The 43254-nt window shown below is 44.3% G+C and carries 31 protein-coding genes (1 of these 31 only partly in view); 29 read left to right on the top strand and 2 right to left on the bottom strand.

Features of this window, described 5'->3' with window-relative positions; genetic code table 11:
• Positions 1-260: 260 nt before the first annotated feature.
• From F8C82_RS13200 to F8C82_RS13140, 13 genes are all read left to right on the top strand, one after another.
• The gene (locus F8C82_RS13200) at positions 261-1037 is read left to right on the top strand and encodes a DUF4382 domain-containing protein (protein ID WP_170266264.1); all 777 of its coding nucleotides are present in this window, start codon (positions 261-263) and stop codon (positions 1035-1037) included.
• A 419-nt stretch (positions 1038-1456) separates the two neighbouring features.
• Positions 1457-1915, top strand: a complete 459-nt coding sequence (locus tag F8C82_RS13195; RefSeq protein ID WP_151694060.1) for a nuclear transport factor 2 family protein — start codon at positions 1457-1459, stop codon at positions 1913-1915.
• A gap of 55 nt (positions 1916-1970) precedes the next feature.
• Complete coding sequence (locus F8C82_RS13190; RefSeq protein ID WP_151694059.1) at positions 1971-3302, top strand: DEAD/DEAH box helicase; 1332 nt, start codon at positions 1971-1973, stop codon at positions 3300-3302.
• Between the two features lie 108 nt (positions 3303-3410).
• A complete protein-coding gene (locus tag F8C82_RS13185; protein WP_151694058.1) occupies positions 3411-3878 on the top strand; it encodes a MarR family winged helix-turn-helix transcriptional regulator in 468 nt (155 codons plus the stop codon).
• On the top strand, positions 3875-4999 hold the full coding sequence (locus F8C82_RS13180; RefSeq protein WP_151694057.1) for an efflux RND transporter periplasmic adaptor subunit: 1125 nt from the start codon (positions 3875-3877) through the stop codon (positions 4997-4999). The genes F8C82_RS13185 and F8C82_RS13180 overlap by 4 nt, the downstream gene beginning before the upstream one ends.
• Positions 4996-8160 carry an efflux RND transporter permease subunit gene (locus F8C82_RS13175; RefSeq protein ID WP_223279556.1) on the top strand — a complete coding sequence of 1055 codons (3165 nt, stop codon included), beginning with the start codon at positions 4996-4998 and terminating at the stop codon, positions 8158-8160. Before F8C82_RS13180 ends, F8C82_RS13175 begins: the two co-directional genes overlap by 4 nt.
• Positions 8132-9445, top strand: coding sequence for a TolC family protein (locus tag F8C82_RS13170; protein ID WP_151694056.1), 1314 nt, complete (start codon positions 8132-8134; stop codon positions 9443-9445). Before F8C82_RS13175 ends, F8C82_RS13170 begins: the two co-directional genes overlap by 29 nt.
• A 55-nt stretch (positions 9446-9500) precedes the next feature.
• Positions 9501-10094 (top strand): N-acetylmuramoyl-L-alanine amidase family protein, encoded by a 594-nt coding sequence (locus tag F8C82_RS13165; RefSeq protein ID WP_151694055.1) that lies wholly within the window; start codon positions 9501-9503, stop codon positions 10092-10094.
• Between the two features lie 152 nt (positions 10095-10246).
• Positions 10247-11959, top strand: a complete 1713-nt coding sequence (locus F8C82_RS13160) for a DEAD/DEAH box helicase (RefSeq protein ID WP_151694054.1) — start codon at positions 10247-10249, stop codon at positions 11957-11959.
• A 98-nt stretch (positions 11960-12057) separates the two neighbouring features.
• The gene (locus F8C82_RS13155; protein ID WP_151694053.1) at positions 12058-12405 is read left to right on the top strand and encodes a TfoX/Sxy family protein; all 348 of its coding nucleotides are present in this window, start codon (positions 12058-12060) and stop codon (positions 12403-12405) included.
• Positions 12402-12920 carry a GNAT family N-acetyltransferase gene (locus F8C82_RS13150; RefSeq protein ID WP_151694052.1) on the top strand — a complete coding sequence of 173 codons (519 nt, stop codon included), beginning with the start codon at positions 12402-12404 and terminating at the stop codon, positions 12918-12920. The genes F8C82_RS13155 and F8C82_RS13150 overlap by 4 nt, the downstream gene beginning before the upstream one ends.
• Positions 12921-12944: 24 nt before the next feature.
• A complete protein-coding gene (locus F8C82_RS13145) occupies positions 12945-13844 on the top strand; it encodes a bestrophin family protein (RefSeq protein ID WP_151694051.1) in 900 nt (299 codons plus the stop codon).
• Between the two features lie 2 nt (positions 13845-13846).
• A complete protein-coding gene (locus tag F8C82_RS13140; protein ID WP_151694050.1) occupies positions 13847-14269 on the top strand; it encodes a RidA family protein in 423 nt (140 codons plus the stop codon).
• A gap of 274 nt (positions 14270-14543) precedes the next feature.
• On the opposite strand, the gene F8C82_RS13135 is transcribed toward F8C82_RS13140, so the two are convergent.
• Positions 14544-15635: a transporter substrate-binding domain-containing protein gene (locus F8C82_RS13135; protein ID WP_151694049.1), complete on the bottom strand. Its 1092-nt coding sequence runs from the start codon at positions 15633-15635 to the stop codon at positions 14544-14546.
• A gap of 116 nt (positions 15636-15751) precedes the next feature.
• Here F8C82_RS13135 and F8C82_RS13130 point away from each other — a divergent pair, with 116 nt between their 5' ends.
• The 8 genes from F8C82_RS13130 (at position 15752) to F8C82_RS13095 (ending at position 24890) form a co-directional block, all read left to right on the top strand.
• Positions 15752-16222 carry a porin family protein gene (locus F8C82_RS13130; RefSeq protein WP_151694048.1) on the top strand — a complete coding sequence of 157 codons (471 nt, stop codon included), beginning with the start codon at positions 15752-15754 and terminating at the stop codon, positions 16220-16222.
• A gap of 80 nt (positions 16223-16302) precedes the next feature.
• Positions 16303-16998: an SDR family oxidoreductase gene (locus F8C82_RS13125; RefSeq protein ID WP_151694047.1), complete on the top strand. Its 696-nt coding sequence runs from the start codon at positions 16303-16305 to the stop codon at positions 16996-16998.
• A gap of 191 nt (positions 16999-17189) precedes the next feature.
• Positions 17190-20573: an isoleucine--tRNA ligase gene (ileS, locus tag F8C82_RS13120; protein ID WP_151694046.1), complete on the top strand. Its 3384-nt coding sequence runs from the start codon at positions 17190-17192 to the stop codon at positions 20571-20573.
• 68 nt (positions 20574-20641) lie between these two features.
• A complete protein-coding gene (locus tag F8C82_RS13115; RefSeq protein WP_151694045.1) occupies positions 20642-21022 on the top strand; it encodes a TraR/DksA family transcriptional regulator in 381 nt (126 codons plus the stop codon).
• A gap of 1 nt (position 21023) precedes the next feature.
• Positions 21024-21644 (top strand): lipoprotein signal peptidase, encoded by a 621-nt coding sequence (locus tag F8C82_RS13110; RefSeq protein WP_151694044.1) that lies wholly within the window; start codon positions 21024-21026, stop codon positions 21642-21644.
• 38 nt (positions 21645-21682) lie between these two features.
• Positions 21683-23320, top strand: a complete 1638-nt coding sequence (locus F8C82_RS13105; protein ID WP_170266263.1) for a M28 family peptidase — start codon at positions 21683-21685, stop codon at positions 23318-23320.
• Between the two features lie 8 nt (positions 23321-23328).
• Positions 23329-24339 carry an NAD(P)H-dependent glycerol-3-phosphate dehydrogenase gene (locus F8C82_RS13100; RefSeq protein WP_151694042.1) on the top strand — a complete coding sequence of 337 codons (1011 nt, stop codon included), beginning with the start codon at positions 23329-23331 and terminating at the stop codon, positions 24337-24339.
• A 2-nt stretch (positions 24340-24341) separates the two neighbouring features.
• Positions 24342-24890 carry a GNAT family N-acetyltransferase gene (locus F8C82_RS13095; protein ID WP_151694041.1) on the top strand — a complete coding sequence of 183 codons (549 nt, stop codon included), beginning with the start codon at positions 24342-24344 and terminating at the stop codon, positions 24888-24890.
• A 148-nt stretch (positions 24891-25038) separates the two neighbouring features.
• On the opposite strand, the gene F8C82_RS13090 is transcribed toward F8C82_RS13095, so the two are convergent.
• Positions 25039-27162 carry a T9SS type A sorting domain-containing protein gene (locus tag F8C82_RS13090; RefSeq protein ID WP_151694040.1) on the bottom strand — a complete coding sequence of 708 codons (2124 nt, stop codon included), beginning with the start codon at positions 27160-27162 and terminating at the stop codon, positions 25039-25041.
• Positions 27163-27317: 155 nt separating this feature from the next.
• Here F8C82_RS13090 and F8C82_RS13085 point away from each other — a divergent pair, with 155 nt between their 5' ends.
• The 8 genes from F8C82_RS13085 to F8C82_RS13055 form a co-directional block, all read left to right on the top strand.
• The gene (locus F8C82_RS13085) at positions 27318-28913 is read left to right on the top strand and encodes a T9SS type A sorting domain-containing protein (protein ID WP_151694039.1); all 1596 of its coding nucleotides are present in this window, start codon (positions 27318-27320) and stop codon (positions 28911-28913) included.
• A 25-nt stretch (positions 28914-28938) separates the two neighbouring features.
• Positions 28939-39360, top strand: a complete 10422-nt coding sequence (locus F8C82_RS13080; protein ID WP_151694038.1) for a SpvB/TcaC N-terminal domain-containing protein — start codon at positions 28939-28941, stop codon at positions 39358-39360.
• Between the two features lie 3 nt (positions 39361-39363).
• Positions 39364-39708 carry a hypothetical protein gene (locus tag F8C82_RS13075; RefSeq protein ID WP_151694037.1) on the top strand — a complete coding sequence of 115 codons (345 nt, stop codon included), beginning with the start codon at positions 39364-39366 and terminating at the stop codon, positions 39706-39708.
• A 583-nt stretch (positions 39709-40291) separates the two neighbouring features.
• Complete coding sequence (locus tag F8C82_RS14775) at positions 40292-40444, top strand: hypothetical protein (RefSeq protein WP_170266262.1); 153 nt, start codon at positions 40292-40294, stop codon at positions 40442-40444.
• A 230-nt stretch (positions 40445-40674) separates the two neighbouring features.
• Entirely contained in the window at positions 40675-41367 is a 693-nt protein-coding gene (locus F8C82_RS13070; protein WP_151694036.1) for a hypothetical protein, read from the top strand.
• A 497-nt stretch (positions 41368-41864) separates the two neighbouring features.
• A complete protein-coding gene (locus F8C82_RS13065) occupies positions 41865-42656 on the top strand; it encodes an RHS repeat-associated core domain-containing protein (RefSeq protein ID WP_223279554.1) in 792 nt (263 codons plus the stop codon).
• 86 nt (positions 42657-42742) lie between these two features.
• Positions 42743-43168 (top strand): hypothetical protein, encoded by a 426-nt coding sequence (locus F8C82_RS13060; protein WP_151694034.1) that lies wholly within the window; start codon positions 42743-42745, stop codon positions 43166-43168.
• A gap of 83 nt (positions 43169-43251) precedes the next feature.
• Positions 43252-43254, top strand: the 5' portion of a protein-coding gene (locus F8C82_RS13055; RefSeq protein ID WP_308419960.1) for an RHS repeat-associated core domain-containing protein. 822 nt of this gene lie beyond the right edge of the window; 3 of the gene's 825 nt are visible here — the first part of the coding sequence; the start codon lies at positions 43252-43254; its stop codon lies beyond the right edge, outside the window.

The raw sequence follows: 43254 nt of genomic DNA, 5'->3' as shown, positions 1-43254 counted from the left end.
GAAGGGAAAGACTCCAATGGTCAGGATTTAGCCGATGGTACGTACTTCTACACCATCGAACTCAACAATCCAATGACGTATCAAAGTGAAACCCTTAGTGGTTCCATCAACATCATGAGAGGAAACTAATTCCACACAAACACACGCTAAGAAAGCCGTTCACATTGTGAGCGGCTTTTTTTATGTGCGGACATTGCGATACATCATCGCTTTATATAGTGAAGACCATCCTCAAATCTACTACGAACCTAAAATCCATAATGATGAAGATTAACATGACCACGCTTTTCGGAGCGGCGTTGATGGGATTGACACTTGTATCGTGTTCTGAAGAGGAACCTACTACACAGAATGGTACCAGTACCATGAACGTGAAACTAACCGACGCTCCTGGCGATTACGATCAAGTTAACATCGACGTTCAGGCGGTTGAAATCATTTATGCAGACAGCGGTAAAACTACTCTTAACGCTATTCAACCTGGCATTTATGACTTGCTCGAGTTGAACAACGGACTCGACACACTTATCGCAACGGAAGATATTCCATCTGGTGAAGTGAGCCAGATTCGTTTGATCCTTGGAAACAACAATACCGTAATGGTAGACTCTGTTATATACGATCTTAAAACCCCAAGCGCACAATCAAGCGGTCTTAAAATCAAGTTCAACGAAACACTCATAGATGGAGTGGAATACAGTGTAACACTTGACTTTGATGCTGCTCGTTCCATTGTACTCACTGGAAATGGCAAATACATTCTGAAGCCTGTTATCCGCGCCTTTGTTGACGCAACTTCTGGAGCCATTGAAGGTTATGTTCAGCCAGACACAGCAGTTACATACACTTTCGTTATTGACAATACTGACACCATTGGAACCGTTCCAGACACCACTGGATACTTCCGCATCTCAGGCTTGCCTGCAGGTACACATGATGTCAATTTTTCCGCGGCGGCGCCTTACACCGATCAAACCATCACAGGAGTGAATGTCACACTCGGTCAGGTTACTGATATCGACACGATTCAGTTCTAGACAGAATAAAGACAAAAACTAAACACGAGAAACCCCGACGATACGTCGGGGTTTCTTCATTTTATTCATACTCCAATAAATAATTGTAAATTCAATTATCCATTTATTTGAGAATTATGAATGACTCATCTCCCAGGCGTAGGTCTATAATGACTTTTAAAAGACCGTTCGCCTTTCAAATTTGGCTCTCAACCGGACTTCTTGTAGTGCTTGCACTAGTTGTTTGGCTGAATAAGTAAGAGCCTTGAAACTCGCACTACTCAAATTCGGACTTCGCTGCTTGCGGATCTTTCCTTCTCTTCGCGAAGCAGACCTAACCCAGCTTTCCTTCCTTCAAAAAGGACTTCTGGGACTACGGTATAAACTTTCATTTGCTATTCTTAGCATAGAAAATCCAACCGTACATTACTTTAAAAGGAATGAATAAGCTGCTTACACTCTGCTTTTTCCTCCTCCTCACTTGGCCAAGTATGGGTCAGACCGAGGATGAGATTATTTCTGTGGTCGATTCCACGTTATCGCTCATTTCCGGCACACCAGAAGACACTTATGATTGGGACGCCTTTCGATCTCTATTTACAGATGATGCTGAATTAGCGACTATACACCTTCCGCCTAATGCCGAATCCCCTCAACTCTTCCGGCTGACCATTGGCGACTTCATCGAACGCATGGGAAGAGTGTACGAATCGAGAACATTCATTGAGAAGTCCATTGCTCATGAAGTTCACATGGTTAAAAACATTGCTCAAGTTTGGCAAACGTACGTCACCTACGGGGAAAACGGAGAGGAATTATCGAGAGGCGTAAACGCCTACCACTTGATGAAAATCGATGGGAATTGGAAAATTTCAAGCTTGATGTGGGAAGACTTGTAAATGAATTGTGTGGCCATCGCGCAATTCTTCACAAATAAATCTCATCTTTGAAGCCATGAAATTCAGTGAGTTCGGACTCGACGAGCAAATATTAGAAGCCATTCACTTCGCAGGCTTCGAAGAGGCCACCCCCATACAAGAACAGGCAATTCCCATTATCCTAAAAAACCGTGACCTTATTGGTTGTGCGCAAACTGGAACGGGAAAAACCGCAGCGTTCATTCTACCGGTACTCGAGCAGATTAAGCGAGAAAAACCAAGTGGAACATCTACCCTTATCATCGTGCCTACGCGCGAATTAGCAGGCCAAATCAATTCCCAAATTATGGGTATGGCTTACTTCACCGACGCCCATTCCGAAACCGTATACGGTGGCGGTGGTGCCGATGATTGGGACAGAGAACGTAAAGCATTGACCAACGGAACCGACATCATTGTTGCTACGCCTGGTAAGTTGATCGCACACCTCCAAATGGGGTATGTGAAATTCGACAGCGTTCGTCACCTCATCCTTGATGAAGCTGACCGCATGCTTGACATGGGCTTTTATGACGATTTGATGAAAATCGTTAGCCACCTTCCCAAGAAGCGCCAAAACCTTCTCTTCAGTGCAACCATGCCTCCGAAGATTCGAAAGTTGTCGATGGACATCCTTACCGATCCCGAAGAGGTGAGTATTTCCATTTCCAAGACAGCCACTGGTGTTAAGCAAGGTTCTTACTGCTGCTACGACGAGCAGAAAGAAAGTCTGGTTGAATCTATCGTACTCGACCGACCGGATTACAATTCCATCATCATTTTCTGTAGCCGCAAAAACAAAGTGGCTGGACTCGTTCGCAAGCTCCAAAAGAGGAAATTTGATACCGCAGGTATTTCATCCGACTACGAGCAGAACGAGCGCGAAGAAGTGCTCATGAAATTTAGGAGTAAGTCCATCCGCATTCTTGTGGCAACGGATGTACTCTCTCGAGGAATTGATATTCAAGATATTTCTTTGGTCATCAATTTTGATGTTCCCAACGCACCAGAAGACTACGTCCACCGCGTTGGTAGAACCGCAAGAGCCAACACCAAGGGAGAAGCAATTACGCTGGTGAACCCGCTCGATATGCGCAAGTTCCAACGTATTCTTGACCTTGTAGGTCCGGTGATTGAGATGCATCCTCTGCCTGAAGAAATGGGTAAAGGACCAGAGTTCCGTCCAGGTTCTAAAGGCAAGGGAAATCGCAAACCCAATTCTCATAACAAGAACTTTAAAAAAGGGAGAAATCATCCTCGATCGGATAAAGGAGGAAATGGAAATCGCCCGGCAAAGAAGAATTTTAATCCAGACCGAAAACCCCGAAGTTCCAATGGTGAACAACCAAATTCGAACAAAGCGGAATAATTCTCCAGCCGTCTAACTATACAATCCCGATTCATCCCATGTCTCGGGATTTTTTTATTGTTCTAACATTTGTTGCATATTCACAACTGTTGTACGTTTGCAACAATTATGAACACGAAGGATCCAAAAATCGTAAACCTCGGTTACTTGATAGGTAGAATACATCAGTGTATTCGCAAGAACACCACAACCAAGGCACTAGAGCTCAACTTTCCCTACCGATTCGAGCACATGATCATCATGCGTGTTATCGACAAACACGGTGGTGAAATGTCGCAATCTCAATTGTTGGATTTTCTACCCGCCTTTGATCGGCATCGCTTAAGCAGGGCCTGTGTCGAAATCGAAGATCTCGGCCTTATCCGGAGAGAACCCAACCCAAATAACAGAAGGGAAAACATTCTCTTCAGCACGGAGTTAGGCACAAGTACGATCTCCGAATTCAAGCAGATTGTCCTTTCGGCTAACCCGCAAATATTCAACAACATTCGACCTGAAGATTTAGACCACATGTTCCAAACTCTTCATCAGATACACGACAACCTCTCCGGTGAACACAACACCTTAAACACATGAAAAAAGAAACCATCATCATCCGCAGCATACTCGGTGGCGTAGCCATTGCAGCCGCTGCAGGACTCTTCTCCAACTATTTGGCGAGCCAGGCAGAGCCACCTGCCAAACGCTCTAGCGCACCTACCAAAGGAGTTCTAGTAGAGAGGGCAAATCCTTCAACCACCCCGTTTCAACTACAAGTGTATGGTAAGATTGAAGCCTACGAACGCATTGAACTTTTTGCGGAAGTAAGTGGAGTTCTTCAATCCACCAACCCTGCATTCTTAGAAGGGAACGCTTTCAGAAAGGGCCAAACCCTTCTTCGCATTGAAGACAGTGAGGCAACCGCTTCCCTAATGAGCCAACGAAGCACGTACATCAATACACTTACCCAAGTGCTTCCTGACATCAAACTCGACTATCCCGATCTATTTGAGGCGTGGCAGAACTACTTGGCTTCTATCGATCTTGACAAAAACACTCCAGCTCCTCCTGCTGTCGATAATTCTCAAGCGAAGATCTTCCTTACTTCCAAAGGTGTTTACAGCGCCTATCACAACCTGAAAAGCTCAGAAGAACGCTTGGACAAGTACCACATTCGCGCACCTTTCTCAGGGGTCGTTACCCAATCGTCCATCCGCCCGGGAACCCTCGTTCGAATCGGCCAGCCTATGGGAACCTTCATCAACCCAAGTGTTTTTGAACTGGAAGTATCTCTTTCCCTTCAATATTTAGACTTGCTTCAAGAAGGAAACAAGGTTATGCTCAGCTCACCCGATATCGATGGTGAATGGGAAGGAACCATCAATCGAATCAACAAAGGCTTGGATGCGAATTCACAAACGGTGAAGGCCTACATCCGACTCAAAGGAAGTACGCTTCGCGAGGGAATGTACTTGAGTGGTGTGTTGCAAGGCGTGAATCTGAAAGATGTAGTATCGGTTAACCGCCGACTCATATTCGACAACAATCACTTGTGGACTGTTGAAGACAGTTCTTTGGTAAAACGCCGTGTTGAAGTCGTTGAATTCACCGAAAACGAGGCGCTAGTAAGAGGACTAAATGCTGGTGAACTTCTCGTAACGGAACCTGTTCCGGGAGCATTTACTGGAATGCCTGTCACTTATTCCGAAGAGCTATGATGAGTCGTTTAATCAAGTACTTCATCAAGTACCCCGCTGCAGTTTATACCATTATGGTGGGCATGCTCGTGTTTGGCGTAGTGGCTTACATGAACATGAATACAACCTTTTTCCCGGTTAACCCGAGTAGAACGATCACCATCCGCGCCGTTTACCCTGGTGCCTCTCCTCAAGAGGTGGAAGAAGGCATTGTCCAAAAAATTGAAGACAACCTAAAAGGGGTGACGGGAGTGGAACGTTATACCTCTGTTTCGTCTGAAAATTCAGCCTCCATTACGGTTGAAGTCTTGAAAGACAATGACCCGGACCGGGTCTTGGAAGATGTGAAAAATGCCGTGAACCAAGTTCCATCCTTCCCTACGGATATGGAACCGATTGTGGTTTACAAGCAGGAAAACCTCAACTTCTGTATCAACTTTGCCCTTAGCGGCGAAGGGGTTGATCTCCTCACATTGAAAGAAATTGCCAGGGGGGTAGAACGCGATCTTCGGAATGAACATGGCGTTTCAAAAATAACTCTCAACGGCTTTCCAGATGAAGAAATTGAAATCGCCTTTGACGAAAATTCCCTCCGCGCTTACGGCATCACTTTTCAAGAGGCTGCTCGCGCGGTAGCGGCTACCAACCTAGATATAACGGGGGGTACAATTAAAGGGGAAAACGAAGAAATTCGGATTAGAGCCACGGGTAAGGCATACACCGCAGATCAACTGGTAAATACCGTTGTGAAAGCCCAAAGCGATGGTACCATCGTGTACTTGAAAGACTTGGCCACGGTACGTGATCGATGGAACGAAAATCCGAACAGAACGGAAATGAATGGAAAGCCATCCGTTGAAGTTCTCGTTCAAACTACGGATAAAGAAGACTTGCTGACTGTTGCTGCTGAAACGCGTCAATACATCAACCAGTTCAACGCAGATCATACCAATATTCAAGCGACACTGATTCGAGACTTTTCGGTAACGCTTGAACAACGCAGAGATCTCCTCCTTAACAACGGGGTTGTGGGAATGATACTCGTGCTCGTCTTGTTGAGTTTCTTCCTCAACATTCGACTCGCTGGATGGGTTGCCATGGGGATTCCAATGTCTTTCTTGGGTATGTTTATACTCGCCCAATTTTTCGGAATTACCATCAATGTAATCTCCCTCTTCGGGATGATTGTGGTGGTGGGTATTCTTGTGGATGACGGTATCGTCATTGCCGAGAACATCTATCAACACTATGAAAACGGAAAGAGCCTGACTCAAGCTGCCGTGGATGGAACCCTAGAAGTTGTTCCTGCGGTACTCTCAGCTGTACTCACCACCATTGTGGCCTTCAGTTCCTTCTTCTTCTTGGACGGAAGACTGGGTGATTTCTTCGGTGATTTGGCCTTTATTGTAATTGCAACCCTTCTCATTTCTCTCTTCGAAGGGCTATTCTTCTTACCTGCGCACATTGCTCATACCAAGTTGAAATCACCGGATGCGAAGAAGAACCGCATGGAGCGAATCATGGATTCTACCATGAACTGGATGCGCGATACGATTTACACTCCATCACTCGCCTTCTTCCTAAAATACAGAGCCATGGCATTGGCCATGTTCTTCGGACTTCTTTGGATTACCATTGGCGCCATTAAAGGGGAAATTGTTTCCCTCACGTTCTTCCCATTCATTGAGAGAGATGACATCACCGTTGAACTCAACATGCCAGCAGGAACGCGAGAAGAATCCACGCAATATTGGCTGGATTACATCGAAGAAAAAGCGTTGGAAGCCAATGCTGCACTCACCGAGAAAAACATCGACACTGCTGATATTATCGTGAAAATCCAGAAGTCGATTGGTCCAACCACGTACCAAGGAAAAGTGAGCGTGATCTTACTAGACAGTGAGCGTAGATCCATTCGCTCTGCTGAAATCACCAACGCACTTCGCGATGCTGTTGGACCGATTTATCAGGCAGAAAACTTATCGTTTGGCACTTCTAACCCTTTCGGCAAACCGATTTCTGTTTCTCTTCTTTCAACAGATCTGGAACAATTGGAAGGAGCAAAAGGAGAATTGAAAATCGCTTTGGAAGAATTGAGCCAGTTGCGAGATGTAGTAGACAACGACAAAGAGGGCGTTCGAGAAGTCAATTTGAGTTTGAAGACCAAAGCTCGAATGCTTGGATTAACACTTCAGGATGTCCTCGGTCAAGTTCGCCAAGCATTCTTTGGATTTGAAGCACAACGCCTCCAGCGCGGTGAAGACGAAGTGAAAGTTTGGGTAAGGCTCGATGAAAAAGACCGAAGCTCCATCACGCAAATGGAAGAATTGCTTATCCGCACACCGAATGGCGCTGCTTATCCTCTGCGTGAATTGGCCTCCTATGAAATTAAGCGAGGAACCATTGCCATTAATCACTTAGATGGTCAGCGTGAAGTTCGCGTAGAAGCTGATTTGGCCAATCCTGATGAAAGTGCTCCGCTCATTCTAGCAAACATCCGCGATTCCATTGTCCCTCCTATTCTCCACAAGTATCCCGATGTGCGAGCAAGCTTTGAAACAGGGCAAGTAAGAGAGGCAAACAAAGCACAGAGAAGTGGAAAAATCGTATTCCCTGTGGTTTTCTTCATCATGTTGCTCTTGATTACTTTCACATTCAGAAGCGCACTCCAAACGGCAATTCTCATTCCAATCATCGTATTCAGCTTTAGTGGAGTGGCCTTTGGTCACTGGATCCACGACCGACCATTAAGCCTCTTCTCCTTCTTGGGAATTGTGGCACTTATCGGTGTGATTGTGAACGACTCCCTTGTTCTCGTAGGTAAGTTCAATCAGAACCTAGAAGAGGGAATGGAATTCGATAAAGCGGTATTTGAAGCTGGAAGACAGCGATTCCGCGCCATATTCCTCACCACCATTACAACGGTTGCGGGCTTGGCTCCACTCATTCTGAACAAGAGCTTCCAAGCACAATTCCTCGTTCCAATGGCAATTTCGGTAGCCTACGGTATTGCCTTCGCTACCACATTAACACTGGTGTGTTTACCCGTGTCACTATCCTATCTAAACGATTTCCGCCGTTTCCTACACCGCATTTGGTACGGTGAGAAAATCTCCAAAGAAGCAGTTGAACCCGCAGTAAAAGCCTTTAAAAATGAACAAGAGCATCCTGATTTGCACTAGCCTACTGCTCGCCACTTATTCGAGTATGGCACAGGAGTTTGTGTCTCTCGATTCGGCAGTGAGCAGGGCGATTCGCGAAAACCACGGCATCGTGATTGCGCGAAACAACACGGAAATTGCGAGCAACAATGCTCGTCCAGGTGTGAGTGGACTCTACCCAACGCTCAGTGTAGGGGGTAACTTGAATTACACCAATAACAACACCGACCAAGAGTTCGTAACGGGACAAACACAGAATGTAGATGGCGCTCAAACCGTGCAGAGTGGCGCCAATGTCACTTTGAGTTATACGCTGTTTGATGGAATGCGAAATTGGAATTCCTATCGCCAAGCTCAAACGTTAGAAGATGCGTCCATCGCCAATCGTCGTCTTACCATTGAGAATACTGTGGTCAACGTGATTAGTCAGTATTACGAAGTAGCTCGACAAGAGCAGAACTTGAATGTGGCCAAAGAGGCTATCGCCATTTCGTTAGACCGCTATGAACGAGCCCGGCTTCGCAAAGAGTTGGGTGCGGGAGTAACCCTCGACTTGCTGAATGCAGAGGTTGACCTCAACCGAGATAGTGTGACATATAGAACCACCTACACCAATCTCCAAAATGCCAAGCGAAACTTGACCACGCTTTTGGCCTTGGAGCCTCGGACCAATTTCTCGGTTGACACCATTGTAAATTTCAGTATCCTTCAGCCGATGGAAGTGTTCAAGAATGCAGCGATGGATCAAAACGCCGCCCTCATTGCGGCACATAGAAATCAACGTGCCAATGAATTTGCAGTTGGCGCTGCACGAAGTGGCTACATGCCCAACTTAAGTGTCAACGGTGGTTATGCGTATAGCAGAACAGACGCTGAAGCCGGCTTCTTGAATTACTCGCAAAACTTGGGATGGAATGCCGGATTAACCTTGCGTTGGAACCTCTGGGATGGTCAGGCTACTCAAACGCGAACCGACAATGCCAAGTTGCAAGTGGAGAACTCAAAGCGTCAAACACTGAATACCGAACAGCAGTTGATGACGGATATTGAGAATGCCTACACCACCTATGTGAATGCGCTCTATGTGATGCGAACTGAAGAGCGAAATGTAGCAACATCTCAGTTGAATTTTGATCGAACTTCGGAGAGCTTCTCGTTGGGACAAGTGACCAACACCACTTTTAGAGAAGCACAATTGAATTTAATCCGATCCAAAGCAGCGCTGTTGAACGCACGTTACACCGCAAAGATAGCTGAGATTCGGTTACTGCAACTCTCTGGAAATCTGATACAAGACCAACCTTAAGGCACAATAGATTTCGTGGTTGAGACGTTTGAAAAAAACATCTAACTTCTCAACCATGAAATCACTTGCCCTCTTCGCCTTCCTTTCCCTAGTAGGAAGCACATTCGCCCTTTTTGATTCTGATGATTCCCCAGTACTCATCATCAATGCTGGGCATGGTGGTAAAGACCCAGGATCCATTGTTGGCAACCTCGAAGAAGCCGATCTCAACTTGGCTTGGGCTACGACGCTCAAAAATCAAGCAGAAGAGCGAGGAATGGAAGTGATGATGATTCGAGAAAACGACGAATACCTCGATCTGAAAACCCGAATAGAAAGAGCCAATTCATTTGACGGAAAAGCCATTCTTCTCTCTATTCACATGAACGACGCCGGTGAGCACACTGATAAAAACGGCGCCATGCTTTACACCAAGATCGGTTGCAGTGATGAGGAAATTTTACTCCGAGATGAGATGGTCGCACATCTGAGTACTTTCCGTGAAGTTAACATTGAAGAGGGTGAATTCTACGTACTGAAAAACTCCGTTCATCCGAGCCTCATCATCAATCCCGGATTCATGTCGAACGCCAGTGATTTAGCCAATCTACAGTCGCCTGATTACATGCACTCCTTCCTCGATTTAGTGCTCAATTCTATCCAAGAATAAAATAAAGTCCATATAAATAATCATATCCCATTGAATTTCACTACTTTTGCGCCTTCGAAACGGCATCTAAGCGAAACTGGCCCGCGCAGTAGATGATTCGGGTATAAACTGGGCCACAGGTTGCGCAAGCAACGTACTTAAAGGTCCTTTTTATGCAGACTTTCGCCGATCTCGGGTTACGCCCAGAGATTCTAGCGGCCTTGAATTCTATTGGATTCGAGACTCCTACACCCATTCAACAAGAAGCAATTCCAAAACTTTTGGTAGGCGAGCGTGACCTCATTGGTCTAGCTCAAACCGGAACCGGTAAAACCGCAGCTTTCGGCCTTCCTCTTCTCGATGCTATCGAGGATGACTTCTACCAAGTTCAAGCATTGGTTCTTTGTCCAACTCGTGAATTGTGTCTTCAGATCACAAGCGACTTGGAAAAATTCAGCGCCAACATGAAATCTGTAACAACCCTTGCGGTTTACGGAGGTGCTCCCATTTACAATCAGATCAAAGCCTTGAGCCGTGGTGCGCAAGTTGTCATTGGTACTCCTGGTCGTGTTCTCGACTTGGTGAAACGAGGAAAACTTGACCTCTCTCACCTACAAACACTTGTACTTGACGAGGCTGACGAAATGCTCAACATGGGCTTCAAAGACGATTTGGATGCCATTTTGAGTACAGCGAACGAAGAGAGAAAAACATGGTTGTTCTCTGCAACAATTTCTCCAGAAATTGCTCGTATCGCTCGCAACTACATGAACGATCCAGAAGAAACTGCTACCGCAGCAAAGAACTCTTCTTCTGCTAACATTACGCACCAGGTTTGTACCGTGCACGCCAAAGACAAGTACGAAGCTGTTCGTCGTATTTTGGATGCACACCCAGACATCTTCGGTATCATCTTCTGTAGAACTAAGATTGAAACCCAAGACATCGCCGACAAACTCATTCGTGATGGATACAATTCAGATGCACTTCACGGCGATTTGAATCAAAACCAACGCGACGTTGTTATGCGCCGCTACCGCGATAAGAGTCTACAAGTACTCGTTGCTACAGACGTAGCTGCACGTGGTTTGGACGTTAAAGAAGTAACTCACGTTATTCACTACCAACTTCCAGACGATCCTGAGGTATATGTTCACCGCTCTGGTAGAACGGGTCGTGCGGGTAGCACAGGTGTTTCTATTGCTCTCGCTCACATGCGCGACGGTAGAAAGCTTCGTGAAATCGAGCGATTGATCAAAAAACCATTTGATCAAATTGACCTTCCGTCAGGTAAAGAAGTTGTGGCTGCTCGTGCGAGATTCTGGGTTCAACAAGTCCTCAATTCAGAAAGCAATCCAGAGTCTCTTCAAGAGCTTTGGCCAATTGTTGACGAAGGATTGGCGGAATTGGACAAAACGGAACTCCTTCACCGCGTAGCCGGTTTGGCACTTCAACAGTTCGTAAACGAATACGAGAAAGCAGCCGATCTCAACCACCGTGGACATGACCGCGACAGAGGTCGTGATCGTGACGACAGAGGTGATAGAGGTGACAGAGAGCGTAGAGGATCCGGTGAATTTGCCGTATTCAAACTATCTCTTGGCGCCAAAGACCGCATCAACAAAGGAAGTTTGATGAAGGAAATCAATCGCATGCGTGGAATTAAGGGAATCGAAATCGGCAAGATTCGCATTCACGAAGATCACACCATGATTGAACTCGATAAGCAAAGAAGTTCTGAAGCTTTCCAAGCCTTCAAGAGATGGAAATATTTTGGAAGAAAAGTATTTGTAGATCAAATGGACGGAAAAGAAACCGCAGACCGCAGTTTCACAGATCGTCCACCGAGAAGCAAAGGCAAGAAAAACTTCAACAAAAACAGATAAGTTTCAACCCTGACATGCGATTGCATCGTCAGGGTTTTTTTCTACTTTATTTCTGCAATATTTTCCGTCGTATAATTCCTATTCCCTAAATTTCGGGAATGGCCTACGACGAATATGCAGCGGAGCGAGTGGACCGCATCTTACAGAGTAAATCTGTCGCATTTGAGCAGAAAAAAATGTTCGGTGGTGTAGCCTTTATGGTCAACCACAAGATGTGCATTGGCGTCATAAAGAATGAGTTGATGTGCCGAGTGGGAGAAGAACTCCAAGAAACGGCTCTGCAACAGATTGGCGCAAAGGCCATGGAATTCACTGGAAAACCCATGAAGGGATATGTTTCCGTGGAACCCGATGGATTCGACACCGAAAATCAACTAGAACAATGGGTAAATTGGTGCCTCGCATTCAACCCCAAAGCAAAAGCAAGTAAGAATCGGAAATCATGATTTTTGAAACTGACCGTCTCATCGTTCGAGAATTGTCAATGTCCGATTTGCCTTCCTTTACCAAATTGGAAGGTAATCCTGATATCGTTCGTTACACGAATTCGAACGCGGCTACACCAGCCGAAGCCAAAGACGACCTCCTCAACATTATCGAAAACTACACCAAACAGCGCCCTGACAAGCTGATTTGGGCAGCTGTGAACAAGGAGACTGAAGCCTTTATTGGAACGGTGGCATTGGTTCCTTTTGACGATACAACCTTGGAAATTGGATACCGAATTCTCGTCGAACACTGGGGACGTGGATATGCTACTGAATTGTGTCCAGCTCTCATCGAATACGGATTGACCTTTGAAAACATCAGTCGCATTTATGCAGAAGCCGATGTAAGAAATAGCGCGTCGATTCATATTCTCGATCGCTTCATGACCTTCACCAAAGAAATCCAAAATGAGCGATTAAACTGTATTGATCGTCATTATGAGGTAGTGCGAAGGGAAGCAAGTGTGGCCTAAACTCTCAGGCCTTATCTTTGACCCATGCTCATCAGAAAGAATTGGACGATTTCGGAAGTGCTGCGCAGAACTTGGCGCATCAACCTCATCATACTCCTAGAAGTAGGAGTGGGACTTCTCGCCTACGACAAATTCATTTCTGATTACTTTCAAATGCCGTCCTTATTGGCTTCCGTATTGGGTACGGCCATCGCCTTCTTTATTGGTTTTTTGAACAACCAAGCCTACGACCGTTGGTGGGAAGCGCGCAAGATCTGGGGTGAAATCGTGAATGACTCTCGCTCTTGGGCCAGAAGCGTACTCACCTATATTGATGAAACCCCTTCAACGAGTGCATTAAAAGTCAAGATGGTAAAACGGCACTTAGCTTGGTTACACTGCTTGAAGAACAACCTGAGAAAAGTAGATTCAACCACCTTCTTGCTCTATCTCGAGGAAGGTGAAAGAGAAGCCGTACTCACTGCAAAACATCAAAACAACCTCCTCCTTCAACAGCAAGCCGAAGACCTCCACAAATTGCACAAAGCCGGACACACCGATGAGTTTCGATTCAAGGCTATGGACGAACTTTTGGTGCGCATGACGGATGAAATGGGCAAATGTGAACGCATCAAAAACACCGTGTTCCCTACGAGTTACGTATTCTTCACCAAGTTCTTCATCTTCCTTTTCATCAGCATTAATGCCATGGCATTGTTTGAGCTTAGTGAATGGTGGGCCATGCTCTTTGGATGGGTCATTGGCTACGTATTCTACACCACTTTCTTCAATGGAATGATGGTGATGAATCCATTTGAGAACGAACCATCGGACACGCCAATGAGTGCACTCACTCGCACCTTGGAACGCAACCTTCTAGAAATGCTAGGAGAACCTGATTTACCAGAATCCATTGAACCCGAACACGGAGATCACTTAATGTAATTATGAGTAAGATTAACGCACAAGACGCACCGAAACCCGTTGGACTTTACCCTCACGCAAGACGTGTTGGAGATTTGTTATTTCTATCAGGCGTTGGCCCTAGAACCGCAGGTAGTGATGCAAACGACAGTGGTGTTCCCGGACTAAAACTCGACCACAATGGCAACTTCTTGGAATTTGATTTCGAAGCCCAAGTTCACAGTGTATTTGAAAACGTTCGCAAAATTCTAGAGGCATCTGGATCGAGCTGGGACAAACTTGTAGACGTTCAGGTTTTCCTCGTGAACATGAAGCGTGACTTCCACACCTTCAATCGCATTTATGCCGAATACTTTAAGGATAACCAACCTTGCCGCACCACAGTTGAAATCAACAGCCTCCCCACTCCTATCGCGATTGAGTTGAAGTGCGTAGCAACGGTGTAGATGGCAGTCTAAGGTCTACAGCGAGCAGGAGTCTGGTGTCCGACAAGGGCGCCCTCAGCCCCCCTGCGAAACCCTTGACGAAGTCAACCTGCGAAGCCCCCTGACGAAGTCCACCTGCGAAGCCCCTGACAAAGTCAACCTGCGAAGCCCCTGACAAAGTCAACCTGCAAAGCCCCTGACGAAGTCAACCTGCGAAGCCCCTGACAAAGTCAACCTGCAAAGCCCCTGACGAAGTCCACCTGCGAAGCCCCTGACGAAGTCAACCTGCGAAGCCTCACTCAATCCCATACCGCTCCTGAATCGCGATCCAATCCACGCTATTCAATCGCTCTACAAGAAGTGGGTTTACCTTGGGAAGTAATTGGTGATCCCTCGACATAGGGAAGCTGTAATAATCCGTTCGAATTCCATTCGGAAGAATCTCTAGATCGTCTACAAAAGGAGAATTCACGAGCGTATTGTACATGAGTACCCTGTCGTACACAAAGAGTTCTACTTCATCGTCCACTACCATTTCCATTCCTTCGGCGATGCTAGAAACGCGTACGAATGGCACGTTGAAACGGGACAAATAGTGATCCGAACTGGTACCTTCAATGGTGGCAATCTTGAAGCTTCGCAGATCGCGAACACTGTGGATTTGATCCTTTAGGTTTTGAGTGGTAAGTGACGATGCAATTCCAGCGGTTAAACTCGAAATCCCGACTACGCCTGCAACCATCCATACAAAAGCAACAGTTCTACCCATTGGTGTCTTTGGTGCTTTGTCGCCATATCCAACGGTAGTCATGGTTACAGCACTCCACCAAAAACCATCGCCAATACCCTTGTAGCCCTTTCTAAACTCGTGGTTCTTCCGGTGTTCAATCAGCCAAACAATGAAGCCAAAAATGAGGATGATCACCCCTAAACCGAGCATGGCCGACAAGAACTTCCAACTAAACAGAGAGGATAGGAAATTCAAATACGGACTCGACTTTGCGCGCATTACTGCGGTATCCGTGATATAAAAAGGTTGTGTGAAATCTACCCGATCCAAGCGATCAGAAGTTACCGTTACTGGATTCACACTCATCATAACTTCGCCCGACTCTACCGCTTTCAAAATAGAAGGAATATCAGAATAAACGATGTACTCCGACGACCATCCTAGGCTGCGATCGATGTGCTCCCAAAAATCGACAATGGGTCCATGAACTCCCGTTTCATCTACAAAAACAAAGGGAGGAGCATGCTTCACGGCAATTTTTATCACTGAACCACTGTCCAAGGTATCCAATGCGCTCACTGAATCGATATCGCTCTGAGCAGCAGAGGTAAACGAGCCAACAATAAGAAGTAAGCGTGCGTAAATGGTCACTTTCATAGGTCTAATATAACAGAACACGAAGAAGAAATTCTTGTAAAACCTTTAACATTCGCAGGAATCACGTATTTTTAATCGAACACTAATTAGACCAACAACATCCTAATTGCGAGATTATGAGAAAATCAATCATTGTTTTAGCGTGCATGCTATTCGGTAGCTTGTATTCGAATGCTCAGAGTGCGATCGGTTTACGATTTGGAGGCGGCGCAGGCGTAGGAACAGAAGTTTCATGGCAAACTCCATTTGGAGGAAACCGTTTGGAGATAGATGGAGGAATCAATTCGGGTGACAAATACAGTCGAATTGCCCTTTCTGGAGTTTACCAATGGGTGATGCCTATTCAAAACAGCTTCAAATGGTATGTAGGAGCTGGTGCTTCATTGGGAATTGAAAGCCACGACACCGACTACGACGGAAAAGGTCACGATGGATTTGGATTAGGCGCTACAGGCCAGATCGGTATTGAATACACTTTCAATATCCCACTACAGTTGAGCTTGGATATCCGTCCAAACTTCTGGCTCGTTCAAAACACGTACTTCGACATCAATACCATTGCCCTTGGTATTCGTTACGTTTACTAGATCAATGTGATTTATAATTCAACCGCCTCAGACAAACTCTGAGGCGGTTTTTTTGTTAGCAGGAAAACGAATACACACAGATGAAAGGAAAAGTAGCACTTATAACAGGAGGATCGAAAGGAATCGGTTTGGGGATTGCCCACGCCCTCCATCAACAGGGAGTTAAAATTGCGCTTACTTCACGCTCAAAGGACGCTGCAGAATCTGCGGCAAAATCTGTAGCTAGTGATGCGCTTGGTCTTGAAGCCGACGTGAGAAACAGAGCGTCTATGGATGCGGCCGTAGCAGCAACCGTTAGTGCATTTGGTCAGATTGATTATGTAATTGCGAATGCCGGACTAGGTCATTTTGCATCGATTGAAGACCTTACCGAAGAACAGTGGCACGACACCATTGACACCAACTTAACTGGGGTTTTCTACACCATCAAAGCATCCTTGGAAGAACTGAAAAAATCCAAGGGATATATCATTACCATTTCCAGCTTGGCCGGAACCAATTTCTTCCCAACCGCTTCTGCATACAATGCGAGCAAATTTGGACTAACAGGTTTCACGCAAGCCGTTATGCTCGATTTGCGCGACCATGGTATCAATGTAAGCACCATTATGCCGGGTTCAGTTGCAACGCATTTCAACAACCATGAACCTTCGGATGCGGATGCCTGGAAAATTCAACCTGAAGACATTGGAGAAATTGTCGTGGATCTGTTCAAAATGAACCCGAGAACACTTCCTAGCAAAATTGAAGTTCGCCCGAGTAGACCGAACAAATAATCGGTATTACTCCTCTTTACAACGTAAAATGGCCGACTGGTTTTCACTGTGAACTCCGGTTGGTCATTTTTGCTTTCCCACCTACTTTACTAGCTGGTCATACACTGATTGAGCAAAGGCCGCACATCGCTTCACTTTCATAGCTGCTTTTCGTACTTTCGCGCATCTAATTTTGCCGAAAGTCCTTGACGATGAGCACGAAGCCATATAAAGAATACTCACATTTAGACCTGTCCGCTGTACACCAAGAAATCTTGGCGAAGTGGAAAGAGGAAAACACCTTCGAAAAAAGCGTCTCTACCCGCGATGGAAACGAGAGCTTTGTATTCTATGAAGGTCCGCCTTCTGCCAATGGTTTGCCGGGTATTCACCACGTAATGGGTCGTACCATCAAAGACCTCTTCTGTCGTTTTAAAACACAGCAAGGGTACAAAGTTGTGCGCAAAGCAGGCTGGGACACCCACGGTCTTCCCGTTGAACTCGGCGTGGAGAAAGAGCTCGGGATCACCAAGGAAGACATCGGCAAATCCATTACGGTAGAAGAGTACAACGAAGCCTGTAGAAAGGCCGTGATGCGCTATACCGACATCTGGAACAAGCTTACCGAAGACATGGGCTATTGGGTGGATATGGAAGATCCGTACATCACCTACAAAACCAAATACATCGAATCTGTTTGGTGGTTGTTGAAGCAAATTCACAACAAAGACCTGCTCTACAAGGGATATACCATTCAGCCGTATTCGCCAAAGGCGGGAACTGGACTTTCTTCACACGAGTTGAATATGCCAGGTACCTATCGCGATGTAACCGACACGACCATTACGGCTCAATTTAAAGTGGTTGAAAGCGAGCAATCGAAAGCGCTTTTTGGCAACGATGAAACCTTCCTACTCGCTTGGACAACCACTCCGTGGACACTGCCTTCAAACACTGCCCTAACGGTAGGTCCAAAGATTGAATACAGCCTTGTACGCACTTACAACCCGTACACAGGAGATCCTATACAAGTGGTTTTGGCAACCGCTCTATTGAGCAGTTACCTGAAAGAAGATCACAAAGGAGAGGTTGCGGATTGGGATGGCAACAAGAAGAATATTCCTTGGAATGTAGTTCGCACTTTCACCGGTTCAGAATTGGTGGGCTTGAACTACGAACAACTCCTTCCATGGGCACTGCCTTTTGAAGATGCGGACAAAGCGTTTCGCGTAATTCCAGGTGATTTCGTTACCACCGAAGACGGTACGGGTATCGTTCACACCGCTCCAACCTTTGGTGCAGATGACGCCAAGGTTGCCAAAGCGGCCGGCGTTCCGGGTATGTTGATTCTCGACGAAAATGGCAACCCCGTTCCATTGGTTGACCTTCAAGGTAGATTCGTCGAAAGCGTGGGCGAGCACGGTGGCAAGTACGTGAAAAAGGAGTACTACAACGACGATGAAATGCCAGAATTGGGTGTAGATGAAGAAATCGCCATCCACCTCAAAACCGCCAACCGCGCATTTAAAGTTCAGAAATACGTTCACAGCTATCCGCACTGTTGGAGAACCGATAAACCGGTGCTTTACTATCCATTGGACAGCTGGTTCATTCGATCTACAGCCGTTAAAGATCGCTTGATTGAACTCAATAAAACCATTAACTGGAAGCCAGCAAGCACTGGAACAGGGCGCTTTGGCAACTGGTTGGAAAACTTAAACGATTGGAACCTCAGCCGTTCTCGCTTCTGGGGCATTCCACTTCCTATTTGGAGTACCGAAGAAGGCGATGAGCGCATTGTTGTAGGCTCTATGGAAGAATTGATGACCGAAATCAACAAGGCTGTTGAAGCCGGTGTCATGGAAGAGAATCCATACGCCGACTTTGAAGTGGGCAATATGGAAGAAGCAAACTACGACAAAGTAGACCTTCACCGTCCGTATGCCGATCGCATTCTTTTGGTGAGCTCTACAGGCAAACCAATGAAGCGCGAAGCCGACTTGATTGATGTGTGGTTTGACTCTGGATCAATGCCTTATGCTCAGATGCACTATCCATTTGAAAACAAAGAACGCGTTGATTCCAACGAAGTTTACCCGGCTGATTTCATCGCCGAAGGCGTAGACCAAACCAGAGGTTGGTTCTTCACCCTTCACGCAATTAGCACCATGGTATTCGATCGCATTTCATACAAGAATGTGGTAAGCAATGGATTGGTATTGGACAAAAATGGCCAGAAGATGTCCAAGCGATTGGGCAACGCCATTGATCCATTTGAAACCATGGATAAATACGGCCCAGACGCCGCACGTTGGTACATGATTACCAATGCGCAGCCATGGGACAACCTTCGATTCGATCTACAAGGTGTAGAAGAGGTACGTCGCAAGTTCTTCGGAACACTGTACAACACCTATGCATTCTTTGCACTCTATGCCAATGTTGACGGATTTACCTACAGCGAAGAGAACGTTCCTCTCACCGATCGTCCCGAAATTGACCGTTGGATTCTCTCCGAACTCAACACTCTCATTGCCGAAGTTACCGATGGCCTTGAGAACTATGAGCCCACTCGTGCATTCCGCGCAGTAGGAGATTTTGTGAACGATAAACTCAGCAACTGGTACGTGCGCTTATGTCGCCGTCGTTTCTGGAAAGGAGAAATGGGAACCGACAAACTATCGGCCTACCAAACCCTCTATACTTGTTTGGAAACCATTGCAAAATTGGGTGCGCCTTTGGCTCCGTTCTACATGGAGAAACTGTATGGCGACCTCAACGCAGCTACGGGTAAAGACAAGGCCGAGAGCGTTCACCTTTCTGACTTCCCTGTGGTGGATAGCACTGCCATTGACGCTGACCTAGAGAAGCGCATGCAGCTCGCTCAGCAATTGAGCTCCATGGTTCTCAGCTTGAGAAAGAAAGAGAAAATTCGCGTTCGCCAGCCGCTTCGCAAAGTGATGGTTCCCGTATTGAATGACGCATTCAAAGCGAGACTTTCTGCCATAGAAGGGTTAGTAGCATCTGAGGTCAATGTCAAAGAAATTGAGGCTGTAGACGAATCTGCCGGATTGTTCGTTAAGAAAGCCAAACCGAACTTCAAAACCCTCGGTCCGAAGTACGGTCAGCTTATGAAGCAAATTGCAGGCGCCGTAAACCAAATGGATTCTGCGGCTATTTCTGAAATTGAATCCACAGGTTCTAAAACACTCGAACTGGGTGGACAGGAAGTAGTCTTGGAAGCAGCCGATCTAGAAATCAGCACGGCAGACATTCCAGGTATGCTTGTTGCTTCAGAAGGCGGTGTAACCGTAGCGTTAGACATTACGCTAGACGATGAATTGACAAAAGAAGGCTTGGCTCGTGAAGTTGTCAACCGCGTTCAGAACCACAGAAAAGATTCTGGATTGGATGTAACAGATCGAATTGCCATAGAATTTTCAGGTTCTGAAGAATTGAAGCAAGCCATTGAGGCCAACGAATCGTATGTATGTTCAGAAGTCCTTGCCGAACGATGGAGCTGGTCTGAAAACAGCGAAGCCACTGAGGTAGAGATTGATGAATTCAAACTGAATATTAACATTGTGAAGGTGTAAGTGAAAAAAGCACTTTGATAAGAGGTGCAAAAAACTATATTCGCACATTCTGTTTTAATAAAGAGGCCATGAGCGACGAACCAAAAGTTAGATACTCCGATGAAGAGCTTGATGAATTCAAAGCCATCATCCAGGAGAAAATGGAAAAAGCGGTAGAAGATCTCCACATTCTTCGCGAACAATTCCAAAACAACCTTGCCAACGGTACAGAGGACACCTCTCCTCAATTCAAATCTTTTGAAGAAGGATCTGAAACCATGAGTAAGGAAACGGCTTCGCAGCTAGCTTCTCGTCAGGAAAAGTTCATTCGCGATTTGAAGAATGCTCTTATCCGAATCGAAAACAAAACGTACGGAATCTGCCGTGTTACTGGAAAGTTGATTTCTAAAGAACGCCTGCGATTGGTTCCACACGCAACGCTTAGCATCGAAGCGAAAAACAAACAGTGATTTGAAAAAATCTCTCCTCATTGTATTGGCGGTTCTCATCGCTGATCAGGCATTGAAACTTTGGGTAAAAACCACCATGGGCTACAATCACAGCGAGCCCATCACATCGTGGTTTCACATTCACTTCATTGAAAATCCAGGTATGGCATTTGGATTGGAATGGGGTGGAAATACGGGGAAAATCATTCTGAGTATCGCCCGGTTATTTGCCATTGGAGGGATTTTCATTTGGCTCAAAAGATCCATCGCTAAAAATGCAGGAAGTGTTCAACTCACAGCCATTGCCCTCATCTTTGCAGGTGCGGTTGGAAACATGATTGACTCTGCCTTTTACGGATTGATCTTCGACACGGGTCTTGTGTACAATGCCGAAATGGGAGAATGGGTCAGTTATACAGGCATATCCCAAGTAGGTGGCGGCTACACTGGATTCCTTCAAGGAAACGTAGTAGACATGCTCTACTTCCCTATTTACCGCGGCTTCTTACCCGATTGGGTGCCGTTTTGGGGTGGTGAGCACTTTGTCTTCTTCCGACCTATTTTCAATTTGGCCGACAGTGCCATTACCGTTGGGGTAATTCTCCTCCTATTCTTCCAGCGCAAAAAGAAAGTCCAAGCCTAAGAGTCCTATCTTTGTTCATGGCTTCAAAATTGAACTCCATGAAAAAGTGGCTTTTAGCAACCTTCAGTGTAGCGCTTCTATCCCCTTGTGCATTTGCTCAATCGGGCGACATTCACTCTGCACGTGCCGACCTCTATTTCCTAGCTTCCGATAGTTTGAAAGGTCGTTCTCCGGGTTCCCGTGAAATCATAGTGGCAGCCAATCACATCGTGAATGTTTTCAAGGATGCTGAACTCGCTCCACTGGGAGAAGAGAATTATTTCCAAGCCTTCCCCATTCCCATTGCAATGACCATGATGCCCGAGTCCAATCAATTGCAGATTGGAGACGCGGAATATCATCCTTCCAAAACCATTTTCCCTGTTCGCTTTTCCGAGAATGCAACAGCGAAGGGCGAAGCTGTACACGTAGGCTTCGGCATCACTGCTCCAGAACTGGAACACGACGATTACAACGAAGTGTTAGTGGAGGGTAAAATTGCCATCATCGACATCTCCTCACCTGACGGCATTCACCCCCACTCTCAGTACATGAAATATCACGGCTTGGATTATCGCATTTCGAATGCAAAGGAACACGGTGCTGTGGGCGTTGTTTTCACCCAAACCGACCGTACTGCTCAACCGCCTCAAAGCTCGTACAACTCTAGTATTCCAAGTGGACTTCCCGCATGGTTCATGGCTGATGCTAAAGACATTGTAGATGGAAGCGAAGTTTCCATAAGTGTTCAGCTCTTGCCGGCGCAAGTGATGGGCTATAATGTAATAGGTTACGCCGACCGTGGCATGGAATCCACCATCATCATTGGTGCTCACTATGACCATCTGGGCTATGGCGGAGAGAACTCTCTTTACCGCGGTGAATCCGCTATTCACAATGGCGCCGACGATAATGCCAGTGGAACGACAGGACTTCTCTACCTCGCTCGCAACGCAACGTCTATTGCACCCAATCACAACTTGCTCTTTATTGCCTTCTCAGGTGAAGAAAGAGGACTCATTGGTTCCGATTATTACTCTGAACATCCTACAGTAGACCTTTCCAAAGTAGTTGCCATGCTCAACATGGATATGATTGGACGATTGAGTGAAGATCGGGAGCTACTCATTTCTGGAACTGGAACAGCCGTAGAATGGGATGATATCATCGAAGGTGAAAACACCACATCATTGGCCATTTCATCGAGCAAGGGTGGAACAGGCGCTTCCGATCACACTTCGTTCTACCAAAAAGACATCCCTGTCTTGCACTTTTTTACGGGAACGCACGACGATTATCACAAACCGTCGGACGACCCAGATAAAATCAACTACAAAGGACTGATTGAGGTGGCCGATTACATCGAAAGGATTGCCAACGCCATTCCTGACGAACTCACCTTCCAAAAGACCAATGACGCAGAGCAGAGCACAACCCCTCGATTCAACGTTACCCTAGGTATCATTCCAGATTATATCTTTGGCGGCCCTGGGGTTAAAGTAGATGGCGTTACCGATGGAAAGCCCGCAGCCAAAGCAGGCCTCCTTCCCGATGACGTCATCACTCAACTTGGTGAATATCCCATTGCCGATATTTACGCCTACATGCGTGCGCTCGGGGCATTCAAACCCGGCGATAGCACCACAGTAAAAGTGTTGCGCGAAGAAAAAGAAATGGAGTTTGAACTCACTTTCTAAAAAGACACATGCAGAACGAAGACACAGATAAGAAACCATACATCTCCGTTATTGGTGGAGGTTCTTGGGCCACCGCCCTTGTGAAGATACTCAGTGAAACCAACGATTACGTAGGATGGTGGATGAGAGACGAGGAAAGCGTGGTACACGTTAAGCGATACCACCACAACCCAAAGTACCTCACATCCATAGAGTTACCAACAGAAAAAATCGACATCACTACCGATCTAGACCACTTGGTAGGGGAATCCGATTATTTGATCTTCGCCATACCGAGTGCCTTCTTAAAACCTTCGCTTGAGCATCTTTCTGTCCCCATCAGCGATAAGGTGATCTTTTCTGCCATCAAGGGGATTGTTCCAGATGAAAACGTCATTGTAGGCGAATTCCTGAATCAGAACTACAATGTTCCCATTGAAAACATTGGGGTGATTATGGGACCTTGTCATGCAGAAGAAGTTGCTTTGGAACGATTGAGCTATCTCACTGCAGCGAGTCAAACAAAAGAGCACGCCAAATTCATGGCCAAGTCGCTTGCTTGTGATTTCATCAAGACTTCAACCTCAGATGACATCTACGGTACTGAATATGCGGCCGTCCTTAAGAATATCTACTCGCTTGCTGCCGGTATTTGTCACGGCTTAGGCTACGGCGACAATTTTCAGGCTGTATTGGTAAGCAACGCCACCCGCGAGATGAAGAAATTCATCAAAGCCGTTCACCCTATTAAGCGTGACATTACTGGCTCTGCATATTTGGGCGACCTACTTGTTACAGCTTACTCTCAATTCAGTAGAAACCGTCTCTTTGGAACCATGATAGGCAAGGGCTACACCGTTCGTTCAGCCATGTTAGAGATGAACATGGTAGCGGAAGGATACTATGCCACCAAGCTTATCAAGAGTGTAAAGCGTGATTACGAAGTGAAGATGCCTATATCCAATGCCGTTTACAAAATCCTTTACGAAGGAAAGAACCCGCGAAAGGTTATGGCAGCCTTGGCTGAAAAGCTCTCCTAAATATGGAAATCCCCACCCTGGAAACCGATCGTCTGCGCTTACGGCCCGCTTCGTTAAAAGATGCACCGTGGATGTTCACCTTGCGTTCCAGTCCAGCCTTCATGGAATTCATGAACAGGCCATTGCTTAAGGATGTTTCTGAAGCTGAAGCATTTTTGCAAAACGTACTAGATCGCTACGCCAACGACACGGGCGTTCAATGGATACTAGAACTAAAATCTACCGGCGAACCCATTGGATATGCGGGTATGTGGCGCTGGGAAAAATCCAACAGGCTTGCTGAAGTAGGGTATGGAATGGACCTCAACTTTGTTGGCCATGGTTACATGACCGAAGCCGTCAAAGCGTGTCTCGCCTATGGCTATGAGCACATGAACATTCACAGAATGGAAGCCTATGCACGCACTTCCAACAAAGCCAGCATCCGTGTGCTCGAAAAATGCGGCTTCCATAAAGAAGGCACCCTTCGCCATTGTGTCTATTTTGAAGAGGAATTCTTCGATTTGTACTTGTTTAGTTTGCTGAGCAATGAGGCAGCAGTTGGTCAATAGCCCCACTGGATCATTATAGCTGAGTGAAACACTCATTACCCCATAGACTCTAGGCTAAACCTCTCGCCATTGACAAACCCTCGAAGCACCATAAACCTCTTAAACTCCTAAAACCCCTAAAACCTCTAAAACCCTTTAATCCAACACCCTACTCAACCACACAAATCCTATCCACCTGAACCTCACCTTGACTTCCCATCCAACGCAAGAGGTACGTGCCATTAGCAAGACTCGGAAGCTGAAGAGTTGTTTCTCCATCAAGTTCAAACGTCGTGACATTGCGCCCGCTTAGATCAAGCACCTCTACTTGCATCGGTGCATTACCAGTGAATGAATAGTGAATGACTCCCGACGTTGGGTTGGGATAAAATGTCAACCAATCTTCAGTTGTACTTCTTTCGGAAATACTAAAGCGATTGTAACTGATGCAAGAGGAGGTATCTACGCAGTTTTGATTGGTAAGAATCACGGCGTAGTTACCATTGGCTGGTGGAAGAAAACCTCGACTTGTAGCGCCGACAATGACAGCGTAGTTGTTGTCGCAATCCACCCATTGATAGGTGGTATTGGTATCCTCTTCACTGGCATACAAAGTTCCATCGAGATCAAAAACGGAAGTGTCTTGAAGTTCTAGCACCAATACTCCAACAGAGTCAATGGAGTTCGCATTGTAAGCGGTATCTAAATATGTTCCCGCCGTGCCATAGGTGTTTCCCCACCAGCTCACAGGAGTACACGCAGAAGTGGTATCATATGAAATGACAGGTCGTTCGGCGGCACCTATATCTCTGCGACCATAGATGGGGCCATTTTGTGCGTCTGAGAAATCTGTGGGGTTACCCATGTTCAAGGCCACACTTGTTGGACCCGGAAGCATCGTTGGCGTTAGCCCTCCATTCATGGCTAGTGGTTCTAAGGCTAGCGTTGTGGAATCGATATTGGTTTGGTCGCTGGCTATGGCAAATGAAGGTGAGTCGGAGAAGATGTTGTTGCCGAGGGAGTTGATGTTGGGATCTGGACTTATAGTAGGTGAACCATTATGAGTAATAATTGAACTCGAAATACTTACTGAATCCATCGGATTAGTTCCCAAATTAATGGCTTCAACATTACTTCCTCCAACATTGTTATAAATAGTTGAATTACGAATATGGAGCTCCCCATTTCGCATATTCAAAACTCCAGAGTTCTGATTGGTTTCATTTTTAGTAATGGACGTCTCATTCAACTCAAGTACAGCGCCAACAATGTGTACCGGCTCTGTCCCAGCAGATATTGACTTATTCTCGACAATACTCGAGCGATTAATGGAGCAATTAACTTCTGTAGAAAACAATGCACTTCCAATACCCGCAGAAACATTTCTATTTAATAATGAATTAGATATAAGGACATTGGAGTTAAAAACTGAAAAACTAATGAAGCGTAGTGCTCCGCCATTCCCTGATGTACTATTACCTGTGAAAACAGAATTCTCGATTATTCCTTCAAAGTCACCAAATGCACAAATTGCCCCCCCCATAGCGTAAAAATCAGGACCAATACGATTCTCTATAAAAGTGGAGTTAATCACTACAAAGTCACCTGTATTCAAATAAACGGCTCCACCGCGATCAAAAGAATGATTCTTCTTAAACGTACAGTTAGATAGGGATAATGAACTATTCCGTAGTTCAATTGCGCCCCCCCTAATATCCATGTTTCCAACTGTTGTGCTACCAGTAGAATTAGACACAAACGAAGTGTTAAATATAGTAAGAGGAGTATGTGTGCTGAAAATAGCACCTCCGTTACCACTTCCTGTAGTTCGACAATTTTCAAAAAGTGAGTTTGCAATGGTTAATAAATCAAGGTTTGACACAAAAATGGCTCCACCATTGTGATTCGTCACTGATCCATCCTGCGCATATTTCTTCGCATCAATCACCGCCAAACTATCCAGGTACACTTCCTGACCTGGGATGTTGGAAAAGTCCATGTAAAAGATCTGCGTTGAGTCGTGACCGCTGATAAACAAAGTATCACCTCCTCGAATAAGTCCAGTTATACTTAATCCATTATCAACAATAATTGGGAAATTCAAGAATAAGGTGTCGCTTCCATTATTCAACAAAGAGGCATCAAACACAATGTGATCACCACTGTTGGAGTTGAACACCTGTTGGCGCAGCGATCCCGGTCCAGAGTCATTGAGATTGGTAACCGTCAACGTGGTTTGGGAAAGGGATGAAATTGAAAGACAGAAGAGAAGAATGGCGATGAGAGACTTCATATAAAAAGATTACTGAAACACGCTTACAAAGCTAAGAAGGCTTGAAGAATTCTCTTAAAAAAAGGTGTTATGTGAAATATTCAAATTTTAACATGTCTTTTCAAAATTAGAACTAATTTGCGCACCAAATATCACTAAACCCTAAAAGGTATTTCATGGTCTCTCGCTCTTATCCATGGCATGTTTTTAGTTTTTTCGTTTCATCCTTGATTTCCACCATCGCTTTTAGCCAAAACGCACCTGGTGGTGTAGATGGTCAAAGCCTATGGCATGCACAGACTAACTTACCATCCACCATTGGAAATCACCACACATTCAATCTACTCGATTTAGAAAACGAAGAAGATCTCGTAAATCTGCAAGGTGCATCAACACTTTTTTTTGTACTAAAACCCAAGTCGCTTTCCCAGACGGGAGGTGAATTTATGGGCATCGGAGATATTCGAATTTTCGACGACCACATACAGTTTGGAAGAGTTTCCAGTCCTATTCGTTTTACGGAGGATGTTCCGGCCATCGTAACGATAGAGACTGTAGCTTCTCAACGTTATGCCCGACAATCGAGGGCTCCACTTACCGTGGGCGACACGTCATTGTTTGAGATAGCTGAACTCGTGATTTACCCTAAAAGTCTCTCAAGAGAAGAGCGGAGAAAAGTAAACTCCTACCTCGCCTTGAAGTACTCTATTACCGTAACCCATAATGAGGATGAGATTTGGAGGGATTATTTACGTGCCGATAATTACACCTATTGGAATCGTCAAATAGACGGATCACATCACGTTCGCGTATTAGGTGTTGGTCGCTTAGATCAACAGCAGTTTCTTCAAACTCAAACCATCACCACAAGAGGGCCTCAAGTACTGGTCGCCTTAGATGAAGTGAAGTCCATTGGTACTCAACCTAATGTGGAAATCGAAGACGATGCCTTTATCATTCTTTCCGAAAGCAAACAGCAGCGTTCACAGCGATTGTCTTGCTCAAGTGGCGGACATCATCCACTTTCACAGTGGAAACTTCAACTTCAAAATTGGAATTCCACCGCACATCAATTAATCGTTCGCATTCCTCTTCACGAAAAATCGGATGAAAACGATTCGCTATTTCTAACCGACGGCAGTTCGTTCCTTTATTTGCCCAAGAACGTTTTACTTGCCGATGAAGAGTATCAGATACCCTTGATTCTACTGGAAAACTATCGTCACTATTACTTTACAACTAAGAGTATTCGTGACTGCGATCGTTTTACCGCCGAAGTGACGAACAATGAATTAACCGTATCCCTCTCTTCGGAAGAGGAGGAAAAGTTATTTGTAGAAGTTCAGGACATGTCGAATGGTTCAAGCATTCGCAAACCTTATGAAAATCATCCTGTTTCCAACGTATTAGGAGAAGGACAATATCTAGTAAAAATTGTAGATGAGAATGGCAATATGATCTCTTCTAAGGTCATCGCTAATACTTCCTCCACAGAAGCCCCCTTTCAAATCGCGAAGCCTACCATTCGACTCTTTCCTGACCCTGCATCAAGAGGTCAGCGCACCACCTTGTCTGTTCAGGATATAACAGGTGACCATCCTTTAAAATTGACCTTATCCGATATGCAAGGTCACGTATTGGAAATCGAAGATTTACCCTTTGCTTCTAGCTTCGATTGGAAATTTGACGCTCCTGAAGTGCCGGGAATCTACACCCTTTCACTCTACAGTGGTGAAATCACTTACACTGTAAAACTCATCGTTGCTCAATAAAACGCTCACTCAATCTTTCTCTTTCATGTTCCAGTCCGATTGGTCGTCTAAAGTTGCCGTTTATTTTACTGTATTCGCGCTTCTCAGCAATGACATCTTCGCATCTACAATGGCACTGCAGACTATACCTCTGCAAGAAGATTCATCATCCAACGCACTTGCTTCGCATTACTTCCTTCCCATCGAAAACGAGATAGAAGTAACGAAGTTAACTACACCTGTAGACACAGATCTTCCAAGCAAAATAGATCGCGAAGATTTATCACCTCGCAACGAAATAGACATCGTCAAAACCTATGCTAGGACGATGGACTTTGAAGTATTGGATAGTGCGAGCTCACTTAGAGGGTATGTATCATTTGACCCTGATATTACCTCAACTCCTGATCATATTTTGAATGTCACCCGAAATGCTACACACTACCGTCTAGACGGTAAGTATGAAAACGCCACACCTATTGCCATTGGTGTAGATGTAGCTCGATTGGGAAGTGTTGCGGAATTGAATTTGGTGAACGTCTTCTTCCTCGATCGTCAATCGAACACGTGGAAAATGGCAGAGACCATTGGAATCGACCGAGAATCCTTCAGAGTAAAAGCGGTAGTCCCTGCTGAAACCGACTATTTCGCAGGAATGATCTCTTCACCGGAAATGCCAGAAGCTGCAGCCTATGTCCCTACCAATGTATCGGAAATTGAGCCAGCAAGCCCAGCCACAGGGATGCGTTTAATGCAACCTCCCAGTGCCAACCGTCAGGGCTCCGCTTCCCTCAGCTATCCCCTTTGGATTCCTCAAGGAAGAAATGGGATGACTCCTCCTCTTGCTGTCAACTACAACTCAGACGCTGGAACCGGTTGGATGGGATTGGGATGGAATATCCCTCAGTCCATGATTTCAGTAGATACGAAATGGGGAGTACCTGCATACAGCCCAACCGATGAAACGGAGCCCTATGTTTTGAATGGTGAGGCTCTTTTTATGCAAGGCAACAAAAGAGCTAATAGACCTTCATTAAATGCTCAAGGAGAGCTAATCCCATTGAAAAGAGAAGTAACTGGATCTACCCGATTCTTCCCTCGAGTAATGGCAAGTTATTCTGAAATAGAAAGAAAAGGAACTTCTCCTTCCAACTACTATTGGGTTGTTACAGATGCCTCACAAAATAAGAATTACTACGGCACATTAGATGGAACTGGGTTAGATACCAACAGTATTTTACAAACCTCCGATGGTAACATTGCACAGTGGTATTTAAGTAGAACGGTTGACAAATGGGGAAATACCATTGATTACCAATACGCCCTATATGAAGAAGGAACGACTTCTAATATGAAGAATGGTGGAATCAATCGTATTTTAAAGAAAATCACCTACACAGGTTTTAAAGGAACATCCTACTCATTCGGTAAATACACCATTGAATTCTTCACTTCTAATACCCGAGGGGATGGTACCATTTCTTTAAAAATGGGTCTGAAACATGTTGACGACAGACGATTGGACAGTATCTCTGTAGCCTTTAGCGGAAGTGAAGTTGTAAAATATAAGTTTACTTACAATAGGGGGTCTAGCACCTTCTTTAAGACCGTGTTAACGGCTATTCAAGAGTATAGAAATGATCAGTTTTTTTATGAGCATACATTCACTTACTATGACGATCCTCTTGAATACGGAAGTGGTGTAGAACTCGACACCTGGAACCCCACTCCTTGGCTCTCTAACACTGAAACGTCATCAGCATTCAGTGGATTGAAAAACGCATTTAGTAGACTACTGCAACCTTCGGCACTCAACACATCCATCACTTCTGGATTTAGCGTAGGTGGTGACGTCGGCGTTGGCCCTGCCGTGGGAATTGTAGCTGGACAAGACAAAAAAAGTACATTTTCCGCGGGCATCAATTGGGGGAATCACTGGACCAATACCCAACGTACAATGCGCGATGTAAATGGAGACGGCCTTGCAGATGTGATCTTTGAAGATCACAATGGTAACTTTGCCTATTACCCTGTATATCGCATTAATGGCAATCTGGAACTGGGGGGTAAGCGCAATTTCGAAATTGGAGGAATTGATCGAAGCTTTCAAAAAGATTTAAGCTATACGGTCGATTACCTATCTCCGGGTGGCTTTTACGTCGGTATGAACTGGCGAAACTCCACGACGAAGGTCAAAAGGACAATGACGGACTACAATGGTGATGGTATTCCTGACATGATCTTAGATGAAGGAATGGCATCTCCTAGAATTCACTTTGGAATTCTAGAATCCAATGGTGATATTTCGTTCTCTACCTCAAGTGAACATACACTAAACCCAGTAATCAAAGGGGTAGATCTAGTCTTTGAGGACACAGAGGATAAATGGGAATATCAAATTGTTAAGACATGGAAAGCGCCGTACAGTGGGACAATTAACATTTCAGGTACAGCTTCCATGGCTCCAGATCTTTCGGGTTCGAGTTTAGTCGCCATTCAACATAATGACGCCATCATCTCCTCCGGATTTCGTGAAGTTACACCAACTTTAAGCTATTCACCCAACTTGTCCCTGTACGTGACAAAGGGGGATCTACTCATGTTCCGAGTAGCGGCAGGGGAAGATGGTCAACAGGACTTAGTTAATTGGAATCCAAACATTTCCTATACCTCATCTTATCAACAAGATGGGAACCGATCTAAGTGGCACTCGTCCTCTTCATCAGATGGATTTATTCTCAGTGGAAAAGAAGGGATACAGGTTCTGGGACGCGACTCCATCAAATTGGACTTCAACTTGGACATGACAGGAACCTTCTCCGATGATGTCTTTTTAGTTGTACAACCATTCATCAATGGAGTTGCACAAGCTCCAATCAAAGACAAGTTGAACCCATCGAATCCAAACTCTCTTTCCAATATTTCGACTGCATTAAGCTTCATAGGGCAATATGGCGCCTGCGATGATAAAACACCATACAATCCATTAGATACGGTAGTCTTCACCTTCTCACTTCAATCCACGTCCAACGTAGACTGGGCGGACATTGAGTGTCGCCCTATTGTAACCTATCTTGAAGATTGCTATTTAGGAAAGAAGCAATATCCAGTTCTAGATTATCAAACATTCAACAACGTTTTGGTCATGGAGGGCGACCGATATCGTCCTGTCGATCCATCAAACTACTATGAAGTTTTACCTCAAATAACAATAGACACAGCTGCCATCGCTGATATATACAACGGTTATTCTCAAGATCAAGATGGGATTGTGTATATGACAGTTAAGAGTGGGGGGAATTTTCTAAGCAGAGTTGCTGTTCACTTTATATATAAGCATGGAAATGCAGCCTCTAACTCCATTACCCTTCATCCAATAAATAAGACTAATGGAAACGTTGATCTTACAACTAACCTTGCATGGAATGTATTTAACGATAATTCCAATGTAAAATTCAAAGGCAACCTAGTAGTAGGAAGTATGTTGTCTGTTGAATTCTTCGCTAAAGGAAACGAATCAGAGAATCTCGCAAACTACATAAACAATCATCTTTTTAGGCTGCGTTTCCCTCGGGATGTTGGAACCTATCAAACAGTTGGTGGAACCACTCCAAGCAAGAACATCTACTTCAGTGAATACAGTGAATTAAACAATGTTCACTTGGGTTGGGGACGGTTTGGTTGGCACCCCTTATCGGAGGAAACTTCGCTCGACGCCATTTCCACAACAGAACTTCACGATGCCATTTTAGAGGCTGTCAAAAATGGCGGAACTCTTCCTACGGACTCTGCCAGCATGGTTGATGGAGGAGACACCAACAGTGTCGAAAATCAAAAATTCGCCACACTATTTCCGATTCGAGGAGAGCGTATGTGGGGACTTAGAACCTATCAAGAAGAGCTGGGCGAAGGCGAAAACCTTGATCGTTACTCCGTGTATGGGGCACATGTTTCCGAGTTCCGCTATTTAGGACGTCTTTCTTCTGGATTCCTAGGAGAAGAAGAAGGCGAAATCTATCAAACCCCAGAACCCGAACAAGGAGTTAATCCCTCCTATACTGCTAGCGGAGCGCTCGGATATTCGAAGTCTTCCTCATTAGCCATTAACGCATCTGCATACGGAGTATCCGCCTCCTCTTATCTTACAGATAAAGACGTGTTTTATTCACGCTCAACTCGGATGTTTAGTGACCTTAATGGCGACGGTTATCCCGATGTTCTGAATGAATCCAATGACAATATCACATTTTACCCAACCAATTCATTTGGCTCTCATACTACCGGAATTCAGTCCTTGGCCTTAAGTGAAGAGACCCTGAATAAAAGCACTTCTTGGGGTGTTGTGGCATCTTATAATTCTTCACCACCTCTTGAAGTAGAAGAAGATCCAGAAGGGGTACACGAGATTAATGAAGACGCCCGTTGGGGAAATCTAACCAAACAAAGTAATTTTTCGGATGGCGTTGGTCTCAACTTAGGCCGTCAGAGAACTCGACTTGCATTCATTGACTTTAATGGTGATGGACTTGCTGACGAATACTACGATGACCAAACGGCCTGGAGTGGAGCTACACCAAGTATTCGATTAAACAAGGGAGAGACCTTTGAGTCGGCCTCCACTTCAACTACCCAATCCATTAACTCTTCCAGTCTTTCCCTTTCTCCAAGTAGCGTCGTTGGTGCATCTACCTTAGAAGAGACCGTTGAAAAAATTATTTCAGATGCAGATAATGGTGGATCTGTAACAAGAAGAAGTTGGAATCTAGGGGCAAATATCAACTTTATCAACAACCATCCAGAACGAACCTATATCGATATTACAGGTGATGGATTAGTTGATTATTTGGAATACAGCAATTACTTTGAGAACAAGGTGGATATCTACATCAATGAAGGAGGTGAATTTCATTTCTACAGACAAATTGATGACGAACCAATTAATGAGCAACTAGGCCAACAGAACGCATTCGGAATTTCCATTAAAGGGACAGGAACCGGTGCTCTGAACATTGGCCTTGTCAAACTCAAAGCAGCCATTACAGGGAATGGTGACCTTTCCGTGAATGGGCTGGCTTCGAGCATGATGGACATGAATGCCGATGGCGTCCCGGATTATGTAGAAGATATCCGTACTGGGAAAATAAAAGTTTACTACGCCACATTTGCGCGTAACGGAAAGCTCAAATCAGTGGAAAACCCATTGGGTGGAACCTTTGAAATCACGTATGAAGGAGAAGGACAAAAAAATGGTTATTACGAGCCTCAAATAAAAACTCATCTGTCTGATGAGAACGATGAAAAAATGATCTGGAGCATGCCACAAGGCAAGCTCGTCATGCGATCTGTTACCATCTTTGATAGTTTAAATGTTGAGATTTCTGGTGAAGACTTGGACGGAGCCGATGCCTTTACTACTCGATTTGCCTACGATGGAGGTGTCTATAGTAGAAGAGAACGAGAATTCTTAGGGTTTAGTCGAGTAGCGACTATTGCTCCTTCCCATTATGAAGACGGAGTTGCGCTTCTGCAGGATAGTTGTAGTCATGATGGAATTGAACAGCCAAGAGATGTGACTTCAGAATATATATTTCCGGAAGTTCCTAGGACAACATTTACTGAAGTCAAAGTACTCAATCGTTATAACATCAGCGTGATTGAATTCTCGCGCCTTACGGATATTGACCAAGATGAACAGTTTACCTTTAATTACCTCTCAAAATTACCTGAGACTACTTACAATCTTCACGTTCATTACTGGAAAGACTCAGTAGAGGTAATTAATGCCGAATTATCTAGAGTAGACACATGGTACCACCAACACATCGAACTCATTTCGGAATCCAATCCGGACTATGAAATTCGATTGGTGGACACCGATCCTCTTTCTGCAACCTTAGGCCAAGTGAAAGGCGAAGTTGGAAACTGGAAGATTGTATCGAACTTAAACAGTTTAGGTGAATGTGCTACCATCTTCCCTGCTGTTACGGAAATTAAAAAAGTAAACTTCCCTGTAGTTGATGACAGAGCGCATTACATGCCATCAAAAACTTCCTTTGAATACGATGCCTATTTCAATGTTACCCGAGTGGAAGACGAAGGAACCGGAGTTGCCACTACTCCATTTGAAGAGATAGTTGATACCATGTACTACACGCATTATGTATACAAGGAACAAACCAACCTCTGTTCAATCGTTTCTTCTCTAAATGTGGTGTATGACGACGGCATCATGTACGGCCTTTTGGTTCCAGATCAAGACCAGGAATATGAAGACGCTATTGTTTACGCCTATTATCCTACCAGCAGTTGCTACCCTTCGCAAATGCCCGAAGTCGGAATATGCACAGGCGATGATACCGAATTTATTTCTGTCCATAGAAAGGAAATTACCGACACCATCTATATTAAGGAGATCGATTATCGAGCTACCTACAGTGGAAAATTGATTGCACTCATGACCTACTTCGCACCTAGTAATAGTGCCAATCAGACCAATGCTCTACAAACACATAAGGTTTATCAAACGAACACCAATAGCAGTAACCTACGCAGGTTTGCAGAAGTAACCGCCCTAACTTCAAATAACTTTGCTCCGGAAAGAATTAGACAGTATCTAGGGGCGAGTACCAGCAGTGCTCATGCGGAGTCTTTCGTTCATTACAATACGTATGGATTAGCTGATTCCATTGTGGGTCCAGAAAACCACGCCGGACACCGTAATTGGAGCGTCATCACCTATGACCCGTATAACCTAGGTATCGCCATTGGTACCGAAAACCAGTTTGGCGAAAGAGTAAGTAGTATCTATAACTACGGACTTCAACAGGTTCAGCAAACCACCGATGTAAACGGTCACCCCATGGTGTATCGCTATGATGACTTTGCTCGTTTAACCAGTATTTGGGCACCAAGAGAAATTTACAACTCCTCGAATGGCCCAACCATCAAGTTTGAGTATCATCCACTTGGAATTAACCCTTCATCAGGTAAGAAGAACGAAAGTGTTCCCGTTGCACTTACCTACCACAACACATCCAACAAAGGAGAATCCGTTCAAACTACAACTACTTCCACAATAGATAATTATCGGTCGACCTTGTTTATAGGTGGGGCTTCGAGTATGACTTCATCCGCTCATACCGCCACATTCACGAACCTCCAAGGACAAGCGGTTCAGATTCAAATCGAAACGGATTATGATCCTTCTGGGAACGGCACAGCCAAGACTTCTATTCTGCGTGTTTCCGGTCTAAGCTCCGTCAACACGTTTGGGTTGGCCGATATTCAAAGAAGGGATACCCTTATTAGCACTAGCTCATTCGGAATATTCCGTCCGTTTAAAACATGGACCACAGGTACGTCATATTATGACTACGCATCTCGACCAGTGAATCAACAATCTGTTTGGAGCAACAAGGACACAACAGGTGCGTTGTACACACTTGTCAGCACTGAAACGATGTACGAATGGTTGGGAGGATTGAGCTTGAATAGTGGTGATTATTTCACAGCGTATACCTCTTCAGCAGGCACTTCTACTCGAAGCTACATCGACTCCAGAGGACGACAAATAGCAACTCGTAATGGAAACGATATTCTCACCGAGTTTGAATTTGATCCTCTAAGTCAAGTTGTAAAAGTCAAAGATCCTGTTGGACTAGAAACCCAATACACCTTTGACAATTTCGGTCGTACTACGCAAGAGATTCATCCAGACAGAGGCACGACAAATACGACATACGACGAGGCGAGTAACGTTACGCAAGTAGCATGGGAAGGCGACACCATCAACTATGAATACGATCACAGTCGTCTGAAAAAGAAACTCATGCCATCTGGAGCGTCAAATCCGCTCTACAACGTAGAATACTTTTACGGTGCCAATGATGGATCTAACGCAGCCAATGCCGTAGGGCGCATCTCCAAGATCATTCAGGGAAGTTCATCCAGTCCTTTCTTAGTGGAGAACTACAAGTATGACGAATTGGGAAATATTCACAGTGAATCCAAAACCATTGATATTCCAGACGTTGGGACAAAAACGTATATCACCAAGTTCTTCTATGATTCTTTTGGTAGAACCTTGCGCATCCAATATCCAGACGACGAACAGGTGCGTTATCAATACACAACGTTAGGTTCATTGGACGGAATCACAAGCCAAATGCCTAGTGAAGCGGTTCAAAACATTATCTCGGATATATCCTATGATGGATATGACAATGTAAGTCACATTCTCTACGGAAATGGAACGGAAAACTTCTTTACATATCACGATGTCACTCGTGGACTCATGGCCAACGAGACCAAGGCTAAAGTCAACTCTTCGAGTGGATTCGCAAAAGTCAATAGAAGAGACTACTCTTACAACAATAGAGGTCTTATCGATCAAGTCGACTTCTTTGTTCATCCCAAACTCATCACTCCTACCACAGGGAATTTCACGTTTGCCTATAGCTATGATGATGTAAATAGACTCACGCAAACCCAGTTGATTGAAGGCGGTTCGACCACTTATCAACTAGATATGACCTATGACCATGCGGGCTCTATTCAAACCAAGAGCTCAAAACTTATAGGTTCGAGTCTAATATCAAATAGCGATATCAACTACAATGCAGAGTATTATCCTGTGAGTAGTACAACTCATCAAATCGGTGAAGTAGGCAGTTTCGCCGAATTGCAATTGCCGGGGCAACCTACGCCTCCAGATTGGGGACAACGCTTCACCTACAACGATCAAGGAAGCGTTGAAAAAGTGGAGAAAATGAATGTGGCCTCAGGCACCTATTCCCAAGACCGAATTATGGTTTGGAATGCCGAGCAACAGCTCGTGGCGGTGAGCATGGATAACCACACCAATATTCAACACTACGTATACGATCATACAGGAACGCGTATGTTGAAGAGTGCTTACAACCAGAGCAACCTCTCCATCAATGACACCAATGTTGGCAATCCGAGCTACATGGATCCGTATCAAGTCTATGTAAATGCGTATTTTGTAGAGTCTGATTTTGTAGATGGACTCCAGAAAACGAAACACTATTACATGGGCATGCAGCGTGTAGCCTCTGATATTAGTCTCCAAGCGATTCAAGCCGAACCTGGATTGAGTAAAACATCGACCTCGGAAGCTTCATTGAACCCTACCCGAGAGGAATCGTTCGCAGAAGAACCCGCAGCTCAACAGAACGCTGTCCTTGAACAATTCAAGCACATATTGCTCGATCAAGGCATCAAAGAAGACGTTGATTACACCGAAGAAAGCCTCTTTGCAAGTAATGAGATGGACGTACTCTATCCCGAATACGCCAGCTCGTCTACTTTAAAATCAGGCAGCACAGGAGGTGATTTCACCTGTTGTTTTAACGGTGATCGCTATTGGTATCATCCTGACTATCTGGGTAGTGTTGCCATGGTGACGAACAAACAAGGGATCGTACACCAGTTCTTCCTTACCAACCCATGGGGTGAAAACATGCATACGTACAATCAACCAACACCAGGATTTGATAGTCCGTATCGTTTTAACGGTAAGGAGTTGGATCAAGAGACGGGGTATGCGTATTATGGGGCGAGGTATTATGACAACCAACTATCTATGTGGTTGAGCGTGGATCCATTGGCAAGAGAATACCCTAGTTTCAGTCCTTATAATTTCGTAGAAAACAATCCACTCCATCTAACAGATCCTACGGGTATGGGGCCAACAGATCCCGAAGGAAAAGAAGGAAAGTCGAAAACAAAAGACGACTCCAAAGTACCATTTTATCCAGATCTTGATTTAGCAATTGGAGGTGAAATAAATGTGGTGACAGTAACACCAAAGGATGCTACACCTCAAATGTCTTCAGAAGCCTATGAAGGGATGTATACCAAAGGAGATTATGAAAATTATCAAAATGACTTTCCAGAATTTCAAGGAATGTCGCATTCTGAGGCGGTTGATTACTGGGAAGTGAATTATGGTCAAAGCTACTGGCGTTCTTGGAATAATGCCGTGAAACAAAATCGAGAGTACATAGCCTATCGGAAACTAGTTTGGTTCATTGATGGTTTTATTACTTTGTCAACAGTAATTGGTCCAGCTTCAGGGTATAATGCTGCAAGTGGATTGCCTCAGCCAAGGGGTTTTGGTTTAGGGAGATTGACGCCAGAAGCGACACCTATGGTTAGGTTGGGACTGGCGAATAGATCATATTTCGTGGATAGTCGAGGTCCGAGTTATTGGGGTTCAGGAGCGCATGGGCAGTTTCCTAGTTCAATAAATAGAACAATTATATTAAATGGACGCGCATCCTATAACTTTGGTAATCAAAGTTGGAGATTTAGTTTGAATGGGTATCGTGGAGGTCATTCATATGACTTAAAGTTGGGTATGCCCAGCAAACCAAGTTTTGGCCGTTTTGATCTAGGGATTAATCGACAAGGGGGCATTTTTCATAGCACACATTATTCTCATTGATTTATGAAAGAGTACATTTTCGGAGGTGATTTTCTTGTGCCACTACGTGAGCTAAATATTAACAGACCTGTTTCACTAAATAGGTTTACGGGAGGTAATGAACTACAAACAAAAATTAACAAATGGGCTAGTAGGTATGATAAATATGCTCCAATAGAACAACTTGAAAAATATAAGAATGAAATCTCAGAACTTGATGAAGAAGGCATTACTTTACTGAGAGAAATCAAATCACTATTTGAGTTAAATGGAGAAACCGAGTTTCAACTGTTTTATTTGAGTTTAATTAATGGAATGTTTTGTATTGATTCAAACAATGATACTCTCGTAAGGATAAAAAGTAGGTAATGTGGTCATTTAGGTGTTGTCGACCATTTAAGACCTTAACCCATTGAAAATCCAATTATCGTTTCAATGGTAGTATACCAGATTTGTGGTTTTCGGAAATCACAAACAGAACTATCTGAAAATCAAAATTGGTTCTTCAAAAGTCAAAAAGTTAAAGTGGTACGGGTCCACTTTTGTATTTTAAGTGCTTTGAGCGGCTAAAAATGGGTAATGTGCTACTTTAGGAGGTGACGATAAATAGGAATCATAACCTATTGAAAATCTAGAATTCCAATGAATGAAACATATAGAACAGAGGATGATTCAGACGAGTTATCCTCTGTTTTTGTTTTAGAAAGTGTCTTAAATCGGCGCTAATCGCTAGATTGATGATCTAGTGTAGTCAAAAAGGAGATGGCTTGAGGTGTGAAAAGTGTAGAAAGCCCTGTATTAAAAGGGGATTGCAAGCTAACGACAAGCAGCGTTTTTATTGCAAGATCTGCAGATGTAGTCAACAAAGAACCTACGTTAGTCGGGTCACGTCCTATTTGTGGGGAGCAAGTAAGTTGAAATAACTTTAAAAACGATACACTATTACATGGGCATGCAGCGTGTAGCCTCTGATATTAGTCTCCAAGCGATTCAAGCCGAACCCGGATTGAATAAAACAACGTCCTCAGAAGCTTCATTGAACTCTATGCGAGAGGAATCGTTTGCAGAAGAACCCGTAGCTCAAGTTTACTTGAACATGGATTAAGATTGTATAGATGTATTCATTTTCCAGAAACATATATAGGAGTGACGGGCATTATTCATGAATTTTTTCATGCTCGGGGGATATCAATGGGATACATATACTTCGACCCTGACTCAATTAAATGCAGGTCTCAAATGGAAGAAGATGCTGCTGTAGGATATGTCAATTCTGTTAGGAAGCATTTGATTTTGAGTCGTTAAGGCTGTTGGCTTTTTAATTTCAAATACCAAATGAAATACAACCAAGAGATGAGCACCAGTAAATGTTTTGATTGGATGATATTGTCACTATTCATTGTGATAACAAAATCAGCTCTAGGAACTGGAGACACATTGGTAGTTGATTATTCAAACAAGACGAATTATTTAACCCCAATTATGCTCGAAGTTCTTGAACATTCAAGTTCAAAACACTTAGTTATACAAGTAGTTAACTTGGATTCCGATATTAAAGCTGAGGCATCTGGATGTATGTGGCTAGATACATTTTATGTTCAGAACGAGGACATCTTCATAGAATTGAAGTTTGAAGACTCTATTGCGATTAAGTATCCAGAGAGGCTATTTGTGAGTTTTAGTTTGGATGAAACAAGAATTAAACTGATGCAATTCTACTTTGTTTCTAAAATCATTACTCATAAGACCAATCGCGAGACACCAGACACCACTGAGATAAATAATCCAGAATTAATCTTTTTTAACGTTCCAATAACTCATTTTCAGAATTTACATGTTGAAATAATTACGAATGATACAGTAGAGATAAAAGATTCAGGCCTTACAATGTATCTTGAACCTGTATATTTTAGATGTACATCAAATCAAGTAATAAAGATAGTTTTCACCTCTGGAAGGAGCCAAGATGTTCATTACATCAAGTGTGATTGTGAGGATCGGGGATCCCCGACGGACTCACCCTTTTAGTCCGCCAACAAACGAAAAGGAAGAATGAAATAGATGAAACCGCATAAACACTAGCCTCACAAACGTAACATTTTCTAAATCAATGACTTCAAAATCTCGAATTAGGTGTTTTAGAAAAATTGAATTGTCTGAGGGTATAGAATATAACTTTTAGAAGAGGCCTACTACACCGAAGAAAGCCTCTTTGCCAGCAACCAGATGGACGTGCTCTATCCCGAATACGCCAGCTCGTCTTCTTTATAATCAGGCAGCACAGGAGGTGATTTCACTTGTTGTTTTAACGGTGATCGCTATTGGTATCATCCAGATTACTTGGGCAGTGTTGCCATGGTGACGAACAAACAAGGGATAGTACACCAGTACTTCCTTACCAACCCATGGGGCGAAAACATGCATACGTACAATCAACCAACACCAGGATTTGATAGTCCGTATCGGTTTAATGACGACGGAGTGAGAAGCACTCTTCGATCGAACGTTGCGCGCGAAGCGCTGAGTTGGATCAAGAGACGGGGTATGCGTATTATGGGGCGAGGTATTATGATAGTCAAATTTCTCAATGGTTATCTGTAGATAGGCTCGCTGATAAATATCCACATAGTTCACCCTATGTGTTTAGTGGGAATAATCCTGTTCGATATATTGACCCTAATGGAGATAGTCTAAATATAGCCGGATTATTATGGTTCGATAAGACATGGGGAACGAATATTATAGGAGCATTAATTAAGGAATTAGAGGCAGAAACTGGTTTGGGTTTGATTATTACAAAAGTTAACAGGAATCAAGTATATCTAGACTATCTAAGAGATGAAAATGGAGATGCTATTCTTCAGGAAGGAGGGAGTTCGTTGGCAAGAGGTGATCTTTTGAGTATAATCAAAAGCGAAAAGAGAGTTTATGTTTTGGGGACTATGAAGGAAACAACGCGGACAGCTGGTATGCAGCAGGACAATGCTCAGATCAAATTAAATCCAAATCAAATAAATGGCTTTGTTCGTGGAACTAGAGGAGTTGATAAGAGGACAATGGGATTTGGGATGGTGTTCTTGCACGAAGTTCGCCATTGGCTCACTGGATTAAAAGACGATAAGGAATTTCCGGGAACAGGCCCAATCGTTGATCACATGAACAGTATTAGAGGACAGTTAGGTCCAGAATGGGGAGAACGTAGCTCTTATGCCCCTAAAGCACTCCCTTCAAATGGAAGAAGTTATATTCCTTTTGGTAGTGCAGCTCGCATTATTTTGAGAAATGGTGTTTATCCATTTACTCATGTAGAACCATAAACCTTTTAGAGATGAGATTTTTTTGGATCAGTATGATGGTAAGTATACTAAATGTAAATCAACATTATAAAACCAATCCCTATGAAATGGCCTACAATATTGTATTATCTGTTATTCAAGAAGAAGGTAATTCAGTATATCCATGTCAGGTAGTAGTGGATTCTACAATTACAAGCTTGCAGTTTATTAGGACAGATTCATGTTTAAACTTCTTTCAGAAGGCAAATGATCTCTTCAATTGGGAGGTTTTAAGCGAGGGGGTGGATGCGCCTGAGGGTCAAGCGTTAAATTCTTTTGTTAATAGTGTTGCAAAAGACTGCTCAAGGGATACAGAATATCGGATTCACTTCTCGGGGATACACAAAGGTTTTTTTTGTGCATCTGTCTATAAAGGTGTGGTTGAGGATGATTATCCGTTGAATAGTGGAGGGTTCGAATTGTTCCTATTCTACTATGATTTCGAGAAGAATCTCATCCTATGTTCATCACACGTTCCGGTTTTTGTTAATTAGAAAGGAAATATTGATACTCATCAGATATACACTATGAATAGGTTACAGGTTTAACGGTACGGAGCTCGACCAGGAGACGGGGTATG

Source organism: Phaeocystidibacter marisrubri, assembly GCF_008933165.1.
GTDB classification, from domain to species: Bacteria; Bacteroidota; Bacteroidia; order Flavobacteriales; family Schleiferiaceae; genus Phaeocystidibacter; species Phaeocystidibacter marisrubri.
Note: the sequence above shows the minus strand (reverse complement) of the source record. Positions and strands in the feature narration are given on the sequence as shown.

What these genes read in the sequence shown, in the direction of transcription:
- F8C82_RS13165 (WP_151694055.1), top strand. Translation starts at nt 9,501, where the DNA reads ATGAAATCACTTGCCCTCTTCGCCTTCCTTTCCCTAGTAGGAAGCACA.
- F8C82_RS13080 (WP_151694038.1), top strand. Translation starts at nt 28,939, where the DNA reads ATGTTCCAGTCCGATTGGTCGTCTAAAGTTGCCGTTTATTTTACTGTA.
- F8C82_RS13070 (WP_151694036.1), top strand. Translation starts at nt 40,675, where the DNA reads ATGAAATACAACCAAGAGATGAGCACCAGTAAATGTTTTGATTGGATG.
- F8C82_RS13105 (WP_170266263.1), top strand. Translation starts at nt 21,683, where the DNA reads ATGAAAAAGTGGCTTTTAGCAACCTTCAGTGTAGCGCTTCTATCCCCT.
- F8C82_RS13095 (WP_151694041.1), top strand. Translation starts at nt 24,342, where the DNA reads ATGGAAATCCCCACCCTGGAAACCGATCGTCTGCGCTTACGGCCCGCT.
- F8C82_RS13200 (WP_170266264.1), top strand. Translation starts at nt 261, where the DNA reads ATGATGAAGATTAACATGACCACGCTTTTCGGAGCGGCGTTGATGGGA.
- F8C82_RS13060 (WP_151694034.1), top strand. Translation starts at nt 42,743, where the DNA reads ATGGCCTACAATATTGTATTATCTGTTATTCAAGAAGAAGGTAATTCA.
- F8C82_RS13190 (WP_151694059.1), top strand. Translation starts at nt 1,971, where the DNA reads ATGAAATTCAGTGAGTTCGGACTCGACGAGCAAATATTAGAAGCCATT.
- F8C82_RS13195 (WP_151694060.1), top strand. Translation starts at nt 1,457, where the DNA reads ATGAATAAGCTGCTTACACTCTGCTTTTTCCTCCTCCTCACTTGGCCA.
- F8C82_RS13135 (WP_151694049.1), bottom strand. Translation starts at nt 15,635, where the DNA reads ATGAAAGTGACCATTTACGCACGCTTACTTCTTATTGTTGGCTCGTTT.
- F8C82_RS13115 (WP_151694045.1), top strand. Translation starts at nt 20,642, where the DNA reads ATGAGCGACGAACCAAAAGTTAGATACTCCGATGAAGAGCTTGATGAA.
- F8C82_RS13150 (WP_151694052.1), top strand. Translation starts at nt 12,402, where the DNA reads ATGATTTTTGAAACTGACCGTCTCATCGTTCGAGAATTGTCAATGTCC.
- F8C82_RS13185 (WP_151694058.1), top strand. Translation starts at nt 3,411, where the DNA reads ATGAACACGAAGGATCCAAAAATCGTAAACCTCGGTTACTTGATAGGT.
- F8C82_RS13140 (WP_151694050.1), top strand. Translation starts at nt 13,847, where the DNA reads ATGAGTAAGATTAACGCACAAGACGCACCGAAACCCGTTGGACTTTAC.
- ileS (WP_151694046.1), top strand. Translation starts at nt 17,190, where the DNA reads ATGAGCACGAAGCCATATAAAGAATACTCACATTTAGACCTGTCCGCT.
- F8C82_RS13145 (WP_151694051.1), top strand. Translation starts at nt 12,945, where the DNA reads ATGCTCATCAGAAAGAATTGGACGATTTCGGAAGTGCTGCGCAGAACT.
- F8C82_RS13130 (WP_151694048.1), top strand. Translation starts at nt 15,752, where the DNA reads ATGAGAAAATCAATCATTGTTTTAGCGTGCATGCTATTCGGTAGCTTG.
- F8C82_RS13125 (WP_151694047.1), top strand. Translation starts at nt 16,303, where the DNA reads ATGAAAGGAAAAGTAGCACTTATAACAGGAGGATCGAAAGGAATCGGT.
- F8C82_RS13180 (WP_151694057.1), top strand. Translation starts at nt 3,875, where the DNA reads ATGAAAAAAGAAACCATCATCATCCGCAGCATACTCGGTGGCGTAGCC.
- F8C82_RS13085 (WP_151694039.1), top strand. Translation starts at nt 27,318, where the DNA reads ATGGTCTCTCGCTCTTATCCATGGCATGTTTTTAGTTTTTTCGTTTCA.
- F8C82_RS13160 (WP_151694054.1), top strand. Translation starts at nt 10,247, where the DNA reads ATGCAGACTTTCGCCGATCTCGGGTTACGCCCAGAGATTCTAGCGGCC.
- F8C82_RS13175 (WP_223279556.1), top strand. Translation starts at nt 4,996, where the DNA reads ATGATGAGTCGTTTAATCAAGTACTTCATCAAGTACCCCGCTGCAGTT.
- F8C82_RS13155 (WP_151694053.1), top strand. Translation starts at nt 12,058, where the DNA reads ATGGCCTACGACGAATATGCAGCGGAGCGAGTGGACCGCATCTTACAG.
- F8C82_RS13075 (WP_151694037.1), top strand. Translation starts at nt 39,364, where the DNA reads ATGAAAGAGTACATTTTCGGAGGTGATTTTCTTGTGCCACTACGTGAG.
- F8C82_RS13100 (WP_151694042.1), top strand. Translation starts at nt 23,329, where the DNA reads ATGCAGAACGAAGACACAGATAAGAAACCATACATCTCCGTTATTGGT.
- F8C82_RS13170 (WP_151694056.1), top strand. Translation starts at nt 8,132, where the DNA reads ATGAACAAGAGCATCCTGATTTGCACTAGCCTACTGCTCGCCACTTAT.
- F8C82_RS13090 (WP_151694040.1), bottom strand. Translation starts at nt 27,162, where the DNA reads ATGAAGTCTCTCATCGCCATTCTTCTCTTCTGTCTTTCAATTTCATCC.
- F8C82_RS14775 (WP_170266262.1), top strand. Translation starts at nt 40,292, where the DNA reads ATGCAGCGTGTAGCCTCTGATATTAGTCTCCAAGCGATTCAAGCCGAA.